This is a genomic window from Streptomyces sulphureus DSM 40104, from assembly GCF_000381025.1.
Classification (GTDB): domain Bacteria; phylum Actinomycetota; class Actinomycetes; order Streptomycetales; family Streptomycetaceae; genus Streptomyces; species Streptomyces sulphureus.
This window is the reverse complement of record NZ_KB905821.1, coordinates 115,344-171,789: the sequence shown is the minus strand read 5'-3', so window position 1 is coordinate 171,789 and position 56,446 is coordinate 115,344. Positions and strand designations below refer to the sequence as shown.

The 56,446-nt window shown below is 71.6% G+C and carries 55 protein-coding genes (2 of these 55 only partly in view); 32 read left to right on the top strand and 23 right to left on the bottom strand.

Features of this window, described 5'->3' with window-relative positions; genetic code table 11:
- The 8 genes in view from F603_RS0123310 to F603_RS0123275 are tightly spaced (at most 49 nt apart) and all read left to right on the top strand, a layout consistent with a single transcriptional unit that may run on beyond the window.
- On the top strand, positions 1-148 hold the 3' portion of the coding sequence (locus tag F603_RS0123310) for a DUF6772 family protein (protein WP_019548357.1). 767 nt of this gene lie to the left of the window's left edge; only the last 148 of its 915 coding nucleotides appear in the window; the start codon falls outside the window, past its left edge; its stop codon occupies positions 146-148.
- Positions 149-161: 13 nt separating this feature from the next.
- Complete coding sequence (locus tag F603_RS0123305; protein ID WP_019548356.1) at positions 162-500, top strand: hypothetical protein; 339 nt, start codon at positions 162-164, stop codon at positions 498-500.
- 2 nt (positions 501-502) lie between these two features.
- The gene (locus F603_RS0123300; RefSeq protein ID WP_019548355.1) at positions 503-2,029 is read left to right on the top strand and encodes an ABC transporter substrate-binding protein; all 1,527 of its coding nucleotides are present in this window, start codon (positions 503-505) and stop codon (positions 2,027-2,029) included.
- A gap of 5 nt (positions 2,030-2,034) precedes the next feature.
- Entirely contained in the window at positions 2,035-3,138 is a 1,104-nt protein-coding gene (locus F603_RS0123295; RefSeq protein ID WP_019548354.1) for a LacI family DNA-binding transcriptional regulator, read from the top strand.
- Entirely contained in the window at positions 3,135-4,061 is a 927-nt protein-coding gene (locus F603_RS0123290) for an ABC transporter permease (RefSeq protein WP_019548353.1), read from the top strand. The genes F603_RS0123295 and F603_RS0123290 overlap by 4 nt, the downstream gene beginning before the upstream one ends.
- Positions 4,058-4,924, top strand: coding sequence for an ABC transporter permease (locus F603_RS0123285; RefSeq protein WP_019548352.1), 867 nt, complete (start codon positions 4,058-4,060; stop codon positions 4,922-4,924). Before F603_RS0123290 ends, F603_RS0123285 begins: the two co-directional genes overlap by 4 nt.
- A 49-nt stretch (positions 4,925-4,973) precedes the next feature.
- Positions 4,974-6,002 carry an ABC transporter ATP-binding protein gene (locus F603_RS0123280; protein ID WP_019548351.1) on the top strand — a complete coding sequence of 343 codons (1,029 nt, stop codon included), beginning with the start codon at positions 4,974-4,976 and terminating at the stop codon, positions 6,000-6,002.
- The gene (locus F603_RS0123275; RefSeq protein WP_019548350.1) at positions 5,999-7,024 is read left to right on the top strand and encodes an ABC transporter ATP-binding protein; all 1,026 of its coding nucleotides are present in this window, start codon (positions 5,999-6,001) and stop codon (positions 7,022-7,024) included. The genes F603_RS0123280 and F603_RS0123275 overlap by 4 nt, the downstream gene beginning before the upstream one ends.
- A gap of 109 nt (positions 7,025-7,133) precedes the next feature.
- Here F603_RS0123275 and F603_RS0123270 read toward each other — a convergent pair whose 3' ends face one another.
- The gene (locus tag F603_RS0123270) at positions 7,134-8,105 is read right to left on the bottom strand and encodes a helix-turn-helix transcriptional regulator (protein ID WP_037956801.1); all 972 of its coding nucleotides are present in this window, start codon (positions 8,103-8,105) and stop codon (positions 7,134-7,136) included.
- A gap of 247 nt (positions 8,106-8,352) precedes the next feature.
- Here F603_RS0123270 and F603_RS0123265 point away from each other — a divergent pair, with 247 nt between their 5' ends.
- The 7 genes from F603_RS0123265 (at position 8,353) to F603_RS0123235 (ending at position 17,624) form a co-directional block, all read left to right on the top strand.
- Positions 8,353-9,450 (top strand): winged helix DNA-binding domain-containing protein, encoded by a 1,098-nt coding sequence (locus F603_RS0123265; RefSeq protein WP_019548348.1) that lies wholly within the window; start codon positions 8,353-8,355, stop codon positions 9,448-9,450.
- Positions 9,451-10,536: 1,086 nt separating this feature from the next.
- A complete protein-coding gene (locus F603_RS0123260) occupies positions 10,537-10,959 on the top strand; it encodes a VOC family protein (protein WP_019548347.1) in 423 nt (140 codons plus the stop codon).
- A gap of 234 nt (positions 10,960-11,193) precedes the next feature.
- Complete coding sequence (locus tag F603_RS0123255; protein WP_019548346.1) at positions 11,194-12,177, top strand: Lrp/AsnC family transcriptional regulator; 984 nt, start codon at positions 11,194-11,196, stop codon at positions 12,175-12,177.
- Positions 12,178-12,248: 71 nt separating this feature from the next.
- Positions 12,249-13,199, top strand: coding sequence for a polysaccharide deacetylase family protein (locus F603_RS0123250; RefSeq protein ID WP_019548345.1), 951 nt, complete (start codon positions 12,249-12,251; stop codon positions 13,197-13,199).
- Positions 13,196-14,509, top strand: coding sequence for an MFS transporter (locus F603_RS0123245; RefSeq protein WP_019548344.1), 1,314 nt, complete (start codon positions 13,196-13,198; stop codon positions 14,507-14,509). Before F603_RS0123250 ends, F603_RS0123245 begins: the two co-directional genes overlap by 4 nt.
- Complete coding sequence (locus F603_RS0123240; RefSeq protein ID WP_019548343.1) at positions 14,509-15,393, top strand: SDR family NAD(P)-dependent oxidoreductase; 885 nt, start codon at positions 14,509-14,511, stop codon at positions 15,391-15,393. The genes F603_RS0123245 and F603_RS0123240 overlap by 1 nt, the downstream gene beginning before the upstream one ends.
- Complete coding sequence (locus tag F603_RS0123235) at positions 15,390-17,624, top strand: 2-dehydropantoate 2-reductase (protein WP_019548342.1); 2,235 nt, start codon at positions 15,390-15,392, stop codon at positions 17,622-17,624. The genes F603_RS0123240 and F603_RS0123235 overlap by 4 nt, the downstream gene beginning before the upstream one ends.
- A 1,055-nt stretch (positions 17,625-18,679) precedes the next feature.
- On the opposite strand, the gene F603_RS0123230 is transcribed toward F603_RS0123235, so the two are convergent.
- The 4 genes from F603_RS0123230 to F603_RS0123215 all read right to left on the bottom strand — a co-directional run bounded on the left by F603_RS0123230 (position 18,680) and on the right by F603_RS0123215 (position 23,289).
- Positions 18,680-19,978, bottom strand: a complete 1,299-nt coding sequence (locus F603_RS0123230; RefSeq protein ID WP_019548341.1) for a CynX/NimT family MFS transporter — start codon at positions 19,976-19,978, stop codon at positions 18,680-18,682.
- Positions 19,979-20,704 (bottom strand): FadR/GntR family transcriptional regulator, encoded by a 726-nt coding sequence (locus tag F603_RS0123225; protein WP_019548340.1) that lies wholly within the window; start codon positions 20,702-20,704, stop codon positions 19,979-19,981.
- A 361-nt stretch (positions 20,705-21,065) separates the two neighbouring features.
- The gene (locus F603_RS0123220; protein WP_158678673.1) at positions 21,066-21,434 is read right to left on the bottom strand and encodes a RidA family protein; all 369 of its coding nucleotides are present in this window, start codon (positions 21,432-21,434) and stop codon (positions 21,066-21,068) included.
- Positions 21,435-21,591: 157 nt separating this feature from the next.
- Positions 21,592-23,289, bottom strand: a complete 1,698-nt coding sequence (locus F603_RS0123215; RefSeq protein ID WP_245600883.1) for a carboxylesterase/lipase family protein — start codon at positions 23,287-23,289, stop codon at positions 21,592-21,594.
- A 133-nt stretch (positions 23,290-23,422) separates the two neighbouring features.
- On the opposite strand from F603_RS0123215, the gene F603_RS0123210 reads away from it, so the two are divergent.
- From F603_RS0123210 to F603_RS0123200, 3 genes are all read left to right on the top strand, one after another.
- Entirely contained in the window at positions 23,423-24,073 is a 651-nt protein-coding gene (locus F603_RS0123210) for a TetR/AcrR family transcriptional regulator (RefSeq protein ID WP_019548337.1), read from the top strand.
- A gap of 121 nt (positions 24,074-24,194) precedes the next feature.
- The gene (locus F603_RS32660) at positions 24,195-25,103 is read left to right on the top strand and encodes a fumarylacetoacetate hydrolase family protein (RefSeq protein WP_037956726.1); all 909 of its coding nucleotides are present in this window, start codon (positions 24,195-24,197) and stop codon (positions 25,101-25,103) included.
- On the top strand, positions 25,100-26,032 hold the full coding sequence (locus tag F603_RS0123200; RefSeq protein ID WP_019548335.1) for an MBL fold metallo-hydrolase: 933 nt from the start codon (positions 25,100-25,102) through the stop codon (positions 26,030-26,032). The genes F603_RS32660 and F603_RS0123200 overlap by 4 nt, the downstream gene beginning before the upstream one ends.
- Before the next feature lie 117 nt (positions 26,033-26,149).
- Here the strand turns inward: F603_RS0123200 and F603_RS36595 are convergent, their stop codons facing one another.
- Positions 26,150-26,596 carry a D-alanyl-D-alanine carboxypeptidase family protein gene (locus tag F603_RS36595; protein WP_425427008.1) on the bottom strand — a complete coding sequence of 149 codons (447 nt, stop codon included), beginning with the start codon at positions 26,594-26,596 and terminating at the stop codon, positions 26,150-26,152.
- 69 nt (positions 26,597-26,665) lie between these two features.
- On the opposite strand from F603_RS36595, the gene F603_RS0123185 reads away from it, so the two are divergent.
- Complete coding sequence (locus F603_RS0123185) at positions 26,666-27,727, top strand: LmeA family phospholipid-binding protein (RefSeq protein ID WP_019548332.1); 1,062 nt, start codon at positions 26,666-26,668, stop codon at positions 27,725-27,727.
- A 320-nt stretch (positions 27,728-28,047) separates the two neighbouring features.
- Here the strand turns inward: F603_RS0123185 and F603_RS0123180 are convergent, their stop codons facing one another.
- Positions 28,048-28,689: an RNA polymerase sigma factor gene (locus tag F603_RS0123180; RefSeq protein ID WP_019548331.1), complete on the bottom strand. Its 642-nt coding sequence runs from the start codon at positions 28,687-28,689 to the stop codon at positions 28,048-28,050.
- Between the two features lie 179 nt (positions 28,690-28,868).
- Between F603_RS0123180 and F603_RS0123175 the strand changes: the two genes are divergently transcribed.
- The 10 genes from F603_RS0123175 (at position 28,869) to F603_RS0123130 (ending at position 37,872) form a co-directional block, all read left to right on the top strand.
- Positions 28,869-29,051, top strand: coding sequence for a hypothetical protein (locus tag F603_RS0123175; protein WP_019548330.1), 183 nt, complete (start codon positions 28,869-28,871; stop codon positions 29,049-29,051).
- The gene (locus tag F603_RS0123170; protein WP_026328662.1) at positions 29,044-29,673 is read left to right on the top strand and encodes a hypothetical protein; all 630 of its coding nucleotides are present in this window, start codon (positions 29,044-29,046) and stop codon (positions 29,671-29,673) included. Before F603_RS0123175 ends, F603_RS0123170 begins: the two co-directional genes overlap by 8 nt.
- On the top strand, positions 29,670-31,355 hold the full coding sequence (locus tag F603_RS0123165) for a GH3 family acyl-acid amido synthetase (protein WP_037956722.1): 1,686 nt from the start codon (positions 29,670-29,672) through the stop codon (positions 31,353-31,355). The genes F603_RS0123170 and F603_RS0123165 overlap by 4 nt, the downstream gene beginning before the upstream one ends.
- Before the next feature lie 65 nt (positions 31,356-31,420).
- Positions 31,421-32,278, top strand: a complete 858-nt coding sequence (locus tag F603_RS0123160) for a class I SAM-dependent methyltransferase (protein ID WP_019548327.1) — start codon at positions 31,421-31,423, stop codon at positions 32,276-32,278.
- Positions 32,275-33,726, top strand: a complete 1,452-nt coding sequence (locus F603_RS35605; protein WP_019548326.1) for an FAD-dependent oxidoreductase — start codon at positions 32,275-32,277, stop codon at positions 33,724-33,726. Before F603_RS0123160 ends, F603_RS35605 begins: the two co-directional genes overlap by 4 nt.
- 7 nt (positions 33,727-33,733) lie before the next feature.
- Positions 33,734-34,843 (top strand): hypothetical protein, encoded by a 1,110-nt coding sequence (locus F603_RS0123150; protein WP_026328661.1) that lies wholly within the window; start codon positions 33,734-33,736, stop codon positions 34,841-34,843.
- The gene (locus tag F603_RS0123145) at positions 34,840-35,589 is read left to right on the top strand and encodes a DUF6182 family protein (protein ID WP_019548324.1); all 750 of its coding nucleotides are present in this window, start codon (positions 34,840-34,842) and stop codon (positions 35,587-35,589) included. Before F603_RS0123150 ends, F603_RS0123145 begins: the two co-directional genes overlap by 4 nt.
- Complete coding sequence (locus tag F603_RS0123140) at positions 35,586-36,200, top strand: LysR substrate-binding domain-containing protein (protein WP_026328660.1); 615 nt, start codon at positions 35,586-35,588, stop codon at positions 36,198-36,200. Before F603_RS0123145 ends, F603_RS0123140 begins: the two co-directional genes overlap by 4 nt.
- Positions 36,197-37,015 carry an alpha/beta fold hydrolase gene (locus tag F603_RS0123135; protein WP_019548322.1) on the top strand — a complete coding sequence of 273 codons (819 nt, stop codon included), beginning with the start codon at positions 36,197-36,199 and terminating at the stop codon, positions 37,013-37,015. Before F603_RS0123140 ends, F603_RS0123135 begins: the two co-directional genes overlap by 4 nt.
- Positions 37,009-37,872, top strand: a complete 864-nt coding sequence (locus F603_RS0123130) for a class I SAM-dependent methyltransferase (RefSeq protein ID WP_019548321.1) — start codon at positions 37,009-37,011, stop codon at positions 37,870-37,872. The genes F603_RS0123135 and F603_RS0123130 overlap by 7 nt, the downstream gene beginning before the upstream one ends.
- 55 nt (positions 37,873-37,927) lie before the next feature.
- On the opposite strand, the gene F603_RS0123125 is transcribed toward F603_RS0123130, so the two are convergent.
- The 11 genes from F603_RS0123125 to F603_RS0123075 form a co-directional block, all read right to left on the bottom strand.
- Positions 37,928-39,166, bottom strand: a complete 1,239-nt coding sequence (locus F603_RS0123125; RefSeq protein ID WP_019548320.1) for an MFS transporter — start codon at positions 39,164-39,166, stop codon at positions 37,928-37,930.
- 41 nt (positions 39,167-39,207) lie between these two features.
- Positions 39,208-40,509 (bottom strand): MFS transporter, encoded by a 1,302-nt coding sequence (locus F603_RS0123120; protein WP_019548319.1) that lies wholly within the window; start codon positions 40,507-40,509, stop codon positions 39,208-39,210.
- A complete protein-coding gene (locus F603_RS0123115; protein WP_019548318.1) occupies positions 40,496-41,335 on the bottom strand; it encodes a hypothetical protein in 840 nt (279 codons plus the stop codon). Before F603_RS0123115 ends, F603_RS0123120 begins: the two co-directional genes overlap by 14 nt.
- Positions 41,332-41,583, bottom strand: coding sequence for a phosphopantetheine-binding protein (locus F603_RS0123110; RefSeq protein WP_019548317.1), 252 nt, complete (start codon positions 41,581-41,583; stop codon positions 41,332-41,334). The genes F603_RS0123115 and F603_RS0123110 overlap by 4 nt, the downstream gene beginning before the upstream one ends.
- 81 nt (positions 41,584-41,664) lie before the next feature.
- The gene (locus F603_RS0123105) at positions 41,665-42,960 is read right to left on the bottom strand and encodes a type III PLP-dependent enzyme domain-containing protein (RefSeq protein ID WP_019548316.1); all 1,296 of its coding nucleotides are present in this window, start codon (positions 42,958-42,960) and stop codon (positions 41,665-41,667) included.
- Positions 42,961-42,962: 2 nt separating this feature from the next.
- Positions 42,963-43,919, bottom strand: a complete 957-nt coding sequence (locus tag F603_RS0123100; RefSeq protein WP_019548315.1) for a 3-oxoacyl-ACP synthase III family protein — start codon at positions 43,917-43,919, stop codon at positions 42,963-42,965.
- 58 nt (positions 43,920-43,977) lie between these two features.
- Positions 43,978-45,237 carry a macrolide family glycosyltransferase gene (locus F603_RS32655; RefSeq protein WP_019548314.1) on the bottom strand — a complete coding sequence of 420 codons (1,260 nt, stop codon included), beginning with the start codon at positions 45,235-45,237 and terminating at the stop codon, positions 43,978-43,980.
- Between the two features lie 296 nt (positions 45,238-45,533).
- On the bottom strand, positions 45,534-46,532 hold the full coding sequence (locus tag F603_RS0123090) for an NAD-dependent epimerase/dehydratase family protein (protein WP_019548313.1): 999 nt from the start codon (positions 46,530-46,532) through the stop codon (positions 45,534-45,536).
- Between the two features lie 324 nt (positions 46,533-46,856).
- Complete coding sequence (locus F603_RS0123085; protein ID WP_019548312.1) at positions 46,857-48,359, bottom strand: class I adenylate-forming enzyme family protein; 1,503 nt, start codon at positions 48,357-48,359, stop codon at positions 46,857-46,859.
- Positions 48,360-48,363: 4 nt separating this feature from the next.
- A complete protein-coding gene (locus F603_RS34270; protein ID WP_245600882.1) occupies positions 48,364-49,287 on the bottom strand; it encodes a holo-ACP synthase in 924 nt (307 codons plus the stop codon).
- The gene (locus F603_RS0123075) at positions 49,277-50,338 is read right to left on the bottom strand and encodes a ketoacyl-ACP synthase III family protein (protein WP_019548310.1); all 1,062 of its coding nucleotides are present in this window, start codon (positions 50,336-50,338) and stop codon (positions 49,277-49,279) included. The genes F603_RS34270 and F603_RS0123075 overlap by 11 nt, the downstream gene beginning before the upstream one ends.
- Positions 50,339-50,555: 217 nt before the next feature.
- Between F603_RS0123075 and F603_RS0123070 the strand changes: the two genes are divergently transcribed.
- The 3 genes from F603_RS0123070 (at position 50,556) to fabG (ending at position 52,334) form a co-directional block, all read left to right on the top strand.
- Positions 50,556-50,978, top strand: coding sequence for a nuclear transport factor 2 family protein (locus F603_RS0123070; RefSeq protein ID WP_019548309.1), 423 nt, complete (start codon positions 50,556-50,558; stop codon positions 50,976-50,978).
- A gap of 85 nt (positions 50,979-51,063) precedes the next feature.
- Positions 51,064-51,528 carry a nuclear transport factor 2 family protein gene (locus tag F603_RS32640; RefSeq protein ID WP_019548308.1) on the top strand — a complete coding sequence of 155 codons (465 nt, stop codon included), beginning with the start codon at positions 51,064-51,066 and terminating at the stop codon, positions 51,526-51,528.
- A 47-nt stretch (positions 51,529-51,575) separates the two neighbouring features.
- Positions 51,576-52,334: a 3-oxoacyl-ACP reductase FabG gene (gene fabG / locus F603_RS0123060; RefSeq protein ID WP_019548307.1), complete on the top strand. Its 759-nt coding sequence runs from the start codon at positions 51,576-51,578 to the stop codon at positions 52,332-52,334.
- A 318-nt stretch (positions 52,335-52,652) separates the two neighbouring features.
- On the opposite strand, the gene F603_RS0123055 is transcribed toward fabG, so the two are convergent.
- The 5 genes in view from F603_RS0123055 to F603_RS0123035 are tightly spaced (at most 54 nt apart) and all read right to left on the bottom strand, a layout consistent with a single transcriptional unit that may run on beyond the window.
- Positions 52,653-53,291: an RNA polymerase sigma factor gene (locus tag F603_RS0123055; protein WP_019548306.1), complete on the bottom strand. Its 639-nt coding sequence runs from the start codon at positions 53,289-53,291 to the stop codon at positions 52,653-52,655.
- Complete coding sequence (locus tag F603_RS32635; RefSeq protein WP_019548305.1) at positions 53,291-54,496, bottom strand: beta-ketoacyl synthase N-terminal-like domain-containing protein; 1,206 nt, start codon at positions 54,494-54,496, stop codon at positions 53,291-53,293. Before F603_RS32635 ends, F603_RS0123055 begins: the two co-directional genes overlap by 1 nt.
- Positions 54,493-55,716, bottom strand: a complete 1,224-nt coding sequence (locus F603_RS0123045) for a beta-ketoacyl-[acyl-carrier-protein] synthase family protein (protein WP_019548304.1) — start codon at positions 55,714-55,716, stop codon at positions 54,493-54,495. Before F603_RS0123045 ends, F603_RS32635 begins: the two co-directional genes overlap by 4 nt.
- Positions 55,713-55,988 carry an acyl carrier protein gene (locus tag F603_RS0123040; protein ID WP_019548303.1) on the bottom strand — a complete coding sequence of 92 codons (276 nt, stop codon included), beginning with the start codon at positions 55,986-55,988 and terminating at the stop codon, positions 55,713-55,715. The genes F603_RS0123045 and F603_RS0123040 overlap by 4 nt, the downstream gene beginning before the upstream one ends.
- 54 nt (positions 55,989-56,042) lie before the next feature.
- Positions 56,043-56,446, bottom strand: the 3' portion of a protein-coding gene (locus tag F603_RS0123035) for an NAD(P)/FAD-dependent oxidoreductase (RefSeq protein ID WP_019548302.1). 868 nt of this gene lie beyond the right edge of the window; only the last 404 of its 1,272 coding nucleotides appear in the window; its start codon lies off the right edge, out of view; it ends in the stop codon at positions 56,043-56,045.

The window sequence follows — 56,446 nt, the reverse complement described above, 5'->3', positions numbered from 1 at the left end:
CGACATGCGCGGTGTCCCCGTCCCCGCCTACGCGGAGGAGTACGGCTCGCTGCGCAACCTCCTCAACTTCTACGTCTCCGTCCGCACCCACACCGACGTGCGGAACTTCCTGTACCTCGACTCCGTACTCGTCTCGGTGGATTGGTAGGCGCCGGATGTCCATGCGTCAGTCGTTGACCGCCGTGCTGGAGCGCGGCGCCACCCTCACGGGCTCTTTCGCCACCGAGCCGTACGAGGCCGCCTGGGCGGCCGAGGCGCGGTGGTTCGTCCGCACCCTCGCCCCGGCGCCCGACGGCGCGCGCCTCCTGGTGCGCGCCCAGGTCTCGCCCGACGGCCTCCACTGGTGCGACCTGGAGGAGCCGCACCCCGTCGACGCCGCACTCGTCAGTTGGACCTCCGAGCGCTTCGGCGGCTGGCTGCGGCTCGCCGGCACCCTGGAGCCGGGCGGCACGGGCTCCGCGGAGACGACGGTCCACATCCACCTGGCGCTGAAGAGCTAGCGATGGGCACGCGTCCCGTATCGGCCCTGGCCCGCCGGGAGTTCCTCGCGCTCGCCGGCCTCGGCGCCTCAGGCGTGCTGCTCGGCGCCTGCGGCACGGGGAGCGGCGCGGCCCCCGAGGGCGCGCTGCGCGCGGCCTTCGGCCAGCCGGTCACCGACCTCGACCCGTACAAGGCGAACACGGCGGTCGACGAGGCGACGCTCATCGTCAAGCGGCTCGTCTTCGACACGCTCGTCCGCAGGGAGGGCGAGAAGCTCGCGCCCGGGCTCGCCCGCTCCTGGGAGCGGACCTCGCCGACCACCTGGGTCTTCCACCTGCGGCGCGGCGTGCAGTTCCACGACGGCAGCCGGCTCACGGCGCGCGACGTCGTCGCCTGCCTGAAGCGGACCAGGTCCGTCGAGTCGGCGCAGACCCCGCTGTGGGAGCCGGTCGTCTCGGCGACCGCCGACGACGCGCACACGGTCACCTTCACCACGTCGGTGCCGCTCGGCGCGCTCCCCGTCAACCTGACGCTTCTCTTCATCGTCCCCGCCCGGCTGGTGGCGGACCCGGCGCAGTCGCGGAGCCCGGTCGGCTCGGGACCCTTCCGGGTCGCCGGGTTCACGCCCTCCACCACCGTCGAGTTGGAGCGGAACGACTCCTACTGGGGCGGCAGGGCCCGACTCCCCGCCGTCTCGCTGCCGTTCGTCGCCGAGACGTCGAGCGCGATCACCGCCCTCCGCAACGGCGACCTCGACCTGCTCTGGCCGATCCCGCCCGACCAGCTCGCCGAGGTGGAGGGCGCCGAAGGCGTCCGCGTCGAGACGGTCCCGAGCTGGACGTACTACTTGAGCTGGTTCAACTGCTCCAGGAAACCGTTCGGCGACCCCGCGGTCCGCCGGGCGATGTGGCAGGCCGTGGACATCGGGGGCCTCGTCCGCGAGCTCTTCGGCGCCGGCGCCGAGCGGATGACGGCGCCGATCCCCTCGACCGTCCTCGGGCACCGCGCGCAGCACCCGTACGCGTACGACCCGGCGGCCGCCCGGCGCGCCCTGCGGGAGGCCGGCCTCCCGCGCGGCTTCCGCACCTCGCTGATGTGGTTCGACGCGACGGGGCCCCTCGCGCGCGAGCTGGCGCAGGCGATGATCTCGGCGTGGAGCGAGATCGGCGTCGAGGTCGAACCGCAGAGCATCGAGAAGGCCCAGTGGCTGGAGCGCCTCAACACCCTCGACTGGGACATGAACCTCCAGACCAACACCGTCACCACGGGGGACGCCGGCTTCTCCGTCGGACGCCTCTACACCTCCAAGGCCAACCGCCTCGGCTACGCCAACCCCGCACTCGACGCCGTCCTCGCGAAGGCCGACCGCGCCGCCGACGAGGACGAGCGCTCCCGCCTCTACGGGGACGCCTGCAAGACCCTCTGGGACGACGCGGTCGGCATCTTCCCCGCCACGCTCGTCACCGCCTACGGACTCCGGCGCGACCTCGCAGGCTTCACCCCCGCCGCCAACAACCAGCCCGAACTCGCCGACGTGGCAAGGCGGTGAGCGGAATGCCCGAAGCCGGCGCCGACCGCGCACCGCAGCGCCGCCGCCCCACGCTCCGCGACATCGCGGGCTCCCTCGACCTCTCCGTGAACACCGTCTCGCGGGCCCTCGCCGGCAAGGACGCGGTGTCGTCCGCCACCAGGGAACGCGTCGAGGCCGAGGCCGAGCGGCTCGGCTACGTCCCCAACTCCATGGCGCGCTCCCTGGTGCTGCGGAACGCGATGACGATCGGCCTGGTGATCACCAACCCCTCCAACCCCTTCTACGCGAGGCTGATCGGCGCCATCGAGGAGCGGGGCCGCAGGTACGGGTACTCGCTGATGCTGATGGTCACCGAGGACAGCATCGACAACGAACGCCGGGCCGCCGACGAGCTGTTGCGGTGGGGCGTCGACGGAGTGCTGGCGGTGCCGGTGCAGGACGGCGCCGAGCACTGGGCCCGGCTCAAGAGCGCCGGCACCGACGTCGTCCTGCTCAACCGGGATCTCGCGGAGCTGGAGTCCGACCTCGTCGGCGTCGACTACTTCGAGAGCGCACGCCGCGCCACCGCCCTCGTACTCGAAGGAGGCGCGCGCCGACTCCTGCTCATCGAGGAGGACTTGGCAATCTCCCCGGTCGCCGAGCGGGTCCGCGGCTTCCACGACACCCTGCGCCGCCACCCGCACGCCGTCGACGACCACACCGTGCTGCGCGTCCCGACGCGGCGCCGCGCCTCCAGCTCCCTCCCGTGGGACCCCTCGGACGCGTACCGCCTCGGCAGGCGGATCGCCGGCGAAGTGCAGCCGGGCACGGCGGTGCTCGCCGGCAACGACTACTTCGCGCTCGGCCTGTACCGCGCCCTCGCCGAGGAGGGCCTCTCGGTGCCGCGGGACGTCACCGTCGTCGGCAACGGCGACCATCCGTTCTCCGCCTACCTCGACCCGCCGCTCACGACGGTGCGGCTCCCCGCCGAGGAGGTCGGCACCACCGCCGTCGACCTGCTGCTCGCGCGGATGCCGGGGGCGCCCGACGTGCGCGAGGCTCCGGCGTGCGACGAGCGCCCGGTGCAGCGGCTCCTCGCCGCCGAGCTCGTCGTGCGCTCGTCCACCGGACCCGTGGAGGACGCATGACCAGGTTCCTGCTGAGACGGATGGGACAGGCCCTCATCGTCGCCTGGGGCGCGATCAGCCTCGTCTTCGTCATCGTGCGCGTGGTGCCGGGCGACCCGGCCGCGCTCATCCTGGGGCCCGACGCCAGCCCCGCCCAAATAGCCTCCGTACGCGCCGACTTCGGCCTCGACCGACCGCTCGCCCAGCAGTACGCGACGCACCTCGGCGAGGTCGTCCGCGGCGACTTCGGCGACTCCTGGCGGCTCGGCGGCAGCGCCATGGCCAACACACTCGACCGCTACCCCGCGACGCTCGCCCTCGCCGTGCTGGCGCTGGTGCTGACGCTCGCCGTCGGCTTCCCGCTCGGCATGGCGTGCGCCCGGCGGGCCGGGGGCGTGCTGGACACCTGCGTCTCGGCGCTCTCGCTCGTCGGGCAGGCCCTCCCGTCGTTCTGGGTGGGCATCGTCCTCATCCTGCTCTTCGCGCGCGGGCTCAACTGGCTTCCGTCGACGGCTGGTTCGGGCCCCGCCTCGGCCGTGCTCCCCGCCGTCACGCTCGCGGTGCCGTTCGTCGGCTGGCTCGCGCGGCTGGTGCGCAACGGCGCGTTGGAGGAGGGCGGGAGGGAGTACGTGCGGACGGCGCGGGCCAAGGGGACGGGCGAAGGCGTCCTCCAGTACGTGCACGTGGGACGGAACATCGCGGTGCCCGTGGTGACCGTGCTCGGGCTGCTCCTCGGCAACTTCGTCGCCAACGCCGTCATCGTCGAGGTCGTCTTCTCCTGGCCGGGCATCGGCTCCCTGATGGTCGACGCGATCACCAACCGCGACTACGCCGTGGTCGAGGCGGCGATCGTGACGATCACCGTCACCTACATCGTGCTCAACCTCCTCGTCGACGCGCTCTACTTCGCGCTCGACCCACGACTCACCCCGGAGAACGCATGAGCGCCCCCGCCCTGGAAGCGCCCGCGCGCGCCCGGCGGCGTACGCCCCGCCGCACGTGGATCGCGCTCGGAGTGCTCGCCCTCTTCGTCCTCGCCGGACTCCTCGGCCCCGTCCTCCACCCCTACGACGCCGTCGCCACCGACCTGCCGAGCCGCCTCCTGCCGCCCGGCTCCCGCACCGAGGACGGCTCCCTCGCCTGGCTCGGCACCGACCAGCTCGGGCGCGACCTGCTCGCCAACGTGCTGGCGGGCAGCCGGGTCTCGCTCGTCGTGGGGCTCGCCACCGTGGTGCTGGGCGGCGCCGCGGGGCTCCTCGTCGGCCTCGTCTCCGGGTACTTCGGCGGCTGGCCCGACGCCGTCCTCTCGCGGATCGGGGACGTCCAACTCGCCTTTCCCTCCATCCTGTTGGCGATCCTCCTCGCGGGGGTGCTCGGGCCGAGCCTCACCAACATCGTGATCACGCTCGCCGTCACCCGGTGGGTGATCTTCGCGAGGGTGGTGCGCGCGTCGGCGCTCTCCGCGCGGGAGCTGGAGTACGTCAACTCCGCGCGGCTGCTGGGCGCGGGGCACCTGCGGATACTGCTGCGGCACATCCTGCCCTCGTGCTGGCAGCCGCTCCTCGTCGCCGGGACCGTGCAGGTCGGGCTGACGATGGTCGCCGAGGCGTCGCTCTCCTTCCTCGGGCTCGGCGTCCCCGTCGACGAGGCGTCCTGGGGCGCCACCGTCTCGCTCGGCCGCGACTACCTCGGCTCCGCCTGGTGGATCTCCACGGTGCCGGCGCTCGCGCTCGCCCTCGTCGTGCTCTGCGTGGGGGCGGTCGGGGACGCGTTCCGCGACGCCTCCGACCCGCGGGCGCAGTTGTGAACGCGCCCCGGAGCGTGCCGAGTCCGAGCCCGCACGGAGAGGAGACCCGATGACCACCGCGCACGAGAGCCCCGCCGCCGAGGTGCGGGACCTGCACATCGCCTTCGGCAGCGGACGGGACGGCACCGACGTCGTCCGCGGCGTCAGTCTCGCGCTCCACCGCGGCAGGGTGCTGGCCCTGGTGGGCGAGTCGGGGAGCGGCAAGAGCCTCACCTCGCTCGCCTTCATGGGCCTCCTCCCCGCGGGCGCCCGGGTCGCCTCGGGCTCGGTGCGCGTCGAGGGCGCCGATACGGGGGAGTTCACGCCCCGGCAGTGGCGCGCGGTGCGCGGGACGAGGATCGCGATGGTCTTCCAGGACCCCGCCTCCGCGCTCAACCCGGCGTTCACCGTCGGCTGGCAGATCGCGGAGCCGTTCCGGCGCAGGCTCGGCGACAGCAGGGCGCGGGCGCGGGAGAAGGCCGTCGCGCTGATGGAGACCGTCGGTATCCCGGAGCCCGAGCGCCGCTACCACGCCCACCCGCACGAGTTCTCCGGTGGGATGCGCCAACGCGCCGTCGTCGCCATGGCGTTGGCGTTGGAGCCGGCCGTGCTCCTCGCCGACGAGCCGACGACGGCCCTCGACGTCACCGTCCAGGCGCAGATCCTCCGGCTCCTCGCCGAGCGGCAGCGCGCCGCGGGGCTCGCCATGCTGCTCGTCTCGCACGACCTCGGCGTCGTGGCGAAGCTCGCGCAGGAGGTAGCCGTGGTCTACGCGGGCCGCATCGTCGAGCAGGGCGACCTCGACACCGTCTACGCCGCGCCGGCGCACCCCTACACACGCGGCCTCATGGAGGCGGTGCCCGAAGCGGCGGCCGGCGAGCCCAGGTTGCGGTCGATCGCCGGGCACCCGCCGGACCCGGGACGCGTACCGGACGGCTGCGCCTTCCACCCGCGGTGCGCCTTCGCCACCGCCCGCTGCACCACCGAGCGCCCCCTCCTGCGCACCCTCGCGGACGGGCGCGGGGCCGCGTGCCACCACGCGGAGAGCGTCCTCGCCGGGACGGCACCCGGCGGGCCTTACGGAGGGAGCGACCTGTGAGCGTCGAGGCAAGGGACGGTGCGCTGCTCAAAGTGGAGGACCTGCACGCCGGTTACGTCCACCGCGTCGGCCTCGCGCGGCACCGCATACCGGCGGTGGCCGGCGTCGACCTTGCCGTACCCGCGGCGCGGACGGTCGGGGTGGTGGGGGAGTCGGGGTGCGGCAAGACGACGCTGGCGCGCGCCGTGGTCGGTCTGCGGGCGCCCTTCTCCGGGCGGGTCGAGTTCGCGGGACGGGACCTCGGCACCGTCTCGCGGCGGGAGCGGAGGCGGCTCGCGCGGGAGCTCCAGATGGTCTTCCAGGACCCGTTCACCGCGCTCAACCCCAGGATGACCGTGGCCGAGCTCATCGCCGAGGGATGGCGCATCCACCGCGGCACGGTCGCACCCGCCGACCACGCCGCCGAGACCGCCCGGCTCCTGGGACTCGTCGGCCTCGGCCCCGAGCACGCAGGCCGCAGGCCGCACGAGCTCTCCGGGGGCCAGTGCCAACGCGTCAGCATCGCCAGGGCGTTGGCGCTCGGGCCGCGCCTCATCGTCTGCGACGAGGCCGTATCGGCGCTGGACGTCTCCGTGCAGGCGCAGATCCTCAACCTCCTCGCCGACCTCCAGGAGGAGCTGGGCGTCTCCTACCTCTTCATCTCGCACGACCTCGACGTGGTGCGGCACCTCGCGCACGAGGTGGTGGTGATGTACGTCGGCACCGTCGTCGAGTCCGGGCCGACGGACGAGGTCTTCCGCAACCCGCAACACCCGTACACGAGGGCCCTGCTCTCCGCCGTCCCCTCCCTCCGGGACCGCCCCGGCCTCCCCTCACGCGAGATACCCCTCCTCGGCGACGTCCCGTCACCCGCAGCTCCACCCTCCGGCTGCCGCTTCCGCACCCGCTGCTGGCTCGCCACCGAGCACTGCGCCCGTGAGACGCCGCCGCTCGTGCCGCGCCCCGGCGTCGGCCATCCCGTCGCCTGCCATTACGCGGACGGCGCGGAGACGACGGCGTATCCGGCCGGGGGCGGCTCCTGAGGGGTCGGGCGTGGCGTGCGCGTACCGGGGCGCAACTGCGCTCCCGTCCCGCGTGGTTCGGCGGCTCCGACGGTGGTGCGCCCGTCCGCGGCGTCGCCCCGGCAGGACGCTAAGGGGAGGGCTCGGCCGCGGCGTCCGCGTACCTGTGTGCCAACCGTGCGCACGCCTCCCGCAGTTCGGCGGGTCCGACGACCTCGATCGCTGCGTCGAACCTTCCCAGCTCTGCGGCGAGGCCGATCCAGGACCACGAACCCAGGACGAGGCGGCAGCGGTCGGGACCGAGCTCCTCCACGACGCCGTCGCGCAGGTACGCCGACACCGCGGCGGCCGGCAGGTCGAGGAGCACCTCGCCGAGGCAGGGCCAACCGCCCGAGCCGCCGCGGAACCTGTCGGCGACGAAGGCGGCAACGTCGCCGCCGGGCGGCTCGCGCGGTGTGAAGCCCGGGCCCGTCGGGATGCGCGGGGTGATGCGGTCGGCGCGGAAGGTGCGCCAGCCGGAGCGGTCGAGGTCCCACGCGACGAGGTACCAGCGGCCGTCCCTGACGACCAGGTGGTGGGGCTCCGCGCGCCGGCGCTGCGGCGCCCCGTCGGCTGCTGCGGACACGGGGGCGTAGTCGAAGCGCAGCACCTCGCACGCGTGGACGGCGGCACCGAGCGCGACGAGCACGCCGCTGTCGAGCGTCCCGGACCGCTCGCCCTCGACGGCGGTGACGCGGAGGGCGTCGACGCGGTGGCGCAGCCGGGCCGGCATGACCTGCCGGACGGTGGCCAGGGCACGCGCCGCGGCCTCCTCGATGCCGACACCGCTGGTGGTGGCGAGCCGGAGCGCGACGGCGAGGGCGACGGCCTGCTCGTCGTCGAAGCGCAGCGGCGGCAGCTCGGCGCCGGCCTCCAACCGGTAGCCGCCCTCGGGCCCCTTGAGGGCCGCGACAGGGTAGCCGAGCTCCCGCAGCCGGTCGACGTCGCGGCGCACGGTGCGGGCGCTGACCTCCAGGCGTTCGGCGAGGAGCGCCCCCGGCCAGTCCCGCCGCACCTGGAGCAGCGAGAGGAGCGACAGCAGCCGCGCGGAGGTCTTCGGCATGACGTCCATGGTGCCCCGGAAAGCGGACAGCAATCGACCGCTTCTCCTGCGAACGTCCTCCCGTACTTGCGACCCGCCGCGGTCGCACACGTCCGGAAGGAAACACTGTGGACCTGCGAGAGACAGCCCGGCACGCGTCGGTCGACTCCCGGCGCACCGCCCGTCCGCCGGCGGGACGGAAGATCCCCGCGCCGCACCGCTCATCGAGCCCGGCGGCCCGGCGCCCGGCGCAGCAGCGGCGGCCCCGATGACCGTCCTCGACACCAGAACGCTCAACCGCGCGACGCTCGCCCGCCAACTCCTCCTCGACCGGGCCGACATGCCGCCACTCCAGGCCGTCGCGCACCTCTGCGGCCTGCAAGCACAGGAGCCGCAGGAGCCGTTCACCGGGCTGTGGTCGCGCCTGCGCCGGTTCTCACCGACCGCGCTCGACACCCTGCTCACCGGGCGCGACGTGGTGAGGACCCACCTGATGCGCCGCACCGTCCACCTGCTGACGGCGGACGACGCGCTCGCCTGGCGCGCCCGCCACCACGCCATGCTTCGCCAGCGGGTGTTGGGCGTCCACCGCAGTGCACTCGACGGCGTGGACCTCGACGAGCTCGCCGCCGCAACCCGCGCCCTCTTCGCCGACGGGGAACCCCGCTCGACGGCCGCCCTCGCGCGCGCCCTCGCCGAGCGCTGGCCGGCGCCCGGCACGAGGGCGCTGGGTGAGACGGCCGTCGCCGCGCTCGTCCCCATGGTGCAGCGGCCGCCGCGCGGGCAGTGGCGCGTGCGGTCGGGGGTGCGCAACACCCCGCTCGCCTCCTGGCTCGGCCGCGAGACCGACCCGCCCGCACCGGAGGGGACCGACCCGGTCGGCGAGACGCTGGTCCGCCGCTACCTGGCGGCCTTCGGCCCGGCCGCCTCCGCCGACCTGCGCGCCTGGTGCGGCCTCGCCGGGCTCCCGGCCGCAGTCGCCGCCGTCCGCGGCGAGTTGGTCTCCTTCCGCGACGAGCGCGGCCGCGAACTCCTTGACCTCCCCGACGCCCCGCGCCCCGACCCGGACACCCCCGCGCCCGTCCGCTTCCTCCCGTCCTTCGACAACGCGATCCTCGGCTACCACGACCGCACCCGCCTCATCGACGACGCCCACCGCGGCCTCTCCGTCACGGGAGCCCGACTGGCCCTGATCGACGGCCGGGCCGCCGCCACCTGGACCGCCGACGCGCACACCGTCACCGTGACCCCGCTCCGCCCGCTCACCCGAGCCGAGCGCACCGACGTGACGGAGGAGGGGAGCAGCCTCGCTTCCTTCCTCTCCGACGGCGAGAGCGACCGCGTGCGCATCGTCGCGCCGGGGTGAGGGGCAACTCGTCGCGTGACAGGGGGAGTTCTGCTGCTGCTCGGGGAGGCGAGGGGCCGGGAGCTCGCGGGGAAGGGGATGTCGGACCGTTCGGCAGCAGCGCGGCCGGCCGCGGGGAGTCCTTGCGCCCCGGCTGCCGTCCGTCGGCGTGCCGGGTGCAGCCGCGCCGTCGAAGGCGAAGCTTCTCCTGCGAGGCGGTTGAGGCACGGGGCCGGGGGGCGGCGTCCTGGACGACCCTGTGGGCAGCCGACGTGCGTGCGGTGGTCAGCCGCCCTTTCCGGGGGTCGCCTTCCCGCGCAAGTCGCTTACGGTGAAAGGACTCTTTCCCGTCCATGCCCGGAGCAGTGCGGCGTGCTGCCAATTCCCCGCCGAGTTGTTGTCTCACCGCGCAGCCGGCCAACGACCGTCGGGCGAATTCGGCGCGGTTGAGGCACGGTGTCCGAGGCGGCAGCGTCTCGGACCCGGACGGCTTGCGCTCGACGTCCGGTCGCCTTCTCCGGCTGCCGCCACCGACCTGCCAAGTGCCTTACGAGGAGGGGACTTGCGCTTCCGTGCCCGGAGCGGTGCGGCCTGGTGCGAGCTGCCAATAGCCTGCCGCGATACTCCACGGGCCTGTGGCTCGGCAGTGGGCAACCCCTCGCACAGGGCTGAGAGGTGAACACGTCCCGCCGTCACCTCCTGCGAGCGCCTCCCCGCCAAGGCGCCCGCATTCGACGCGGTGGACGCACGGATTCCGGCGGCGGCAGCCAGGGCCATCCCCGCGTCCGGCACAACTCCGGCCCCGGCGTCCAGCCGGCTGCCACCTCCGGCCCGCCAAGTCCCCTACAGGCAACGGGACTTCCGCTCCCGCGCCTCGGACGGCACCCCCGGCCCGTCACCGCCCCGCGAGTTGCCCCGCCCTCACCAAAGCTGCTCGGAGACGCCTCGCCGGAGACCGACTTCCCGCACGGAAACGAGAAGCGGACACCCCCTGTCCGCACCCCCTGCGAACGTCTCCCAGGTCGAACCACGACGCACCGGCCGCCTCCCGCGGTCGGCCGCACGTCCCGAGCCTCGCGCCCGGGAACGAGAAGGCTGGGAGCCACCATGTCCGTCAAGTCCGTCGCCCACCTCAACTTCCGGGGCGACGCCCGCGCAGCGCTCGAGTTCTACCACTCCGTCTTCGGCGGCGAGATCGCCGTCGTCACGTACGGGGACGCCGGCATCGTGTCGGACCAGACCGAAGTGAAGCACGTCACGTGGGGGCAGGTCGTCGCGGACAACGGCTTCCACGTGATGGCGTACGACGTCCCCGCGGGGACGCCGTGGAACCGTGGCGAGAACGCGTTCTTCCTCTCCCTCCGCGGGGAGACCGAGGAGGAGATCACGGGCTACTGGGAGAAGCTCTCCGCAGGGGCGACCGTCGCGCACCCGTTGGCGCCGTCGCAGTGGGCCCCGCTCTACGGCATGCTCACCGACCGCTTCGGGATCGTCTGGGTCGTCGACGTCGCGAGCGAGTACGGCGGCTGAGCAGCAGGCGGCGGCGGGGAGGCCCGCCGCCGCCCGCACGAAATCCCCGGTGACGGGTATCCGCACCGCCCCGACCCCGTACGGGACTTCCACGAGCTGGGCAGATCCCGCACACAGCGTGCGCTGCTCGGTGGAAGCATCACTCTCAGCAGCCGCCGGTGCAGGATTCCGGCATTGACGGTCGGATCAGGCCACGCATAACTTCCGGCCATGACCCCACGGGCGAGCGCCGAGATGATCGATGCGCTGGACCGCCGCCTCATAGCGGCGCTCCAGCTCAACGGTCGTGCGCCGTGGGCGAGCATCGCGCGCTGGGCCGGGACCACCGAGACCACGGCGCAGCGCCGGTTCCACGCGCTGCGCTCCCGCCGGCTGCTCCACGTCGTCGGCGCCGTCGAACTGGACCGCACGGGGGCCGGCTCGTCGATGCTCGTGCGCGTCCAGGCACGCCCGGGCAAAGGGCTCCAGCTCGCCGAGATCCTCGCCTGCCACCCCGAGGTGCGCTTCCTCGCACTGGTGACGGGGACCGCCGACCTGATCGTCGACTTCGTCGCGCGGGACAACGAGGAGCTGTTGCGGCTCCTCTACACCGACCTGCCCGGCGCCCACTTGATCACCAGCAACGAACACGTCGCCGTCATCCGCACGTTCACCTCGGCCGCGCTGTGGGACACCGGGCTGCTGCCCGCCGAAGCGCGGACCGAGCTGCGCCCCACCCAGGCGCCACCGTACGAGCGGGACGACTGGGATCGGGCGCCGCGGACGCTGACGGAGCTGGAGAGCGCCGTCGTCGGCGAGCTCGCGCACGACGGGAGGCTCCCGGTGAGCACCGTCGCGCGGACGCTCGGCCGCAGCGAGTCGAGCGTCTCGCGGGCGCTCGACCGGATGCTGCGCCGCGGCATCCTGCACTTCCGCACCCTCGCCGAACCGGCGCTGCTCGGCTTCGAGGCGGAGTTCATGCTCTGGCTCTCGATCGACCCGGGCCGGCTGGAGAAGGCAGGACGGCAGCTCGCCCAGCACCCGGGAACGAAGTTCCTCGCCGCCTCCACCGGGCGCTTCAACCTCGTCGGCCACATGGTGCTACCGCGCCGCACCGACCTCTTCCGCTACACCGACGAAGTGATCGGGTCCCTCCCCGGGCTCAACGCTTCGGACGTCACCCTCCACCTGGTCACCCTCAAAGGCGCGTGGACGCGCATGGACCAGTTCGTCGCCTGACCCCGACTCCCCGCCCCTCCCGGCCCGTTGCTCAGCGACCGGCCGTACGTCCCTCATCCCCGGAGGCTCCCATGCCGACTCCGAACACCCCCTCCTGGCAGTGGCCTGAATCCACCTGGCGCGGGCACGTCGACGCCGTGCGCGCGGGGCGCGCCCTGACGCCCGAGCGCTGGCCCGGGGGCGCCCGCGCCGCGGTCGCGCTCTCCTTCGACTCCGACCACGAGACGATCCCCCTGCGTGACGGCGAGACCAGCCCCGGCCGGCTCGCCCAGGGCGAGTACGGCGCGCGCGTCGGAGCCCGCCGGGTGCTGGAGCTGCTCGCCGCACGCGAGGTGCCCGCGACGTTCTTCATGCCGGCGGTCTCCGCACTGCTCCACCCGGACGAGGCGCGCGGCTACGTCGAGCACGGCCACGAGATAGGCGTGCACGGCTGGATACACGAGCGGAACACCCTCCTCGACGCCGCCGACGAACGCGCCCTCATCCAGCGCGCGGCGGAGACCCTGGAGGAGCTCACGGGCGCCCGCCCGCGGGGCATCCGCACCCCCTCCTGGGACTTCTCGGACTCGACCCTCTCCACCGTCCTCGACCTCGGCTTCGCCTACGACTCCTCGCTGATGGCCGACGACGAGCCGTACGAGATCCTCGCCGACGGCAGCCCGACGGGACTCGTGGAGGTCCCGGTCGACTGGGTCCGCGACGACGCGCCCTACTTCACGATGGACCGCTACGGCTCCGTGCGCCCCCACACCCGCCCGCGCGACGTACTGGAGATCTGGCGCGACGAGTTCGACGAGGCGTACCGCAGCGGCGGCGTCTTCCAACTCACCCTCCACCCGCACGTCATCGGGCACCGGTCGCGGATCGTGATCCTCCGCGAGCTCCTCGACCACATCCGCGCGCACGACGTCTGGTTCGCCACCCACGCCGAACTCGCCGACGCCGCACGGGCGGTCCTCGACGCCCCGTCGCACGAGGCCGCGTCCCCCGCCGTCCCCCGTACCCAGGAGCAGGACCGATGAGCACCGGAACACCGTCGCGCTCCGCCGAAGCCACCGCAGCCACGACGAAGTTGAGCCGCAGCCAGCGCAAGGCGATCGTCGCCGGCACCATCGGCAACACCGTCGAGTGGGTGGACTGGGCGCTCTACTCCATCTTCGCCGCCGTCATCGCGGACGTCTTCTTCCCGAAGTCCGAAGGCGCCGTCGCGCTGCTGGCGACGCTCGCCGTCTTCGCCGTCGGCTTCGTGATGCGGCCGATAGGCGCAGCCGTGCTCGGCGCCTACGCCGACCGGAACGGCCGGAAGAAGGGCCTGACGCTCACCATCGGGCTGATGGCCGGCTCCTCCTTCGTCATCGCGCTCGCACCCGGTTACGAGACGATCGGCATCGTGGCGCCCGTGGTGCTGCTCCTCGCGCGGCTCGTCCAAGGGTTCTCCGCCGGTGGGGAGTTCGGCTCCTCGTCGGCCTTCCTCGTCGAGTCGGCCGCGCGCGGGCGGCGCGCCTTCGCCGGGTCCTGGCAGCAGGTGTCGGTCGGCGGCGGGGTGCTCATCGCGTCGCTCCTCGGCACGATCTGCACCTCGCTCCTGAGCGAGGACGCGCTCCACACCTGGGGCTGGCGCGCCGCGTTCGTCGTGGGCGGCCTCCTCGGGCTGCTCGGGCTGTGGCTGCGCGTCTCCGTGGAGGACACGCAGTCCTTCAACGAGGCGCAGAGCTCGGGCCGTTCGCGGAGCAACCCGCTGAAGGCGATGTTCGTCGAGCACCCGGCGGCTGCGCTGCGGGTCGCCGGCATCACCGTAGCGGGCACGCTCACCTACTACATCTGGGTCAACTACCTGCCCACGTACGCCAACCTCACCACCGGCATCCCGCTGGAGACGGCGCTGCTCTCGCAGACCCTCTGCCTCGTCGTCTTCGTCGTGGCGCTGCCGTTCGCCGGCATCCTCTCCGACCGCGTCGGCAGGAAGCCGACGATGTCCGTCTTCGCCGGCGGGTTCGTCGTGCTCGCCTGGCCGTTGCTGCACCTGATGAGCGACAGCTTCCTCAGCGTCTTCCTCGTGCAGCTCGTCGGCGTCCTGCTGATCCTCGGCTACTCGGCGAACTGCGCGGTGATCATGGCCGAGCAGTTCCCGCCCGAGGTCCGCGCCACCGGCATCGCGCTGCCGTACGCGCTCGCCGTCGCCCTCTTCGGCGGCACCGCGCCCTACGTCACGACCTGGCTCAACGAGGCGGGCCACCGCGACCAGTTGTGGATCTACGTCGCCGGCGCCTCGCTGATCTCGCTCATCGTCTACCTGACGATGCCGGAGACCAAGGACAAGGAGTTCGACTGATGGACGCGATCCGCCACACCCTGGTCACCGGCGCAGCCGGCGGCATCGGGGCCGCCGTGGCACGCGAGTTCGCCGCGCACCCGGCCGGCGCGGGCGACGTCCTCACCCTCGTCGACGTCGCGCCCGAGCGGCTCGACGAGGCGGCGGAGACGGTCCGCGCCGTCGCCGCCGAGAGCGGCGCCCCCTGCACGGTCGAGGTGCACGCCGCCGACCTCGCGTCGGCGGACGGGCCCGCCGCCGCGGTGCGTGCGGCCTGGGAAGCCCACGGCCCCGTCGACGTGCTCGTCAACGCCGCCGGCCGGTACCCGTCGACCGACATGCTCGACGTCACCGCCGAGTCCTGGGACGCGCTCCAGGCGCTCAACACCCGCGCCCCCGTGCTCGCCACCGCCGAACTCGGCCGGCGCGCGGTGGCGGCCGGCCGCCCGGCGTCCGTCGTCAACATCTCCTCCGGCGCCGCGCTCCGCGCCCGGCCGGGCGGCGGCCCGTACGCCACGTCGAAGGCGGCCCTGGAGATGGCGACGCGTGCCGCAGCCCTCGAACTCGGCCCGCACGGCATCCGCGTCAACGCCGTCAGCCCCGGCTTCGTGCCGGTGGCGAGCGAAGTGAACCCGGTGGCCCCCGAGTACGCGGAGGCCGTCTCCGTCAACCCGCTCGGCCGGGCCGGGACGCCGGCCGACGTCGCGCGGGCGGTGCGGTGGATCGCGGGCTCAGACGCCGCGTGGATCACCGGCGAGGTGCTCCGCGTCGACGGCGGTTCAGCCACCGGCGCCGGCGGCCTCCCGCGCCTGTGGCCACCGCGTCCGACGGCACACGCGGCGGACGGCACCCCACCCGAGGACGCCGCCCCCGAACCCCGCACGACGAAAGGAACCCCCGCATGACCGGCGACGCCTACACCGTGGTCGGAGGCGGTGCCATCGGCGGCACCCTCGCGTACCGCCTCGCCCGGGCCGGGCACTCCGTCACCGTCGTCGACGCCGACGCGGCGCACACCGCGGCGATGCGCACCCACGGCCTCACCGTCACCCGCCCCGACGGCACCACCGAGACCGCGCACCTCGCTGCCGCGGGCACCCCTGAGGAGCTCGCCGAACTCCCGCTCGACCAGGTTCTGTTGGCGGTCAAGGCGCAGGCGACGGAGGAGGCGATGGCGTGGATAGCGCCGCGACTCTCCGCCGACGGCTACGTCGTCTCGCTCCAGAACGGCTTCAACGAGGAGGACATCGCACGGCACGTCGGCGCCGGGCGCACCGTGCCGGCCTTCGTCAACATCTTCGCCGACGTCGTGGACCCCGGCGTGATCAGGGACGGCGGTGCCGGAGCCCTCGTCGTCGGGTCCCCGCAGGGCGCCGACGACGCACGGGTGCTGCGCCTCGTCGACGCGCTGCGCGGCCAGGGCCCCGCCGAGGCGAGCGGCAACGTCGAGGGATTCCTGTGGGCGAAGGCCGGGTTCGGCGCGATGCTCGCCGCCAGTGCGCTCGCCGACGCCCCGATGGCCGACCTCCTCGACCGCCACAGGACCGCAGCGCACGCCGTCGCGCGCGAGGTCTTCGACGTAGCCGACCGCCTCGGAGTGCGACTGGAGTCGTTCGACGCCTTCGAGGCGCCGGCCTTCCGCCGCGACGCGGCGCCCGAGGTCCGCGAAGGCGCCACCGACCGGCTCGTCGCCTGGCTGCGGACGATGCCCAAGGACCGCAGCGGCATCTGGCGCGACCTCGCCGTGCGCCGCAGGCCGGTCGAGGTGACCACCCACTACGCCACCGTCTTCACCCGTGCCGAGGAGGTCGGCGTCGAGACGCCCGTGCTGCGGGCCGTCGTCGAGGGGCTGCGCAAGCTGGAGTCCGACCCGTCGCTGATGTCCGAGCAACACCTCGACGTCCTCGACCGGTTGGCGACAGGACCTTCCCGCCTCCCCGCCGCACCGCTCCTCGACGACGCGCAGGCGCGCTCCGTCCACGGCTGGCTCGACGCGCACCGCGAGGAGCTCCTCGCCGACCTCGCCGCCTACACCCGCATCGAGAGCCCGAGCGACGACACCGAGGCGCTCGCCGCATGCCTCGCCTGGCTGCGCGAGTGGCTCGACGCCTCGCTCGGCGAACCCGCTGAGGAGGAGCTGCTGGAGCGGCCGGACGCCGGCGACATCCTCGTCCGCAGGTATCCCGCGCGGGGCCCCGCCGCTTCCGAGGACGGCGACCCGCGCCCCGTCCTGCTGCTCTGCCACTACGACACCGTCTGGCCGCTCGGCACCCTCGCGGAGTGGCCCTTCGCGCTGGAGGGCGACCGGATCTCGGGACCCGGCGTCTTCGACATGAAGGCAGGACTGGTGCAGGCGGTCTGGGCGCTGCGCGCCCTCGACGCGCTCGAACTCCCGCGCCCCGCCGTCACGTTGGTGCTCAACGGGGACGAGGAGACCGGCAGCCTGCACTCCAGCGAGGCGCTCGTCGCGGAGGCCGCGCACGCCCGCGCCGCCCTCGTCTTCGAGGCGAGCGCCGACGGGGCCGTCAAGACCTCCCGCAAGGGCGTCGGGCTCTTCACCCTCCGCGTGACGGGCCGCGAGGCGCACGCCGGGCTCGACCCGACCGCAGGCGCGAGCGCCGTCGTCGAGGCGGCGCACCAGATCATCCGACTCGGCGAACTCGGCGACACGGCGGCCGGCACCTCGGTGAACGTCGGCGTCGTCCACGGCGGCACCCGCAGCAACGTCACCGCGGGCGCCGCCGAGGCACACCTCGACGTCCGCGTCGCCTCGGTGGACGAACAGCGGCGGGTGGCCGCCGGGTTGGCGGCGCTGCGCCCTGCGGACTCGCGCACCTCCGTCGACGTGACGGGCGGCTGGAACCGGCCCGTCTTCGCCCGTACCCCCGACGTCGAGCGCCTCTACGAGCTCGCCCGCCAGTGCGCCGCCCCACTCGGCGTCGAGCTGCGGGAGGCAGCGGTCGGCGGCGCGAGCGACGGCAACTTCGTCCAGGCGGCAGGCGTCCCGGTCCTCGACGGACTCGGAGCCCTGGGCAGCGGCGCCCACGCCCGCAACGAGCACACCACGCTCAGCGGCATGGTGGAGCGCTCGGCTCTCGCCGCCGGGGTACTGGCGGCCTTCGTCCAGGGAGCGTGACGTCCCACCGCGCTCCCCGCGCCCGGCGGCCGGAACCCGTTGCGGTTCCGGCCGCCGGGCTCTTACGGGCGTCGGCGGAGCCGGGCGGGCCTCGCCCGTCAACAGCCCGTGAGGACACCGGCGTTGCCCACGGGGACACCGGGCGCCTCGCCCGGACCCCGGGAAGGCACCGTCCGACGCCGGCCGCACATGCGACCGGCCGCTTCCCCGCCCACCATGAGAGGACCCCGCGCCGGGGAAGCACCACACGCCTCCACCGCCGCGCGGACCCCGGCGGGCCGCAGGATCGGGCTGAGACGGACGCCCCTTCCGGTACCGGGAGTCGGCGGCCATGCCCGTTCACGGCTACCACGCGTCGCACGAACAGTTCCCGCTCTCCGAACTGCTCGGCCTCGTGCGGGCGGCGCAGGAGGCGGGGTCCGGGAGCTGCATGTGCTCCTCGCCGTCGCCGTGGGTGCGAACGTCCGCGGGCCGGCCGGACGAGGCCCCCGGATGCGTCAGCCGCTCCCCGGCCGCGACCGCCTCCGGCCGCGTCGGTCGAAGACGCCCTCCTGAGCGGGCCGCTGCCGCCGTCGGACGTCCGACGGCGGCACGGTGCGAAGCCGCAGCCCGGTACGCCCCGCGCGTACGCCTGAGGTCACCGGAGCGCGTGGACGCCCCACCTCGCGACCGGGGAAGCACCGTCGGCGGCTGCAAACCCGACTACGCCCGTGCGTGCCGTTCCATCGCGAACAGCTATGCGTGCATGGGGCTTTGTGATGTGGCGAGTCTCTGAGAACCCCGCTGACCGGTGTCGGACGCGTGCCGAGAGAACCCACCGCACGCTTGTCACGGGTCCGCATGATTCGACGCATTGGGCAGCCGCTCAACGTGCTTCGGTGGACACCGCGGCTGCCCAGCAAGAGCGCCCTTCCCGAACTGCGTCGCGGTCCACGACGGGACGGATGACAGGTGTACCCACAACCGGCCTGCCGCCCGCGGACGTTGGCGAGACGCCGCGGCGAGAGGAACGCCTTGCGTGCGGGACGACTACCGGGTCCGGCAAGACGCCGGACTCATTTGCGCCCGGCGAGTGAGGCGTCTTCCGTCACATGCCGGTTCCGGGCGGCGCCCATGCCGAACAGGAGCTGCGGCGCCAGCATCGCCGACAGAACACCCAACGGCAACGTCCAGTTGCCCGACACGTCGTGGAGCGCCCCCAGAGCCACCGGACCGGTGGCGGCGAGAACGTAGCCGAACCCCTGGGCCATGCTGGACAGTTGGGCGGCATGCCGCGCGTCCGGGGCGCGCTGGACGATGAACAGCAGCGCCAGGCTGATCGCCCCGCCCTGACCGAGCCCGAGCAGCACCATCCACAGGTACGCCAGACCAACCGGCATGACGAGCATGCCGATGAGTCCCCCTGCGCACAGCGCCGTCGACAGGACGGTGACCATCGCAGGCCGCATGCGACGCTCCGCGAAGACGGGAGCGAAGAAGGAACCCGCAATGCCCAACAAGGAGGAGAAGGACAGCATCCAGCCGGCGCTTCCGCTGCTCATGCCGGCGCTTTCCAACATGGCCGGCAGCCAGGCGGTGGCTGCGTAGTAGGTGAGCGACTGCAACCCCATGAAGGCCGCCACTTGCCAGGCGAGCGACTGCCGCCACAGGCCCTTCACCGGGTGGGAGGCTTCCCGCACCTCGCGTGCGGAGACGCGTGTGCGGTTCCGGAGCTGCGGCAGCCAGACCAGGCCGGCGACGAGCGCGAGGACGCCCCAACCGGCCAGCACCACCCGCCAGTCCGCACCGGAAGCCTGTTGGACGGGCACGCTGAGCCCGGCCGCTGAGGCGGCGCCGGTGAAGAGCGTCATCGAGAAGACGCCCATCATCGGGCCGACGCGGTGCGGAAAGTCCCGCTTGATCAGCCCCGGCAGCAGGACGTTCCCGACAGCGATACCCGCACCGATGACCACGGTGCCGCCGAACAGTGCGATCGAGCTGGGCACGAGACGTACGAGCGTGCCCACGACGACCAAGGCCATGGCGACGAGCAGAGCGCTCTCCATGCCGAGTCGGCGGCCGAGGCGTGGAGAGATCGGCGCCAGCAGCCCGAAGCAGAGCAGCGGCAGCGACGTGAGGAGGCTGATCGCTGCGGAGGACATTCCGCTGCTCTCCCCGATCGAGGGGGCCAGCGGCGAGACCGCGACCAGTGCGGGACGCAGGTTCAGCGCGAGCAGCACGATGCCGGCGACGAGCAGCCCGCTCCTACGGGCGACCGCCGTTTTCGGTGCCTCGTGCGCAGGGTGCCGGCCCACAGGGCTGGCGTCCACGGTGGCCGGACCTGTCGCAGCGTCCGACTCGGTGGTGTCGTTCATTTACTTTCCTTGCTGGGTTCTGATGTCGGCGGCTTCGAGTTCCCGCAGGGCCTCCATGGCCGCCGACAGGTGCGCGAGCGCGGCTGCTTCGGCGGCTGCCGGGTCCCGGGCCTCGATCGCGTCGACGATGGCCGTGTGCTCGGCCACCTGCCTCCGCACCGTGTCCGGCAGCGGGGCGCTGGTGACGGAACGCAGGGTCGTGCGCAGCGAGTCGCTGAACTGGTCGTAGAGCTCCGCGAGTACGGAATTGCCACCCGCAGCGGCCACTGCCTGGTGGAAGGCCATGTCGGCCTCGACGAAGGCCGAGTTGTCTCCGGCGGCATCCCATGCGTCGTCCCGCACCGTCAGAGCGGCGCGCAGCGCGGCAACGTCCTCGGCGGTGCGTCGCTGAGCGGCGTAGCGGGCCGCGTCCCGCTCCAAACTGGCACGTACCTCGTACGCCTCCAGCGCGGTACTGCGATGCAGCCGGCGCTGGACGGCGGCACCGAATCCGCTGTCAGCCCTCACGTACGTGCCGTCGCCGGGGCGGGGCTCCAGCATTCCCGTGTGCGTCAGGGCGCGCACCGCCTCGCGCACGGTGTTCCTGCCGACCCCCAACTCCTCCACGAGGACGGGCTCCGGCGGGACCTTGGCACCGACAGGCCATTCCCCCTCGGCGATGAGTGCCTCGATCTGTTCGATGACGGCCTCCACGAGGCTGGTGCGCGCGGTACTCCGCAGCGGCATGTCCGACTCCCTTTGTGGCCCGAGCAGTCGCGGTCGATGCGCCGACCGTAGGCAGATCCTAACATCCCATGTTTGCTGCGTTGGCAGCGTGATGGCTGCTGCCTCGATCACCGTGCGCCGGCGGCTTCGGGACGCGCGGCGGAACGGCCGAGCTCCTCCAGGCACTCTCCCCCGCGTGCTTTCGCAGGTGAGAGTGCCTGGAGGACACCGAGGTCGACGGGGAGACCACTGCTCGTCGCGCCTCGCGCCAGCGGACGCAGGCAGCCGGAACAGCCACGAGTCCCTGGCGAGGACCGAAGAGCGCGAGGATGCGGCTGCGGCCGTCGGTGCCCTGTGTCATCCCGGCAGGGCTCAGGAGGTGTCACATCACGGCGTAGGCTTCGATCTCCACGAGTGCTTGCGGATGCATGAGGCCGGCGACGACGACTGTTGTCGAGGCAGGAAGATTTCCTTCGAAAAAGTGCAGGTATTCGTCGTGGCCTGAGCGCAAGTATGTCTCCGCGTCAGTGACGTACGTCTTGGTGCGGGCGACGTTCGTGCGGGTCGCGCCGACTTCCCTCAGGCTGCTGTCGATGTTTGCCAACACACAGCGGACCTGCGTAGTCATGTCGTCGACGCCGATCAGATTGTGGTTGATGTCGAACGGAAGGGTTCCCGCAATGTGTATGTGCTGTTTCGCGCCTTCGGTCGTGACGACTTGTGCATAGCTGGCCACGCCAGTGTCGGGCATACGCCGAACGTAGACATCGTGGGGCCACAGTCTGCGAAGAAGCGTCATCATATTCCCTTGAACGGTAGCCGGGCGGTGCATCGATGTGGTGCGGGCGCAACTTGTGAGAGACGTGCGGTCGAGGCAGGCGCGAGTTACACGTCACCTGGAGCGGTGATCAGGCGTCGATTCCTCCTGTTGATTCGGTGGCAGCGGTAGCGAGCCGTGACCGGACATTTCTGGTCAGGATGTTTTCGAGGGTCGTCACGTCAGGGATACCGTGAGTGGTGAAGGTGTCGAGGTCGCCCTGCAGGAGGTCTGGGCGGGGCTCGATGGCGTGGCCGAGCCAGAGCACATTGTTGCGTCGTTCGGCGCCGAATCGCGGCCAGGTCGGTCCGGGGTCTTCTCCGCGGATGAAGGCACCGTAGAGGTCCATGGCCGCGGTGGAAACGCGAGTGAGGTCGTCGCGGTCGATGCCGTCGAAGGCGGGCCACCACGCCAGGTCTTTCTCGGTGTGGTTGCCGAACAGGAAGGGGATGTCCCCGGTGTGCACCGCGTGCAAAGAGGCGTCGAGTCCCGGAAGTTCGTAGGAGAACTGGAAGGCCCGCACCTGGATATTCTGTGACTCCATGTTTTTCGCGATGCGCAACGAAGAGAACTTGAAGAACGCGAAGGACATGATGTCGGACAGGATTCGTCCTGGATCGGTGTGGTCAGGATAGAGATCCTGATAGGAGTGATACACCCCCGCTGCATGATCGCCGAAGATCTGGGTGAGCACGGAAAGGACGTCGTCGCGAGTGCCGTTGCGCACGGTGTCGGAATGGCCGCGAAAGAACAGCCACTCGTCCTTCGCAAACCCGATGACGACTTCTACCTCACCGAGATCGAGGGAGTCTTCTGCGAGGTGTCGGGCCGGCGTTTGCGGAATCCAGTTGCCATCGACGACACCGCCGAGGGGGCGCCATGCCACTGGCGCATCCGGTGGGAACCAGCGTGTCAGGACGTTTTGGACCGCGAGCAGTCGGTCGGGATCGACCTCAGCCAGTGCGGCAGCATCGTCCAGGCCGAGCAGATCGAGGTAGCGGCGGGCAACGCTTTCGGCCTCGGGCCGTTGTTGAGTGCACCACAGGTTGAACGGCGACAACGACTGGATCACCGCTCGACGAAACAGGCCGCGGGCCGAAGGCAGGGTCAGCAGGTGCGAGACGGCGGTCCCGCCGGCCGACTCGCCGCCGATCGTGATGTTGTCGGGGTCACCGCCGAACACGCTGATGTTCTCGTGTACCCAGCGCAGCGCGGCGACCTGGTCCTGCAAGCCCAGGTTGACTGCTTCGGAGAGAGCGTTGCTGATCAGCCCGAAGTGCACCCAACCCAGTGCCCCGAGTCGATAGTTGGGGCGCACGACGATGACCTGCTGTGTGCGGGCGAGGGTGGCCCCCCGCTCCAGGGCGAATGATCCGGAGCTGACCGCATTCGCGCCACCGTGGTAATAGACGTAGACGGGCAGGTCTGAAAGGTCGGCAGACGTCTCGGGGACCCAGATGTCGAGATAGAGGCAGTCCTCGGCAGCGTGGTCGTGACGGTAGGTGCTGTTCGTATAGGACGGCCACGCCATGATCCCGGGGACACCGGGATCGATCTCGGCGATGAGACGGCTGACGGTCTCCTCGTTGGTGCCGTTGAACTGGTATGACGCCGGCCCGGGCGTGACCGCTGAACGGACTCCTCGCCAACTCGGTGCGGGTTGGGGCGAGCGGAACCGCAGTGGTCCCACCGGAGCAGCCGCGAAGGGAACCCCGCGAAAAACCCGGACCCCGTCTTCCCAGGTCCCCTGCAGACTTCCTTGCGCGGTGACGACTACATCCTCGCTCAATATTGCTCCTCTCCGAGGTCCAGGAACGCCGTATCCGGCCAGATGACAGCTCCGTGATCGCTGGATCTTGACACTGACTGTACGTACGCTCAGGATGATTGTCGAGAGGTGGACATCATCGGAGGAAGAGCACATGACAGCGCGACGAGCGACCACGGAGACGTCCGGTACCGCCGGTGAGCAGGCACAGCCGAGCTCGGTGCGGGTGCGGACACTGCTGCGGGCCGCGGAGAAGGTCTTCGCGGTCGAGGGGTACCACGGTGCGACCATGCGTCAGCTCGCCGAGGCTGCCGGCGTCGGCGTTTCCTTGTTGATGTATCACTTCAAGAGCAAGGAGCGGCTGTACTACCAGGTGTTCGCCCACCGACAGGACGTCAACGAACAACGCCGCGCCCGTCTCCAAGCGGTTGACCTCGACCGGCCGGACGCGCTTGAAGAGATCGTCGCCGCCTTCATCGAGCCGGTGCTGGCACTGCATGACGATCCCGACGACCTCTGGTTCGCCCGCCTGGTGCTGCGGGAAGCCGCCGATCCCTCCAGCCAGCAGCGGCAGGTCATTTCGTCGCTGTTCGACCCCATGGCCAAGGAGTTCATCACCGCGCTGCGTCGCGTCCTCCCCGGGAAACCCGAAGGATTCCACGAGTGGGCCTACCTGTTCTCGGTCGGTGCGCTGACCCAGAGTTCGTTCGACACCCGCATCGGAAGTCTCGCCAGCGCCTCGTCCACAGGCGACAAGAATGCCCTCCTGGCTTCTTTCATCACAGCCGCGCTGCGTTGCGGCTGACGTTTCACACTGATCCGCCGGCACTGGGCGGGCACGACCGGCTCATCAGTAGCCGGCTCGATCGCGGAGAATCGTGGGAATGCGGTCCGCTCCGCCGTTCATCGATACGAAGGGAAGCCGTATGCGCTGGTCAACCTACCGCGATAGCGAAGGCGTCGAGGGGGTGGGAGTTTGGGACGCCAACGGCTTGCACCCGGTGTCTACGGAGGTATCGCTGCTTGACCTGATTCGGGCTGAAAGCCTTCCTGCTGCCTACGACGAGGCCCGCGGGCAGCCGCCCATCGATCCGAGCACAGTCACTCTGCTCCCCCCGGTTCCGCGGCCGCCCTCGATCCGGGACTTCATGGCTTTCGAGGAACACGTCGTCACCTCCTTCGCCGCGATCGGGGCCGAGGTCGATCCGCTCTGGTACCGCCAGCCGGTCTTCTATTTCACCAATCCGGCAGCCCTGCGTGGTGCCCACGACGCCATCCCGGTTTCACCCGGCAGCGCTGCGTTCGACTACGAACTCGAGATCGCCGCGGTCATCGGTCGCGCTGGCGCCGACCTCGACCCGGAGACGGCCGCCGAGCACATCGCCGGTTACCTGTTGTTCTGCGATTGGAGCGCCCGCGACCTGCAAAGTCAGGAAATGCGGCTCAACTTGGGGCCCGCCAAGGGCAAGGACGGCGCCCACAGTTGCGGGCCCTGGATGCTCACTCCCGATGAGCTCCCGGCCGCGGCCGCCATGACTGCCTCGGTCAACGGGCAGTCATACAGCTCGGGGCGGCTCGACGCGCTGTACTGGAGCTTCGGCGAAATGATCGCTTACGCCTCTCGTGGCACAGAGGTCATACCCGGCGACTTGATCGGTTCCGGCACCGTCGGCACCGGTTGCATCCTCGAACTCTCCCGCACGCACGGCTCCGACGCCTACCCGTGGCTTCAGCCCGGAGACGAGGTGCGCCTCGAGGCCACTGGACTCGGCGCGATCGAGGCGCACATCGAACCGGCTGTCCCCGCCGTCCCGCTGCGAAAGGGCACTCCATGACCGATGTGAACAGTCCCGGCCGGCCTCGGATACAGGAAGTCGCCGACGGAATCTACGCCTATATCCAGCCCGACGGCACCTGGTGGATCAACAACGCCGGATTTGCTGTCGGACCACAGGGCGTTGTCGCGATCGACTCCTGCTCGACAGAACGCCGCACCCGCGCCTTCATCGAGGCGATCGGGTCGGTGACGTCGGCGCCGGTGCGCACAGTGGTGAACACGCACCATCACGGCGATCACACCTTCGGCAATGTCCTGTTCCCCGGCGCGACGATCGTGGCCCACGAGCAGACCCGCGCCGAGGCGATCGCATTCGGTCCTGCGCGGGAACTTCCTTGGTGGAACAACCCGAACTGGGGCGAGTTGCCACTGGAACCGCCGTTTCTGACCTTTACGGACCGTATCGGCCTGTGGGTTGGCGACCAGCGTGCGGACGTGATGCACGTGGGTTCGCCGGCGCACACCACGAACGACTCACTGGTCTGGTTCCCGGAATCCTCGACACTGTTCTGCGGGGACCTCGTCTTCAACGGCGGAACGCCGTTCCTGCTGATGGGCTCGGTGACCGGCGCCATCGACGTGTTGGAGAACGTGGTGCGCCCGCTCGCCGGCGGCACCGTGGTACCCGGTCATGGTCCCGTGTTCCACGACGACGAGCCGGTGACAGCGAACTTGGACTACCTGCGGTTCGTACTCGACCTGGCCGAACGTGGCCAGACCGCTGGGGTCACCCCGCTGCAAGCCGCACGAGACACCGACCTCGGCCGGTTCGCGGACTGGCCCGACTCCGAACGGATCGTCGGCAACCTCCACCGCGCCTACGCCGACCTCGCCGACTCGTCCACATACAGACCAGTCGACACCTCCGCGGCGCTGGCCGACATGGTCCTCTACAACAACGGAGAACCACTGACCTGCCTAGCCTGATCGCACTCGCCAGGGCTCACCGGCTCTCGGTGTCGTGCCGCCTGCTGTCAGGTGACAGGCGACGGGCCCGGCCTCTCTTGAGATGAGGCCGGGCCCGTCGATGTGACTGAGTACGCGTCAGTCGCTCTGGGCGTCCGAGGGAGGCTTGCGGAGCTTCATGTCCGATGCTTCGTCGGCTCCAAAGCCGTAGTCCAGCAGCTTCACTGCGTCCTCGTTCCTGTCCTTACCGTTGAGGACGACTCCGGTGAGAGTCTTGCCGTCCCGCTCGGCCGAGAAGACCAGGCATGCGCCTGCCTTGCTCGTCGTGCCGGTCTTGATGCCGGTGACGCCCTTGTACGAGCCGAGCAATGCGTTCGTGTTGTTCCACGTGTAGTAGCGGGTGCGCCTCCGGAGAGGTTCTACTTTCCCGTGTTCGGCGGCGATTTGGCCGTCGTCGCCTACAAGGCCGGGAGGCTTCTGCCCTGCGCCATGCTGTGGAAACGCGCTCTTCCTTTTGCTGAGGGTGAGAGCGAGGAGATGGCCACCGCCCACTGGGAGAAGCCCTCGCCGGAGCAGCCGTCGCACGTCCGAAGCCGCGGATGCCTGAACCCGGCGGCTTGGACGCGGACGAAGACTGTGTGATCGCCTGAGGTGATGACCTCGATGGAACCTTCCGCCGACTCCACGGCACGGATACACGGAGCCCGGGCCCCTCATGAGGGACCGGACCGGACGGACGACGCGCCTGCCTCCTCGGTCGAGGAGCCCGGCGGCGCCACGACCCGGCGGTGGACCTTCCGGAGAGTCGCGAAGATCACAGCCGCCGTGGTCGTGGTGCTCGCCTTCCTTCTCCTCGGCGACCGGTGGGCCGTGCTCTACGCCGAGAAGGTGGCGGCGCAGAAGGTGCAGGAGGAGCTCGGACTCCACGCCGAACCCGAAGTGCACGTCGACAGCTTCCCCTTCGTCGCGCAGCTCGCCGCGGGCCGTCTCGACCGCGTCGAAGCCACCGTTCCCCACGTGCCGGCGGGACGGGTCTCCGTCGCCAAGGTGGAGGGGACGGTGGACGATCTGCGGATCGTCGGGAACCTCCCGAACTCGGTCAAGGGTGCGGTGCTGAGCGAACTGCGCGGCGAGGTGTTCCTCGACTTCGACGACCTCAACCGCGAAGTCGGTGCCTCGCAGGTGCAGTTGACCCCCGGCCGGCAGAAGAACACGGTGCGGGCGCACGGCGAAATGCCGGTGGCCGGCACGCAGGCCGAGATCCGGGCACGGGCGCACATGGAGCGCACGGGCGACCATGGCGTGGCCATGGCTGTTGCGGACACCCGCATCGTGGTCCCCGGCCTGCTCACGTACACCCCGGGGGAAGGAGGCGGCCTGCAACTCGCCGCGCCCGCCGCCGACAAGATGGACGACAGCGACTTCGAGCAGGCGACCGGAGAGCCGCTGTCGCCCGGCCAGTTGATGAAGGGGAGTGCGCTCGACGCACTCACCGAGCATCCGGAGCTGCTGAAGCCGGCCGGTATCGATCCGTCGCTGATCCGGGGACTGCAGAAGGTCCAGGAGCCGAAGGTCGCGAAGGAGCTGCAGTTCTCGGCCCGGCTTCCGGACAGCATGCCGGGCGACATCCGGTTGCGCGACATCTCCGTGGAGAAGGACGGCGTACGGGCTGAACTGACGGGGAGCGACGTGCCGTTGGGCGACGATGTGGAGTGACCTTGTGTTGCCCGGTGGTCGGGCCTGCCACTGTCGCCGCACTCGCCCGGAGTCGGGGAGTCGCGTGGGCCATGTCGTGCCGGGGGAGGGGCCGCGGTGTCGTCACAGGCTCATGACGACCGCTAACGAGAGCAGTACGAGCACCACCAATGCGAGGGCTGTCTTCCTGTATGCGGCTCTCGCCGGGGAGCCCGCGATTCTTCTGCGGAGCGACCGTCGACGACATCGGCGTTGGATTTCCTCGTAGCTTCCGGGGGGCCGAGCGACGGAATTCGCGAGCGATTCCAGGGACTCGCGGAGAACGGTCTCGATCTCGGAGCTCACTCAGTATCGCCCTTCATGAGGCGGATTAAGCGGGCCATCCCACGCGAGGTGTGCGACTTGACGGCGCCAGAGGAAATGCCCATCGTGTCAGCGATTTCGGAGACGTTCAAGCCCAGCCAGTACCGCAGCACGAGCGCCTCGCGCTGACGCACCGGAAGCGACCGCAGCGCACGGACGACAGCGCGTTGCTCGTCCCGAAGCAACACCTGTTGTTCCGCGGAGTTCACGTACTCCTCCACGTGCTTCCTGGCGTAGCGCCGGAACACCTGCAAACGACGTACGTGCATACGAGTCAGGTTGCAGACGGTCGAGCGAAGGTACCTCCCGGCGGTCAGCGGATTCCTCAAGGACCCCCATCTCCAGTGGAGTTGGCAGAAGGACTCGGCGACTATGTCCTCGGCGTCCACGCCACTGGCGCCCAAGAGCAGGGCGAGTCGCAGGAGTTGTGTGTAGTCCCGGTCAAACAGGTGGGCGATCGCCGCCTCCCTGTCATCGTCCTGCGGATTCTTCGCCGCTTTCGTTTTCCTGCCGCTCACCCGAGGCTGCGCGGAGTCGCGCGCGTCGGTGACGTCCGGTGGAGCCGAGGTGAGCGGAGCAGAGGCCGATCCGGTCAGGTTCTTCGGCGGATACTTCGTCACGAGTCTCCTTGTTCCTGTACCGGACATCTGTACCTCGCGTTGCTACCCAAGGCCGGTCCACTTGCACCCCGGTGTCTGCGCCGGCGTGCGCGAGGTGTATCCGGCGGCCGCCAGGGGGGCTCTGTCTGAGCGGTCCGGCTACGGGGTCGGACCGTGGACCCGACGAGAGGACCCTGGGTATGGACCTCAGCGACGGCGCCGCCGTGCCTTCCGCCACCGTGCGGTGTCTCTGCTGCGTCCCCCGACCTCATTTCCGCGGCGGCCGGACGGCGCGGAGCACGACGGTGCTCTCCGTCTTCCGGGAAGGAGGGGGCGGCGAACCCTCCCTGCTCCAGCGTGAGTTGGGCGTGACCGGTGAGTGAGCCTCCGTTCCACGTACTGCTCGGCCCCGACGGCGCCGGCAAGTCGTCCGTACTGTCCCGACTAGCGGAGCGGTTGCCGGAGTGGCGTGCCGTCTCGACGGACGACGCCTTCGTGCCGCCCGAGCACCGACTCGTCAGCCGACTGCGCCGGGACGTGGTGCACGACGTCCTACCGGGGCTCGGCCCGTCTTACTCCGTCGACTTTCTGGCCAGTCTGCTGCAGACCGCCGTGGTGTACCTCAAGGACCGGATACAGAGCCAACCCCCGACACAGCCGCTGCTGGTGGACTCCTACTACTACAAGATCCTGGCGAAGTGCCGACTGGCCGGCATCGACGCCAACCCCATGTACACCTGGTGGCGCGGCTTCCCGCAGCCTCGCTCCGTCATCTATCTCGCCGTCTCTCCGGCCACCGCCTGGCGGCGTACGCAGCGCCCCGAAGGACTCAACACGCTGGAGCACTTCGGGGACAGCCCCGTGTGGGCGAGCTTCGAGAGCTATCAACGCAGCCTGCACAAGCTGATGTTGGAGGAGGTGCGCGGACTGCCCGTGACGATCGTCGAGGAACGCCCCGGCGTGGAGCGCACGGTGGACGCGGTGCTGGAGGCGATCTCGGAATGAGTCCGAGCGGGGGTTGGGCATCTCCCGGACACGCCGAGCGTTACCGGGCGCGCGTGCTCGCGGAGCGCGATCGGCTGGCCGCGGACCTCACCGACATGCGCGGGCGGCAGCACCGGGTCCTGCGGGACATGGTCGAATTCAACGAGGACACCGAGTTCGGAAGGCGGCACGGATTTTCGCGGATACGCACGCTGGAGGACTTCCGCCGAGCGGTTCCCGTGCAGAGCTACGCGGACGTCGCGCCGCTCGTCGAGCGAACGGCCGCCGGGGCGGCCCGACTGCTCTCGGCGGACCGGCCGGTCGTCTATTTCACCAGCAGCGGGAGCACCGGCGACCACAAGAAGATCCCGGTGACACCGCGGTTCATGAGCACCACCTTCCTCCCCTTCTACTACGCGGCCTGGGCACCGCTCATCGAGAACTTCCCCGACGTCATGCACCACCCCGACGCGGTCCTCAACCTCAAGCACGACCCGCTCGCCGCGCCGCCCACCACAGCCGACGGCCAGCCCCATGTCGGCGCCAGCCAGGTCGACTTCGGCGCCAAGTTCGGCGATAGCCTTTCCGCGGAGTTGGGGACCGCGGCGACCTGGGCCACGCTGCCCACCGACGTCGCACCGGGCGACCACCTAGAGAAGATGTACCTCCGGCTGCGGTTGGCGGTCCAGAGCGACCTGCGATGCCTCATCGGGATCAATCCGGCGATGCTCGCCGCGGTGCCCTTCCAACTGGCAGCCTGGTGGGAGCGGATCCTCAAGGACGTGCACGACGGCACCCTCGGCGGCGAGCCGTTCGGCCGCCCCGATCCGGAACGCGCCGCCGAGCTGGAGTGGCTCGCCGACTACCACGGGGCCGTGCGGCCCGACCTGGTGTGGCCACGTGTCCGGGCTCTCTTCGGCTGGACCACGGGTGTCGCGTCGCTGTACCTGCCCGCGCTGTGCGCACAGTTCGGCCCCCATGTCGCCGCGCTCCCCGCCCCGGTGGCGGCGTCGGAGGGGCCGGTGGCCGTACCGTTCGACCGGCATGGCTCGGCCGGCCCGTTGGTGGTCTCCGCCTCCGTGTACGAGTTCGTGGACGCCGACGCGGACCTCACGCCCGACACTCCCACGTTGCTTCCGGAGGAGCTGGAGGCCGGTCGCGAGTACCACGTGCTCTTCAGCCACGTGGGAGGTCTCTACCGCTACGCGGTCGGCGACGTGGTCCGGGTGGTGGAGGCGACCGGCGGTGTGCCGCGTGTCGAGTACGCCGGCCGCTCGAGGAGGTCCGACGCGGTCGGTGAACGTCTGCGGGAGGCCCAGGTCGTCCGCGCGTTGCGCGACGCTCTCGCCGGGACCGGTCTCGGGCTGGTCAACGTGGCTTGCAGGGTCGAGCGGCCGCACGCGGAGCGGGGGCCGCGCTATCGCTTCGCCGTCGCCCCCGCCTCACGCTGGCTGCCGGCGGAGGTCGATCGCTTCACGACGCTGTTGGACGACGCGCTGCGGCGTGAGTCGGCGGGCTATCGCCGCGCGCGGCGCGACGACCGGCTCGCCGCGCCCGTCCTCACGCTCCTCGACGCCGACGCGTTCCACCGCGACTGGCACGCCACGGTCGACAGCGGCGTCCGCCCCACCCAGGTCAAGGACCGCCTGTTCCGACAGGACGAGGCGGACTGGCGGCGCCTCACCGGGCCGGACACACGCTGACGGCCGGGCGGGCCATGCCGTCCCGGACTTCCGGCCGTCGGAGACGAATCCAGAAAAGGAGCTCCATGACCGACCTGCTGAATCCCGTCGAGCGGACCGCCCTGCTCACCGCGGCGCTCCGCGCTGCCGAGACGCGGCGGGACGATCGGTTGTACAGCGACCCCTACGCCGCCGACCTCGCCGGCGAGTCGGGGCCGGGACTGCTGGAGGAGGTACGCACCGCGACCTTCCCGCCCGGTCGGTCGCGCACGCTTCCCAGCACTCCCGACTACAACGCCATCCGCACCAGATTCTTCGACGACCATCTCCAAGAGTGCGCCGCGCCGGCGGAGATGACCCAGATCGTGCTCGCCCCCGCCGGAATGGACTCCCGCGCCTACCGGATGGACTGGCCCGACCACGTCCGCTACTTCGAGGTGGACCGTCCCGCCGTACTGGCCCACAAGGCCGAGCGACTCGGGGACGCGCGTCCGCGGGTACGTCACCGTACGGTCGCCGCCGACCTCACCGGCCGGGACTGGGAGTTCATGCTGAGGGACGCCGGGTACGATCCGAGCCTCCCCTCCACCTGGCTCCTCGAAGGACTGCTCTACTACGTTCCCGAAGCCGACGCCCACCGCATCCTGGAGCGGGTGGCCGACCTCATGGCACCGGGCAGTCGGATCGTCGCCGACCTGGTGAACGCGGCAGCGCTGACGCTTCCGCACATGCACGACCTCCTCGAGGTCTTCGCGGGCTGGGGCTGCCCGTGGCTCTTCGGCAGCGACGAGCCCGAGGCGCTCTTCGCCCGCCACGGGTTCGAGGTCGTCGCCGCCCAGCCCGGCGAGCCGGGCGCCGACTTCGGACGATGGCCGGACCCTGTCCCCCCGAGGACGGTCGCCGACGTGCGTCGGGTCTTCTTCGTCCACGGGACGCGCAGTTGACGCCGCCCGCCGTGGTGGTGGGCGGCAGCGTGGCCGGCCTCGCCACCGCGTCGGCGCTCGCTCAACGCGGCGTCCCGGTACGGGTGTTGGAGCGTTCGGCGCCGCCGCCCGACGGCCCGCCGGTGGAGGTCGCCGCGTCGTGGCGCCGCCCGACCGTCCCCCAGGGCGGGCACTCGCACATCCTCACCTCCCTCGGGGTGCGGGTGCTGCGGCGCTCCGCGCCGCGTGTGCTGGAGGAGGCGATGGAGCAGGGGGCCGCGCTGGTGGACCTCACGTTGGCGGCACCGCGCACGGGAGCCGAGGGCGGACGCGGCGTCGAAGACCCCGACCTGGTGGCGCTCGCCATCCGTCGCACACTGCTGGAGCTGCTGCTGCGCCGTGCGACGCAGGCCGTTGCGCACGTGACCCTGGAGCACCGCACGTCGGTGCGCGGGCTGCTTCGTGACGCGTCGGGCACTCGTGCGGCGGGGGTGGTGACCGAGGGCGGAACCCAGGTGCCGGCGCGGTTCGTGATCGACGCCACCGGCCGCCGGGCGGCCTCCGCCTCCTGGCTGAGACGTGCCGAACTCGCCCCGGGAAACGACCTGGTGGGCCCCACCGAGCTGCGAGGGTTCACGCGCTTCTACCGGCTGCGCACGCCTCGTGGAACCTGGCCGGGAGAGCTCAACCGCGGCAACGCCGCCGGCGGCATCTGGGACCACTACGCCGCCGTCGTGCATCCGGCCGACAACGGCACCTTCGCCCTCACACTCGCCGTTCCGACCGGCGACCGCGCCTTGAACTCGCTGCGACACCCCGGCGCGTTCACCACCGTCGCCCGACTCTCTCCCCACGTGGCGGAGTGGGTGGACGAGAGAGTGGCGTACCCCGTGACGAACGTCCGGGCCATCACCGTGCCGCCGAACATCAGGCGCGCCACCGCTCGTTCGGCGGGCGAGCGGCTCGCGGGGCTCTATCCGGTCGGGGACGCGGCGTGCGTGACCGATCCGCTCTACGGACGGGGGCTCTCGCTCGCCCTGGCCCACGCCTTCCGCCTGGCCGAACTCCTCGACGCGTACCCGAGCGTGGGAGAAGAACAGTCCGCGCGGGCCGTGGAGCTCGCCGAGCGCGTCTACGGTCCGTGGTTCGAGCAGGCGGTGCACGACAGCGCGGCCCGGGCCCGACGGTGGCGCGCCCACGTCGAGGGAACGGCACCGCCCGTCGAGCCGGCCGCCGCCCCGTCCGGGCGCCCGTCCATGGCCGAAGCGGCGCACGCCGCCGCGACGGACCCGGCGGTGTGGCACGGCCTCACCTGCCTGTTGATGGGGCTGCGTACGCCCGCAGACGTGCTCGACGCCCCCGCGTTCAGGGAGCGGGTACGGGCGGCCGGGCCGGCTCTCGCCGGACGGACGAGTGCGCCGAGCCGCGCCGCACTCGTGGGCGCGCTCGCGGGCGTGGCGGGGGTGTGAGCACGACATGTCCCGATCCGTACTGTTGGCACCCGTCACCGTCACGCCGTCCAAGCCACTGACACCGAGTCACCTGAAGGGCCTGCTGTGGGCCGACGTGATGTACCGGGCCACGGCGCAGGTGGCCGACGTCACCTTCCGGTACAGCCACACCACCTACCACCCCACCGAACAGACGCTCGGCTTCTGGGAGTTCCTCGACCGCACCCGCGGCGACACCGACTACACGACCCTCTCCGAGAGCCAGATCGGCGAGCTGTACGTGCGCTACCGAGCGGAGGGGCACCCGCAGGCCGCGGAGGATCTGTACCCGTACGCGCAGGCCGTGGAAGAGCACGGTTTCGTCCACCCCGCCAGCGAGCGCGTCCTGCGCCTGTGGTCCGCGCACTACGCGCGCCTCGGGCTCCACGATCCCGGCCTGTTGGGCCATCAGCCGCCCGAGCTGGACCTGGAGGAGATGGTCGAGGAGCTGGTCGCGAGCGGCATGGGGCTGGACCAGCGGGAGTTGGGCGGCCGCGTGTACCTCGACGCGACCCGGTTCGGCCTGCCCCTCCGGCAGATCATGAGCGCCGAGGGCCGGCCCAACTACCTGGCCTGCGCCCTGCGGGAGCTGCTGCCGCTCGCCGCGCGACACGACGAGCTCGTCCTCCTGTACGACAACGAACTCGCCCCGGACTACCGGCTCCTGGCACAGGTGCTCGGCCGCCAGGGGGCGGCCGTCCACCACGTGCCGATCGGCCGGGTGCCCATCGACGGAAGGGTCGCGTCCGCCCGCCACGGCGGCTGGCACGAGCACACCGCCGACACCTTGGTGCGCGACCTGGCCGCGGAGCACACCCCGGAGGCCCTGCGGCTGGGCATGCGCCTGTACTTCATCGCCGTACTGGGACCCGGTCAGCGCGAGTCCTTCCGGCCCGACCTGCTACGCAAGCACGTCTCGCGGGCCGAGCGCCTGGTGGCGCGCGTGCCGGAGGCGGCGGGCACGCGTCCGTCCGTCGACACGCTCGGCCGGTACCGGCGCGGCCACACGCACGTCGATCCCTACCGCCTCACCTGCTCGCTGCTCGGCAGAGCCGCGGCCCCCTCCCTGTCCCTGCTCTCCTCGGTGTACCTATGACCCTCACCTCCCGACGGCTGCTCACCGTCGCCGCGGACCGGCTGCGCTCCGTGCGTCCCGAACTCGCCGCCGAACTCGACCTGTCCACCCTCGAGGCGCTGCTCGCCGCCAAGTCCCGCGTCGCCACGGGAGGTGCCGACACCCCGGCCGACGGGGCACTCGTCGTCTGCGTCGTCGGTCGCCCCGCACTTTCCGTCTTGGTGCGCGAGACGTGCCGCTTCGCGTCGTCGGTGCCGTACGAGCGGGCCCGGCCGTGGCAGCGGGCGTTCACACGCACGGTGTTCCTCGCCGGACAGCCCGGCAACCTCCGTGACCGGTTCACCTTCGCGCACGTGTCCGGCGACGGCTCGGTCGGCTGGCTCGGTCCCGCCGCAGAGCAGGACACCGAGGCACTGCGCCGCCTGCTCAAGGTCTTCCACGGCGACCGGGAACCGCCGGCGTGGGCACCCGTCACCGTGACGGTGCCCCCACCGCCGGGGAAGAGCCCGTCGTTGCGGCGACCGCGCCACCGCGACCTCTACGTCGCCACCGCGCGGGTCGCCTTCTCCACCCTGCTCGTCCAGGTCAACCACCTGTTGGCGGAGGCGGTCCTGGACGGGCTCATCGCCCCCGGCGACCGGCTGACGCTGCGTTCCGTGCCCTGGCTGACCGGCTTGGCCTCACCCTTCGCCGCCCTGCGGGTCGACGAGGACACCGACAGCCCGCACGGTCTGCGCGCCTTCGCCGGCCTGACAGAGGAGACATGATGCCAACGCGTCCGATCCGGCTCGGCGTCCACGGATCACCACACCTCGCGCACCGGATCGTCAGCGCCGCCGGCCGGCGGCCGAGCGAGGTGGAGTTCATCCCCTACGACGTCACCGAGCCGTTCCGCCCGCTGCGCGAGGGACGATGCGACCTGCTGCTCGTCAAGTACACGCCGGGGACGTCGGACCTCGTGCTCTCTCGCCCGGTCGCCTTCGACGGCCGTGCGCTCGTGGTCTCCGCCGCCCATCCCCTCGCCGACAGGGAGACCGTCTCCATCGAGGAGGCGGCTCCCTACGACGTCTTCCGCTGCCCCGGGGACTTCCCGCCCGAGGTGTGGGACGCCGTCGTGCCGCCGCGGACGCCCGCGGGCCTCCCTCTTCGGCGAGTGCACCCGGTGTCGACCCTCGACGCGCTCGTCGACACCCTGGCCACGTCCCGGGCGGTGCACGTGTCGTTCCAGTCCGTCGCCGCGGTGTTGCCCCCGGGTGCCCGGGCGGTGCCCGTCCACGACCTGCCGGACGCACCGGTCACGTTGGGCCGCTGGCGGGGCACCGAACCGCCGCCGGCCGTGCGGGAGTTCGTCGCCGCGGCGGAGGCGGGTGCGGCGTGAGGAGACCGTTTCCGAAGACGGCCGTCGTGCTGTTGCACGCCCTCCCGCTGAGCTCCGCCATGTGGGATGTACCGGCCGCCGCGTTGCGCGCCCGCGGCCACCGTGTGCTGGCCCCGGACCAACGGGGCTTCGGAGCTGCCCCGTTGGGCTCCCGCCCCCCGTCGCTCGACACCGTCGCCGACGACCTCGCCCGGCTGCTCGACGAGCACGACATCGAGGACGCGGTGCTCGCCGGGTGTTCGATGGGCGGCTACGTCGCGATGGCCTTCGCCCGACGCCACCGGGAACGCCTGCGCGGCCTGGCCCTGCTGGCGGCCAGGGCGGCGGCGGACGAGCCCGAGACGGCGGCCGAACGTGACAGGTTCGCGGACGCCATGGCCGTGGACGCGCTCCGTGCACCTCTGGTGGCGCGCACCACCCCCAGCCTGCTCGGCTCCACCACCCGGCGTGCGCGGCCCGACCTCCTCTCCGCCGTGCTCTCGATGGCCCGAAGGGCCGAGCCCGAAGCGATCGCCTGGGCACAGCGCGCGATCGCTGCGCGCGCGGACTCGGCGGAGCTCCTGCGCGACCTGGCGGTCCCGTCCGTCGTCGTGAGCGGTGCGGAGGACGAACTCGTCACTCCCGAGGAAGCGGCGACCACGGCAGCGGTGCTGCGGCGAGGGCGGTTCGTCAGCCTTCCCGCGACCGGGCACCTCGCCCCTGTGGAGGCGCCGGAGAGCGTCACCGACGTCCTGAGCACGCTGCTCGGCGAGGTCGCGGAGGGCGCCGCGCAGGCGTCCACGAAGACGGAACGGAAGGGGACGGCAAGGTGCTGACAGCGGATCACGACGCGTGGGGCCACGCGTCGTCAACCGGACTCGGCTTCACCCACGAGCAGATCGTCGACGCTCATTTCGAGGCGTGCCGGCCGCATTACCTCGCGGTGTTGGCGGAGGTCGGCATCGCACCGGGCTGGCACGTGCTGGACGCGGGGTGCGGCAGCGGTGCCTTCCTCGCTCCGCTCTGCGACCTCGTCGGAGCGACGGGCCGCGTGTCGGGGATCGAACTCGCCGCGGAGAACGCCGCATCGGCGTCTCGGCGGGTCGACCGCGACCGCCCCGGTCGAGACGTGCGCGTGCAGCGCGGCGACGTCCTGAGCCTGCCGTACGCGGACCGCACGTTCGACGCCGTCTGGCTGGCGAACACCGCCCAGTACCTGGACGACGACGAACTCCGGCGTGCGCTGCGTGAGTTGCGCCGCGTGCTGCGGCCGGGAGGCGTGCTGGCCGTCAAGGAGCTCGACGCCTCGCTGATCACCGTGCGTCCCGGGGACCCCTTCCAGTTCACGGACTTCTTCCGCCACGCGGCCAGGGACGGCGGTTACGCGCGCCAACTGCTGCGCGCCAGGGACCTGTACGGCGCGTTGGAGGACGCGGGCCTGGTGTCGGTGCGGCAGCGGACGTTCCTGATGGAGCACCGGGCCCCGATGACGGAGGAGGTGCTGCGGTTCTACGCGGCGGCGTGTGCCCGAGTCGCCCGTCAGGCGATCGACCTGGGGGTCGCCGGGGAGTGGCTGCCGTTCCTGGACCCGCAGGCGTCGGAGAATCCGCTGCGGGCCCGGCGTGCCTACCTGAGCGAGGGCAACACGCTGGCGACCGGCGTGGTGCCGCCGGCGCCGGGCGGAGAGCGGTGAGGGGGAGCCGATGGCCGCGCTCCCCCTCACCGCGACTAGCGGAGGCTCTCGTCCGTCAGCCTTCCCGCTGCTCCGGAGTGCCGCCTGAACGAGCCGAGAGACCGTAGATGGACCAGGCGAGAACGGCGATGGCGAGCGTGCTGATGGCTCCCGCCGCCACCGGAACCGAGGCAGGGCCGGTGCTCGCCAGCACGGCGCCGCCGAGCGCGCCGCTCAACGAGATGCCGAGGAAGAGGCAGCTACTGTTCAGCGCCACGACCTCGTTGCCGGCGTCGCCCGCCAGGGAGAGCAACCTGGCTTGGAGCGGCGGGGTGAGGGCGCCGCCGAAGATGCCCCAGCCGGCCAACAGCAGCCCCAGCACCACCACCGAGACCGCCCCCGGCCAACGCCAGCCGCAGAGCCCGAGCACGAGTGTGGAGGCGACTTGGAGGCTGAGCGCGGCGACGATCGTCGGGCCCGGGCCCCAGGAGTCGGCGAGGCGCCCGCCGACGACCGCTCCGACGGCACTGGCGAGCCCCATGATCGCGACGAGGACGGAGAGCTGGCCCGCGCCGGCGTGCGAGACCGCGTCCGCGATCGGCGCGACGTAGCTGAAGGTCATGAAGTTCCCCGTAGCACCGATGACGGTACCCACCAGGCCGACGAGCACCGGTCTGCTGCCGAGCGGAGCCAGCCTGCGCCGCAGCGGGAGAGCGGGAGCCCCGGGCTGCGGGGGCAGGAACAGCCTGAGGAAGACCAGCACGCACACGGCCAGTATCGCCACGAAGACCATGGTGGATCGCCAGCCGAACGAGCCGCTGAGCGCGGTGCCGATGGGCACACCGACGACGAGCGCGATGGACTGACCGAACGTGATGACGCCGAGGTAGCGCCCCATGCTGTCCTTCGGGGCCATCCTGGCCGCGGTGGCGAACGCCGCGGGCATCACGCTGGCCCCGGCGACAGCCGTGACGATCCGCATCACGAGGAGCATCCAGTACGAAGGCGCGACGGCCGCACCGACGTTGGCGAGCGCGAAGACGGTCAGCGCCGTCAGAAGCACGACCCGGCGCGGGAGCCGTGCGGTGGCCACCGCAACCACGGGTGCCGACAGTGCGTAGGTGAGCGAGAAGGCGGTGATCAACTGGCCCGCGACCGCCTCGGACACGTCCAGATCGGAGGCCATCTTCGGCAGGACGCCTGCGATGACGAAGTTGTCCGTCCCGGCGGCGAACGACGCCAGACACAGCGCCAGGAGCCATGCCGGATAGCGGGCGCGGCGCTTGGCTTCGACCGATAACGACTCCGTACTCATCGAGCTCCCTTGCCAGTTGGTTACCGAACGGGTGGACCGCCTCAGCGCACTCCGCGGATCGGCTGGACGGCGACCGCGCCCAGCATGGCCGAGCACGCGGCGAGGAGGAACAACAACGGGTAATTGTCCCCTCCACCCACTCCGAGGACGGCAGGGGCGAGCGCCGGCGCAAGCGTCTGCGGCAGAGCGTTTGCGATGTTGAAGACGCCGAGGTCGCGCGCCGCCGTCTCCCGGCTGGGCAGGACGTCGGCGACGAGCGCGAGGTCGACGGAGAGGTACGCACCGAACCCCACCCCGCACAGCGCCACGGCGGCGACGAACACACCGAACGAGCCGGCGAACGCCACGAGCGCGAGCCCCACTCCGTAGACCGCCGACGCCGCCAGGACGAAGATCTTGCGACGCATCAGTCGGTCCGAGAGGCGACCGCACGCCTGGCTCGTCACGACGGTGACCACGGCTTGCGCGACCAGCGTCAGAAAGACCAACCGGGGGACCTCGGAGGCACGGAAGCCGAAGTGGTCCATCAGATAGAAGCTCTTGTACGCGCTGAGCACGGAGGTCCCCATGAACATCAGGAACCGGCTCAACCAGGCCCAGCCGAAGTCGGGTTGGCGGACGGGGTTGACCCAGTAGCTCTGGAGGAACCCCCGCACGGTGAAAGGCGGTCGGTCCTTCGCCGAGAGGTGCCGGTCCCTCAGCAGAAGAGCCAGCGCGACCACCGTCACCACTCCGACCGCGGTGGGCAGGAGAAACATCAGCGCCACGGACGGCGCCGCCACCTGCGCGAGGAAGCTGCCGATCACCAGCGCGACGGGAAGGCACAGGCCGAGAGCGCCGGAGACCCGGCCCCGCTCCTCGACGGGTACCTGGTCGGGAAGGAGTGCCACGAGCGCCGCCAGGACGGCGTTGAAGCCCAGTTGGGCCAGACACCAGCCGAGCAGCAGCAGCGGCACCCCCTCGGCGAGCACGACGAGGAGGATGCCGAGGGCACCCGCCAGGCTGCCACCCAGCAACCACGGCTTGCGCATCCCCAGGCGCGACACGGTGCGGTCGCTCAACCGCCCGAAGAGGGGGTTGCCGAGGATCGCCAGCACCGAACCCACCCCGAGGACGAGGGAGAAGACCTGGTTCTCCCGATCCGGCGCGATGTCGTGCACCTTCATCGCCAGGGTGACGGTCGTCGGCGTCACCAAGGCCACGTAGATCCCGCAGTACGCGGCGGCGAACGCGGTGACGAACAGCGGGCCGACACCGCCGGAGGAAGCCGTTCGCGGGGGAGCGGCCGCGTCGGGCGGAAGGGCGGGGGAGTCGCCCGGCGTTCCCGCCTCAGTCGGCTTCATGGCGCTCGCACCTCAGTGTCGCCAGGCAGCCCCGGCCCCTCCGCCGGTCCACGTCGCACAGCAGGACACGGTCGAAGCGCCGCGCCCACTCGCGCCAGTTGTCGGCGAGGGCGATCCAGACGCTCGTGGCGTAGCTGCCCGGCGGAACGCGGTGCAGGTGCCCGCCGGGAACGGGCTCGGGCTCCGGCGCGTCCGGCCCCAGCACCACCAGCGTCTCTCCCGCGTCGGGGTGCGCCTGCGCGCGTATCAGTTCCGGTAGTCGGTCCGCCGGCAGGTCCACCCGGACCTCGTCGCTCCCCGCCCCGAGCCGCAGCGGGCCGTCCTCGCCGAAGGCCAGCAGCGCGCCCGAGTCGACGAGTCGTACCGGCCCGTCGTCCACGACCGGGTCGTGCGCCGGCAGCGTCGTCTGCTCGACCACGAGCAGGACGGGGTGCCGTGCGCGCCCGCTCGCCCGGAACGCGGAGACGATCCGCAGCCCGGTGAACGGGGCGGCCAACCCCTGGTCGGCCACGGAGAATCCGTGCACCCCGTCACCGAAGCGAAGAGCCGCGTGCGAGGCGGTCACGCCGTGTGCCAGCACGTCGGGCAGCGCGTGCGCGACGACGATGAGGTCCGCCGTGCGTCCGCGGAGGCCGTCCTGGTCCGCCAACAGGTCGGTGAGGGAACGGTGGTCGACGTGCCGTCCCGACAAGAAGCGCTCCCGGTCGAAACGCTGCCCGTGGCGCTCCAAGAGGTCCTCGAAGAAGCGCAGATCGGCGGGGTTCTCCTGGTAGGTCCGGGCCGGCGGATCGAGCACCGAGCCGGCGGCCTGGAGACTCAGGGTCATGCCGTGACCACCTTGTCGAGGTAGTCGACGAAAGTGCCGACCGACACGAAGTCCTTCATGTCCAGCTCGTCGGGGTCCACCTGGAAACCCAACTCCTCCTCCAGGGACATCAGCAGCTCCAGGATCGACGTGGAGTCCAGGTGCAGGTCCTCGAAGAACCGGGTCTCCTCGGCGAGCCCGGAGACCTCGCGCTCCAGGACGTCGGTGAGCCCGGCCTCGATGGCCTGGATCGTTCCCTGACGGTCCATCTCTTCGCTCCTTCGCGTGAGTTGGTGCCCACGCCGCCGGGTCCGGGGCGTGGCGGGGCGTGCGGCGTGCGCGCGGGTGTGTCAGAGCGGAGCGAGCCGCTGCCTGTCGAGCAGGTCCTCGGCGGTGTCCCGTGCGCGGACGAGGTGGGGCGTGCCGCGGTGGACGAGGACCTCGGCCGGGAAGCCATGACTCAGGAAGTGCCCGGGGGAGGCCGAGGGCCCGTACGCTCCCGAGCGCTGGACGCCGATGAGGTCTCCGGGGGCGACCGCGGGCAGCCGCACCTTCTTCCCGAGCACGTCGTTCGGGGTGCACAGCGGGCCGGTCACGGTGTACTCGTGGTCGGCCGGCGAGCCGTAGCGGGTGAGCGCCACGAGGGGGAAGTTGCGCTTGACGAAGCTGCCCGTACCCACGGCGGCCATGTGGTGGTTGGTGCCGCCGTCCGTCACGACGAAGTCGCTTCCCATGGACTCCTTCACGTACAGGACGCGCGTCACGTAGGTCCCGCACAGGGCCGCGAGATAGCGGCCGACCTCGAGGACCAGACGGCACCCGGGCCGTTCCCGCAGGAAGCGGTCGGCCTCGGCGTTGAGCCCCCTGGCGAGCGCCTGGACGTCCAGGTCCTCCTCGTTGTCGAAGTAGGCGACGCCCAGGCCGCCGCCCACGTCCACGGTGTCGAGGTCGATGTCCAGGTCCGCCGCCAGGTCGGCGGCGAGGCCGAGCACCTCGCGGGTGTTGTGGACGATGTCGCCGTGCGCAAGGAAACGCGTCCCCATGTAGGCGTGCACGCCGCGCACCCGCACTCGGGACAGAGCGGCGAGGCGCTCCTTCTCCGCGCGCAGCAGGCGTGTGTCGATGCCGAACTGCCGGGGCTTGCCTCCCATCGCGAGGCCGGAGCCCTTCGTCGGGAAGTCCGGGTTCAGCCGGAGGAGCACGTCCACCGAGGACAGGCCGCGCGCCGTTGCCGCTGCCTCCAACTGCCTGAGTTCCGCGAGGGATTCGCACACGATGGCGTGCAACCCCGCGTCCAGGCAGGCGGCCAGCTCGGCCTCGGTCTTGCCCGGGCCGAGGAAGAGGGTGTCCGCGGGGCTGATCCCGGCGCGCTGGGCGGTGCGCAGCTCGACCAGGGAGGAGACCTCGGCCCCCGCGCCCAGCCGCCCCAACGTGCGCACCACGCTGACGTTCGGGTTGGCCTTGAGCGAGTAGAAGACGTCGATCTCCGGCCGCAGCAGGCCCCGTAGTTCCCGGTACACGGATTCGAGGCGCGACGCGTCGTAGACGTAGGTCGGTGTCCCGAACTCCTCGACGATCCGCGTCACCGGGACCCCCTGTATCCGGAACTCGCCCTGGCCGTTCTCCGGTTCTCCGTACGCGACCACGCTCAGTCCTCCCTGTGGGTGATGACCATGGCGGCGAACGTGGTGCCGACGCCGACCGAGGCGACGAGATAGTGCCGGCCGGGCACCAGCCGCTTCTCGTCCCGCAGCGTCACGTAGTTCACGAACACGTCGGACGCGAAGCAGTGACTGAACCGCGGGATGTTCTCCAGGAACGTCCGCTCGCGCGGAAAGTCCAGCGCCTGGATGGTCTGCCGCCAGGACATCATGTTGACGTTGTGCGGGATCAGCAGCTCGATGTCCGCGAGGGTGAGGCCGGCCTCCGAGACCGCACGGCGCATCGTGTCGGCGAAGATCTCCGGGTAGATCTGCCCGAGGTCCGCGGCCCTCTCCTTGCCGATCCGGACGCCATTGGAGTATTCGCCGAGGGTCTGCGTGACGTACGAGCGGACGGGGGCCCCGGCGCCGTCGACGGCGACGAGGCACGCGGCGGCGGCCTCCCCGAGCACCGCCGTGTCGGGGATGAGCTGAATCCCCGCGGTGAACGCCTGCTCGCCGGTGACGACGAGGGCACGCGCGTCGGGGTCTCCGTCGAGCCGGAGCAGCTCCCCGGCGACGTCGACCGCGGCCATGCCGGACGCGCAGTTCTGCTGGGTGAGCGAGAAGGCGGTCGCCCGGGTGAGGCCGAGTTGCCGCCGGAGCTCCTGCGCCACGTCCACGGTCGAGGGGGCGAGGAGTTGGGTCGCGTGGGCGAAGATCAGGTGGGTGACGCGGGAGAGCGGTACCTCTGCCTCGTCGAGCACCTGTCGGGCCGCGGGGAGCACGAGGTCCTCGAAGCGCATCTCCGGGTCGTAGCGAAGTTCCTTCAGTCCCTGCATCTTCCGGAAGAGCTGCACCTTCGACTTCGTCAGGTTCAGTCGCTCGGCCAACTCCTCGACGGCGACGACGCGTTCCGGCGCGTGGTAGGCGACGCCCTCCAGGGTGGCGGGCTGGGTGGTCACGATGTCTCCCTCGGGGTCGGGCGGTCGAGAGCCGACCGCGTGGCAAGGAGCGGGACGCTCAGCTCCGGCGCGAAGCCCGGGCGGTCGGAACGAGGGCCTCCTCGACGATGTCGGCGGCCGCCTGGGCGCCCCGGCACGCGCGGATCTCCTGCCCCAGCAGCGCGAGGCGTCGGGTGAGTTGAGGCAGGGCGAGGAGCTCCTCCAACGGCCCCCGCAGGCCGGTCGTGGCGACGGCGTCGTTGTCGAGCCGTCTGCCGACGCCCAGCTCCACCAGGCGGTCGGCGATGAAGAACTGGTCCGCACCCTGCGGCAGGGCGAGCATGGGCACCTCGTGTGCGAGCGCCTCCACAGTGCCTCCCATGCCGGCGTGGGTGATGAACGCCGTGGCGTGGGAGAGCACTTCGACCTGGGGAAGCCACTGGTGGACCTCGACGTTGTCGGGCACGTCGCCGAGCATCCCCCGGTCGACGAACTTGCCGGTCTGCAGTACGACGTGCCAGTCGCTTCTCCCGAAGTCCGCGACGCACCGTCGGTAGATGTCCGGCCGGTTGGTGAACGTCGAGCCGAGGGACATCAGCAGCACCGGACGCTCGTCGGACGGAGGCTGCCACGTGCCCAACTCCGCCCGGTCTCCGAGGCAGGGGCCGACGAAGGAGAACACGGACTCGTCCACGGCGTCCGCGTGCGGTTGGAGTGACCGGGGGATGGAGGAGACGCCCCGCTCCGGTCGGAGCCCGAAGCGGTCGAGCGGCATCTCCACCGAGTTCTCGGCGAGCCACCGGGAGAAGCGGTCGCGCAGCCGGGAGGTGGCGGCATCGGTGAGCAGCCCCCGGTAGACGGCGGCGATGCCGTTCGTCTTGCCCTCGTAGTCCACCGCGAACGGCCAGAACGCCACTGCGGGAACGCCCCACTCGTGACCCAACACCCGGGCCTCGTAGGCGAAGAGATCGTGCAGGATCACGTCGGGACGGTCCTCGTCGAGGGCCTGTCGCACCTGCGGCAGCGCGTTCTCAGCCTCGTCCAGCATGTAGGAGACGATGGACGTGAAGTCCTTGAGCAGCTTCAGGGAGTCGTCCGCAGGGCCCCATGCCGAGCGGAAGGGCACGACGTCCGCGCCGGTCTCCGCGACGAGCGAGGCGAACGCCTCCGGTACGACGTAGGTCACGCGGTGCCCTCGCGCGAGGAGCTCCCGTGCCACGGCCAACGTCGGGGTGACGTGGCCGTGCATCCCGATCTCCATCAGGGCCACGTGCGCGCGCTTCGGGAGCCTCCCCGGCGAGTCCGGAACCTCACCGGACAGCTCGGCACCGTGTCGCATCCTGCCGCTCCCCTCTTCGCCGGCGGACCGCCCGGCCGGCGTGGCTTGTGATCCCCCGTACAGACCGCCGCGGCGCGATCGCGGATACACCCCGCACCGGCGGCGCCGTCGACGGGCGTCCTCAACGGTGGCTCCCCGCACGCGTGTCGGCAGTGCGCGGCGCCGGACGGGTGCCGTGCCTCGCGGGTGACGAGCGCGGCGCAGCGGACGCCGAGGGCCCGTGGCGAACCGTCCGCCGGTCGGTCGATCCCGCTTCGTGCCGGAGGGACGCGCCTCGTCGGGCCGTGTCACTCGGGTCACCGCGACCAGAAGGGGAAGGCGTGGTCCACGAGGAACTCCGGACCGCGCCGCCCCGACCGCACCTGCTCCCGGAAGGGTTGCCACCACGTCCGGTTGTCGCGGTACCAGGCGGTGGTGGCGGCGATGCCGTCGCTCAGCGCCGTGGTGGGCTTCCAGCCCGTCGCCTCGCCCAGGCGTGCGGAGGAGGCGACGAGGGAGTGGCCGCGCCCGTCCGCCGACGGGGTCTCGATCTCGGTGACACTTCCGCAGCCGCCAGTGCGCACCACCGTCTCCGCCGCTTCTTCGAGGGTGGTCGGATTTCCGGCCGCGATGTTGAAGGTGTTGTTCCACTCGTCGGACTCGACGAGGCGGCAGATCGCGTCGACGGCGTCCGCGACGGCGAGGAAGTCGCGCAGCCGACCCGTCACCGCTTCGGACTCCACGCCCAGCAGCGCCTGGGCGGCGATGCGCGGCACGATGCGGTCCGGTGCCTGCCACGGCCCGTACAGGTTGGTGAGTCGCACCGTGGTGGCGGCGATGCCGAAGTTGTGCCGGTAGGACTCGAGGAAGCCCTCACAGGCGATCTTCGAGGCCGCGTAGGGGGAAAGCGGGAGAAGCGGGCTCTCCTCCGTGAACAGCGGACCGTCGTTGCCGCCGTACACCTCGATGGAAGAGGTGAAGAGCAGCGGTGTCCCGCGGCGTCGCGCGGCCTCCAGGACCACGGACATCACCGCGACGTTGTTCGTGAACGCGAGCTCCGGGTGGTGGAGGGAGAAGTCGACCTGCGGCAGGGCGGCGAGGTTGACGAGGACGTCGCACTCGGGGAGGGAGGCTCCCGGCCGCGCCAGGTCGACGAAGTGGTGCGGGGCCCTGTCGAGCAGCCCGGAGGCCGCGAGCCGGCCGAACCGGTCACCGACGTCGACGAGCGTCACGGTGTGACCGCGCTGCTCCATGCCGAGCGCGAGGTTGGTGCCGACGAATCCGGCGGCACCGATGAGGGCGATGTTTCGAGACATGATCTCTTGACCTCGTGGTGTGAGAGGAAGGGTGGGACGGGGAGGTGCGCCAGCCGGAACGGCGAGGCCGGACAGCCGGCGGGGAGGCTTTCGGCGCCGTGCCCGGACGAGCCGCGGTGGGGCCGGCTTCGCGGGTGCGGGACTCCGGGTGGCTTCGCGGATCTCCGGCGGAGTCCCCGAACGCCTCCGCCGGTCCGCCGTTCCGTACGTACAGAGACTCCGGACGTCCCTCCGGATACGGACGGGAACGTCGGGCCCCCGCATCCCGCTCGGTGCCGAATCCGGTCGTATGCGGCGCGAGTTAGGCGTGCGGCGGGCCGACGCTCAGCGCGTCGAGGCCCGCCCCTCCACGTGGGCAGTGATCAGCCGGCGGTCGAACTTCCCGTTGCCGTTCGTGGGCAGGGAGTCCATCCGCACGCAGCGCCTGGGAACCTTGAACCGCTCGATCTGTTCGCACATCCGCTCCAGCACCTCCTCTTCCGGCACCTCGCCCACGACCGTGAGCACCGCGCCGCGGTCACCCGTCGGCGGGAGCACCGCGGCCGCCGTCACGCCGTCGAGGCGCAGCGCCGCGGCCTCCACCTCGGTGCAACTCACCCGGAAGCCCCGCTCCTTGTAGAGGTCGTCGTGCCGCCCCGAGAAGTACAGGTAGCCCTCCTCGTCGAGGTGGCCGTAGTCCCCGGTGCGCAGTTCGGGGAAGAGCCCGTCGCGGCGGGGGAACCGTCGGGCCGTCAGTTCCGGGCGTCGCCAGTAGCCGGACATGACGTGCGGGCCCCGGACGACGATCTCGCCGGTCGCGCCCGGAGGCAGCGGCGCACCGTCGTCGTCCACGACGGTCAACTCGGTGTCGGACAGCGGCACACCGGAGGAGTCGGGCCGGTCGAGATCCCCGTCGGGGGGCATGATCGTGGCGCGCTTGCACTCCGTGAGGCCGTACATGAGTTGGATGCTCAGGTTCGGCAGACCGGCCCGGAGCGCCGTCCTGGTCTTCTCGGACAGCGCGGCTCCCGTGTTGGTCAACAGCCGCAGCCGGGACAGCTTTTCGCCCTGCGAGCGGCGCAGCAACCAGGCCAGGGAGTCGGAGACGGAGGGCACCCCGGCGAACACCGTCGCCCCCGACTCGCGCAGCGCGCGCAGCAGCGGTGGGCCGGCCTCGGCCATGCTGCCGAGCCTCACCTGGGCGCCGCTGACGGCCGCCAGGAACAGTTGGTACAGCCCGTAGTCGAAGGAGAGCGGCAGAGGGCAGTAGACGAGGTCGTCGGGCCGGTACCGCAGCCGCTCCTGAATGGCGCGAGTGGCGAAGACGAGCTGTTGGTGGGTGCTCACGACGGCTTTGGGGAGCGCGGTCGTGCCGGAGGTGTAGATCAGACAGACCGGGTCGACGGGGAGCGGGCCGCCCCCGGCCGCGGTCGACTCCCCGGGCGCCCGGGGCTCCAACAGCGCTTCCGGGGGCAGACAGGAGACGTGCGCGGACGCAGCAGTCCGCGCCGCGTCGGCGTCGTCGGTGACCAGGACGGTGGGCTCGCTGTCCTGCAGCACGTGCTCCAGCGGCGCTCCGCGCACATCCGCGTGCAGGACGCTGAAGGGCGCCCCGAGCCGGGACGCCCCGTACACCGCGCTCGCGGTCGCCAAGCCGTTCTCGGTCTTCACCAGGACCCGCGCACCGCGCCCGACTCCCTTGGCGCGCAGTGCGGTTGCCGCTCCCCGGGAGGCGTCGGCGAGCCGCCCGTAGGAGAGGGAGCCGGTGTGCGAGGCCACGGCGGGGGAGTCGGGTGCGGTGGCGGCCCGTTCGTCGAGCAGGTCGTGGAGGAGGGCGGGGGTGTCCATCGGCTCACCGACCCTGCTGAGCGTCGCCGGCCGTGTTCGTCTGCGCGGCCGTCCGGCTCGTGGGGCGGGGCAGCGGAACGACGGTGGTGGCGGTCGCGGTGCAGACCGGCTCCGGTGGCTCCAGTACCGAGGCCGAGGAGGCGGCGTCTCCCGTACCCGCCGCGATGACCTTGTACGCCGCCAACTCGACCGTGCGGCGCAGTCTGGTCCTGCGGGAGAGACGAGCGGTGGCCTCTATCCAGTCTCCGGGGTACACGGGTTCGAGGAACCGGACCTGGCCGTACTCGGCGAGCAGTCCCTCGTCCCCGTCCGTGCGCACCGCGATCTCGGTGACGAGATCGCCGAAGAGCTCCAACATGCGCGAACCGGCCACCAGGGAGCCGCCGTAGTGTGCGTCCTCCGACGCCATGCGCAGCCGCAGAGAGGCCTCGACGGGCTCGTGCCCTGCCTCCGCTCCGGTCTTCGAGGTCGACTCCACCGTCATGCGTCCTCCTGCGTTGTCGCGTTGGTGGGCGACGACCGTCGCGACCACCAACCTTCGTTTGTGGGCTATCGACGCCTGGAACCCGTCGATCCGCTGCCGCGCTGCGGCGCGCGCTGCGGCGCCGCGCAGCCGGACGCGGGGGGCGCCGTCGGAACGTCGCGCCACGATCACCTGATGGGGGCGCACGCCGTTCGTGAAGCCGCAGCCGAGGGCCTTCACGACCGCCTCCTTGGCGGCGAAACGGCCGGACAGGAACTCCAGGGACCGGCTCGGCGCGCACGAGTCGGCGTAGGCCAACTCCTCCGGGGCGAAGGCGTAGGCGCGGAACCAGCCGCGGTGAACGAGTGCGCGCAGCTCCTCGGCGTGCAGCACATCGACGGCGGCCAGCACGCGGTGCGCGTACGGGCACGGAGCGGACGCCGCGGCGCGTGGCTCAACACCCAACGCCGCTCCCCTCGTCGGCGGGTTCCGCAGACCGCCGGACGACCAGGCAGGACCAGGTGAAACCACCGCCGCCGGTGAGCACGAGGGCGAACTCCCCCGCGTCGAGCAGGTCGTGCTCCTGGAGGTGGGCGAGGTTGGCCACTGCGTCGCCGGACCCGAGGTGACCCGTGTCCGCGCCCGCCCGTACCGTTGCCGCGTGCGGCAGCCGGTCGCGCAGCGCGGGCAGGTAGGTCAGTTCGAGGGTGCGCGGGCCGAGCCGGGGGAGCAGCACCTGCCGCACCCGCGGGTCTGCGGGCGCCAGGCCGGCCTCTTCGAGGGCTCGATCGATGACTCCGCGTATCGCCGCGGGCGCTATCCTGGCGAACTCCTCCAACCCTCCCGCCGCCGCGAACGCCTTCTTCGTACGACGGACGTCGACCGGGCGGCTGTGTTCGAGCGGAGCGGCGCTGAAGGAGTCGCTGCCGCGGTACATCGACTCCAACGCGCTGTCGACGTGCACGGTGTGCGCCAGCAACGACAGCCCGCGCCCCGAGCGGCCGAGTACCGCAGCCGTCGCTCCGTCGCCGTAGGCGGCGTGCGAGTCGCTGCCCCAACGGTCGAAGCCGGGCCCCTGGAAGCGGTCGCCGGTGGTGACGAGGGCGGCGCGCAGTGCGGGGTCGGCGGACATCTGGGCCGCCGCGGTGTAGAGGCTCACCGCTCCGCCATGGCACATCTGTTGGACGCCCACGGGCAGTGCGTGCGGAGCGCCCACCCCGTGCGCGACGAAGTGCGCGGGGGACCAGAAGTCGTGCCCCTGGTGGTAGAGCCAACTGTGCAGCAGCAGACCGATGTCGTCCGGCGGGACGTCGGCGCGGGAGAGGGCGCGACGTCCCGCCAGCACGGCCATTTCCGGCGCGGCCCGCGCCGAGGCCACGGGTACCTCGGTCACGCCGGCTTCGGCGGGCCCCTCCGGCGGCAGACGTCCCGCCGCGACCAGATCCGCGGCGCGTTCCCGCTCCGGGGGCAGCCAGCAGGCGGCCGCCTCCAGCGTCACACTCTCGTCGAACCGCATCCCTCGACTCCCGTCGTCGCCGACCGTCGCTCGTCACAGAGCGGTCGTCGCCCGCGGCGGATACACGAGTGCGGCGATGGCGGGCGGCGCGAGGAGGTGGGTCGGTGAGGGAGTATCCGTCGCACCCTCCCGAGGCTCTGTCAGGTCGGAGCACCGGACCACGGGCTCCCGACCGCCTGTGCGGGCGGTCGCGGAACGCAGCGAGAGGACGTCGACGATGGCGCGCTCACCCGAGGAGATCTGGGATGTCTGGCTGGAGATGTGGAACGAGGACCCGCGAGCGGCCCTGAAGATCGTCGGAGACGAATTCCGTGTCCATCTCCCGTCGAAACAGGCGGTGTTCGACGTCTCCAGCATCAGGGACGGCGCCGCGATGGCCGACTGGGTCGCCGGCTTCCGCAGCAAGTTCGCGAGCCTGCGCTACGAGACGAACTTCGGGCCGATCGTGGACGGCGAGTTCGCCGTGTGGCGCTGGTACGGCAAGGCGGAGTGCGAGGGGCGTACCGGCTGGGCCTCGGACGTCCCCGGCGGAACGATCCACTGGGTCGGCGTGGACATCCTGCGGATCGTGGACGGCACGGTCCGCGAAGCCTGGACCCAGGGGGTGGAGAGCAACGAGCCCGTCGCCTCCAGAGGGTGACGCCGGACGCGGGTGCGCTCACGCTCCGGACGTGTGCGCCCGCGTCCCGCCTGCGCAGTCCGCATTCGCGACCATCGGAGGACCAGTGAGGACCACGTACACACCCCGGCCGTCGCCCACCGAGCTGTGGGAGAGCTGGCTCGGCATCTGGAACGGCCGGTACGCCAACGCCGACACCCTCGTCGCCGACGCGGTGACGGTGCATCTGCCGCGGTACGGCATGCCGGACTCGTCGAGCATCCGTACTCGGGAGGGGCTGGTGTCCTGGATCGACGCCTTCCGTTCCTCCTACAGCGAGCCGAGCTTCCGCACCAGCGTCGGCCCGTTCAAGGACGGAGCCACACTGATCGGCAGGTGGAGGTTCGGCGGCACGTGGCAGTCGGGCCGCCCGGCGGGGGCCGAGGCTCCGCCCGGCACCCCGGTCGAACAGCACGGGGTGGACATCCTCCGCCTCGACAAGGAAGGCCGGATCGTCGAGTACTGGCTCTCCGACGACCTGCTCGACGTCTACGTACAGGTCGAAGCGCCGTTGCCGAAACGCCGTGGGTGACCCCTCGAACGCGGTGGCACATGAGGGACCGAGGTGCAGGAGCAGCCATGGCAGAGAGTGAGTGGGACGGCGAGCGGCCGGTCGCCCTGGTGACCGGAGGATCGCGGGGTATCGGGCGGGCCGTGGTCGAGCAACTCGCCCGCGACGGCTACGACATCGCCTTCTGCGGCCACGCGCCGTCTCCGGCGGCCGAGGAGACGGCGCGACGCGTGGAGAAGAGCGGCGCCGCATGTCTGCACCAGCCGTGCGACGTGGCCGACGCCGCCGCGGTCGGTCGGTTCGTCAAGCGCGTGGAGGACGAGCTCGGACCGGTGCGGACGCTCGTGAACTCGGCCGGAGTGGTCCGGGACAAGAACCTCGTCATGATGGCGGACGAGGACTGGACGACCGTCCTGGAAACCAACCTGACGGGTACCTTCAACCTGTGTCGGGCGGTGGGCTTCCACATGCTGCGCCGGCGGCGCGGGGCGATCGTCAACATATCGTCCGTCGCAGGGGTGCAGGGACAGGTCGGACAGGCCAACTACGCGGCTTCCAAAGGCGGGGTGAACAGCCTCACCCGCACCCTGGCGAAGGAGTTCGCGCGCCACGGCGTCCGCGTCAATGCGGTGGCCCCCGGCTTCGTCGCCACCGAGATGCTGGACGAGCTGAGCGACTCGGCGCGGAAGAAGGCTCTGGAGTCGGTGCCGATGCGTCGGTTCGGCACCGTCGAAGACGTCGCCGGGCTCACCGGCTTTCTGGTCTCGGAACGCGCGTCGTACATCACCGGCCAGGTCCTCCAGGTGGACGGCGGGGTCCTGTTGTGAGCACGGGGCTCGGCGCGGGCTCCGCGGGGGAACGCTCCGCGGAGCCCGGAGAGGAGCCTCCCTCGCCGGCCGAGCTCTCCGGCACGGCTCGCGCTGCTCCGGCCACTTCCCCGTTCCCCGGGTCGTGTTCCGTGCCGCATGACGAGGGTTCGTCGTGCAAGCGTGCGGAACCCGGACGGGGCGGCCGCACGCGTCGGCGTCGGGCCTCGCCCACCCGGGCGGGCGGAGGCCGGCCACGGGAACGCCACCGCGCCTTCGGCGCGCGGTGGCGTTCGGTGCGTGGCGGCCGCGTGCGTGGAAGCTCGAAGCACAGCCCGCTCAACCGGCCGCCGCGGTGACTCCCTCGGCTTCGAGCTCGCCGGCGAGCCTGCGCAGCGCCCTGGCCCGCAACGGTCCGACGGAGCCGCGGGCGATCCCCAACAACCTGCTCACCTCGGTGTAGTTGTGCCGGTCGTCGCTGAGCAGGCTGAGCAGCGCCTGGTCGCGTCGGGGCAGCCGACGAAGCGCGGCGAGCACGGTGGAGCGCCGTTCCCGGAGGAGCAGTGCGCTCTCCGGGCCGGCCTCCGTCGCCTCCTGCGGAACCGGGTCGAGTTCGGTGCCCCCTCCGACGGGGACGTACCGTGCGCACCGGTCCACCTGGCGCAGACTCTCCCGCCGTGCGCAGGTCGTCAGCCAGGCGGAGAAGCGGGTGGGCGAGTGCAGCGCACCGAGCTTCTGGTAGACCTTGAGCCAGGTCTGTTGGACCACCTCCTCGCAGTCCTGCACGCCGAGGCGGTGCGAGCGCGCCACCGTCCAGACGAGCGGCGCGTACCGGCGGACCAGCTCTGCCCATGCTTCCTGGTTCTTCTGGCGGCAGGCCAGGACGAGTTCGACCGTTCCGGCCTCCTCGCCGCGGCGGACCGCGTGCTTCGCGCGTACCCGGCTCTCCGGGCCGGACAGTACCTGCGGGGCCGGCATCAGCGGGAACGCTCCGCCGCCGAAGCGGCGCCGGTCTGGGGGTCGCCCACCTGCGAGAGGCCCTCCGACGCCTGCACGACGAGGCATCCGACCGAGCCGTCGGCGCTGAGGGCGGGCACGAGCGCCACCTCGCCGGCCGCCGCCCCGGCACGTCGCCAGTCGGCGAGCAGCGCGGCGAGTTGGAGCGCGCCCGTGGCCGCTGAGCACTCTCCCACCACCGTGTTGACGCGCACGGCTCGTTCCGGTTCCCGGTCCGCCAGGACGCGTCGCACTGCCCTCTCCTCCGCCCGGTCCAGCCCCCTCCGCTGGGTGGCACCGAACGAGACCGTCGTCACCTCGGCGGCGCTGAGGCCGCTGCGCCGCAGCGCGCGCGTGACGACTGCGGCGAGCGAGGGGACGAGCCGTCCGCGCGCGGCGAAGCCGACCTCGGCGGCGAGGACCCGAGCGAGCAGCGGACGGCCCTCGCGCCGTGCTCGCTCCTCCTGCTCCAGCACGAGGACGGCGGCGCCCTCGCCCACGGCTGCGTGGGGGCGTAATCCGCCGGAGCGGTGCCATCCCCAGCATCCCTGCGCGCTCAACTCCTCGACGCCGCCCACGAGCAGCCTCTCCACCTGAACCTGTCTGACGGCGTTGCGGGCGTAGCGGACCGCCTGCACGCCCGCCAGCGGTCCGCCCGCCAACGTCGCATTGACGCCGTGGAGTTGGTGCCGGATGGCCACCTGCCCGGCCGCGCAGTTCATGACCGTGTTCGGGAACAGGCTCGGGTTCACCAGGTAGGGCGGGTCGGCGGTCAGCGTGCGGCGGGAGTACTCGCTGGAGCTGCGTACGCTCCCCGCCGTGGTACCCCACACGGTGCCGGTGTCGTGACCGAGGCGGCCGGGGTAGGCGTCCACCGCGAGTCGGCAGGCGACGAGGGCGAGCCGAGTCGTGCGGTCGAGGTTGCGCAGCCCCTTGCGGCCGAGCAGCTCCGCGAAGTCCAGGTCGGGGACGGCGCGCGTCGGCCGGGGTGGCAATGCCTCGCCGTCGATCTCGCCCGTCGCCCGGTTCGCCTCGGGGCCGTTCCCGTCGAGGGCCGCGCCCAGTGCGCCGAGTCCGAGACCGGCCGGAGTCACCGCGGCCGCCGCCGTGAGGGCGAGCGGCGCGACGGTCGGAACGGTGCCGTCGAGGGGGCGCTCGCGCGTCTCTGGTGTGGTTGCTGTGGTCATGCGGGCCTTCCCAGGATGGTGATCGCGTTGTTGCCACCGAAGGCGAACCCGTGGTTCTCGACGACCCGGGGCTTCGCCTCTCTGGCACGTCCCGGCACGGGATCGACTCCCGGGCCGAGCGCCGGGTCCACCTGCGCGAGGTTGGCCGTGGGCGGGAGGAAGCCCTCGTACAGGGCCTTGCAGCAGGCGAGTGCGCCGAAGCCGCTCGCCGCGCCCATGGTGTGGCCGATCATCGACTTGATGGAGCTGATGGGAGGCGGCTGGGAGCCGAACACCTGCCGCACGGCCGCCACTTCGGTCGCGTCGTTGGTCGGCGTGCCGGTGCCGTGGGCGCAGATGTAGTCGATCTGCTCCGGCGTCACCTGTGCGTTCCGGTGGGCCGCCCGCATGCACGCGGCGATGCTGCTCGTCTCCGGGTGCACCATGTGCTCCGCGTCGCAGTTGACGCTGTAACCGAGCACCTCGGCGTAGATCCGCGCGCCGCGCGACACGGCGCGCTCGTACGGTTCGAGGAGCAGTGCGACGCCGCCCTCCGCCGTGAGGATGCCGGTGCGGTCCACGTCGAAGGGACGGCACACCTCCTCGGCGAGGGCCCCCAACCGGTAGAAGCCGGCGTGTGCCCAGCGGTTCACCGAGTCGGCGCCGCCGGCGAGCATGTAGTCCGCCTCGCCGGCGGCCACCAGGTCGTACGCATAGCCCAGGGCGTAGTTGCTCGCCGAGCAGGCGGTGGCGATGGTCAGCGCCTCGCCGTCGAGGCGGAGTTCGGTGTTGACGGCGGCGGCGATCCGGCCCGCGGGCAGCGCGTCGACGGAGCGGGGCGTGAGGGATTCCAGTCCTCCGCTGTGCCACTCGTCGACCAACCGCTCGGTCACGGCCGACTCGCCGCTGGTGGTGCCCATGATCGAGCCCGCCCGCGCGCGTGCGAGCGCGTCGTCGGCCAGACCGGCGTCCTGCACGGCCATGCGGCTCGCCGACGCGGCGAACTGGCTGCTGCGGCCCCACGTGTCGGGATTGATGCGGTCCAACCAGTCCCGTGGTCGGTAGTCGTGTACCTCGCCCGCGTACCGGTGCGGGAAGGCGCGGGCGTCGAAGCCGCGGACGGGCGAGGTGGTGGAACGTCCCTCCCGGATCGTCCGCGTGAACGCGTCCGCCCCCAACCCGGCGCTGCTGACCGCGCCGAGCCCGGTGATCGCGACGCGCTCGCCGGCGGCCGCGCTCACTGGCCGTTGTTCGCGAGGTTGCGGGCGAAGACCTCGTGCACACTGCGGAAGTTGACCATCTCCGGCAGTTCCTCCTGCGGGATGCTCACACCCAGGTCCTGCTCGATGCGGGCGAGGATTTCGATGGCGAGCAGGGAGTCGGCCTCGTGGTCCTCGATGAAGAGGCTGGTGTCGGTGAGCTCGTCGTCTTCCAGCTCCAGAATCTCCCGGATGATCTCGCGGAGCTGTCGGCGGTGTTCTTCGGTGACGATCGGAGTGGCGGATGAGGTCACGGTGTCTCTCCCTTCCGTCGGGCTTGTGGATTCTTGTGAGGCGGCCTCGGGTCGTCAGGCGCCGCGGTGTCGGAGGTTCACCGCGGTCGCTCTGGCCAGTGCCAGCGGGTTGAGGAAGCGCAGCGGGCCGATCAGCCGGGACGCGAAGAGGTGCATGTGCCGCGCCATGTGCGCGTCCTTGGCGGCCGCGGAGAACATCAGCCGCTCGAAGGGGTTGAATCCGCGGGCGGTGGCGTAGTCGGTCACGAGGTGCTGGTGACCGCGGAGTCCCCGGCGGTGCCGGCGGCGGTAGTCGTCGAGAGCCCTGCCGAGGTCGCCGTCGGCGGCGAGCGCGGGACCCACTGCGGTGGCGAGCCACTGCCCGGACTCCAGCGCCCACCCGCAACCAACGCCCCACAGCGGGTCGCTGGTGAGCGCCGCGTCGCCGATCAGGGCGATGCCGGGGGCGGTCGGCGTGC

Coding starts and splice junctions, on each gene's coding strand:
- F603_RS0123145 (WP_019548324.1), top strand. CDS start 34,840: ATGACCCTCACCTCCCGACGGCTGCTCACCGTCGCCGCGGACCGGCTG.
- F603_RS0123090 (WP_019548313.1), bottom strand. CDS start 46,532: ATGTCTCGAAACATCGCCCTCATCGGTGCCGCCGGATTCGTCGGCACC.
- F603_RS0123200 (WP_019548335.1), top strand. CDS start 25,100: ATGACCGATGTGAACAGTCCCGGCCGGCCTCGGATACAGGAAGTCGCC.
- F603_RS0123300 (WP_019548355.1), top strand. CDS start 503: ATGGGCACGCGTCCCGTATCGGCCCTGGCCCGCCGGGAGTTCCTCGCG.
- F603_RS0123225 (WP_019548340.1), bottom strand. CDS start 20,704: ATGCCGCTGCGGAGTACCGCGCGCACCAGCCTCGTGGAGGCCGTCATC.
- F603_RS0123265 (WP_019548348.1), top strand. CDS start 8,353: ATGACCGTCCTCGACACCAGAACGCTCAACCGCGCGACGCTCGCCCGC.
- F603_RS0123235 (WP_019548342.1), top strand. CDS start 15,390: ATGACCGGCGACGCCTACACCGTGGTCGGAGGCGGTGCCATCGGCGGC.
- F603_RS0123230 (WP_019548341.1), bottom strand. CDS start 19,978: ATGAACGACACCACCGAGTCGGACGCTGCGACAGGTCCGGCCACCGTG.
- F603_RS0123245 (WP_019548344.1), top strand. CDS start 13,196: ATGAGCACCGGAACACCGTCGCGCTCCGCCGAAGCCACCGCAGCCACG.
- F603_RS0123160 (WP_019548327.1), top strand. CDS start 31,421: ATGACCGACCTGCTGAATCCCGTCGAGCGGACCGCCCTGCTCACCGCG.
- F603_RS0123185 (WP_019548332.1), top strand. CDS start 26,666: ATGACCTCGATGGAACCTTCCGCCGACTCCACGGCACGGATACACGGA.
- F603_RS0123240 (WP_019548343.1), top strand. CDS start 14,509: ATGGACGCGATCCGCCACACCCTGGTCACCGGCGCAGCCGGCGGCATC.
- F603_RS0123270 (WP_037956801.1), bottom strand. CDS start 8,105: ATGCCGAAGACCTCCGCGCGGCTGCTGTCGCTCCTCTCGCTGCTCCAG.
- F603_RS0123115 (WP_019548318.1), bottom strand. CDS start 41,335: ATGACCCTGAGTCTCCAGGCCGCCGGCTCGGTGCTCGATCCGCCGGCC.
- F603_RS0123255 (WP_019548346.1), top strand. CDS start 11,194: ATGATCGATGCGCTGGACCGCCGCCTCATAGCGGCGCTCCAGCTCAAC.
- F603_RS0123085 (WP_019548312.1), bottom strand. CDS start 48,359: ATGGACACCCCCGCCCTCCTCCACGACCTGCTCGACGAACGGGCCGCC.
- F603_RS0123120 (WP_019548319.1), bottom strand. CDS start 40,509: ATGAAGCCGACTGAGGCGGGAACGCCGGGCGACTCCCCCGCCCTTCCG.
- F603_RS0123220 (WP_158678673.1), bottom strand. CDS start 21,434: ATGCCCGACACTGGCGTGGCCAGCTATGCACAAGTCGTCACGACCGAA.
- F603_RS0123110 (WP_019548317.1), bottom strand. CDS start 41,583: ATGGACCGTCAGGGAACGATCCAGGCCATCGAGGCCGGGCTCACCGAC.
- F603_RS32635 (WP_019548305.1), bottom strand. CDS start 54,496: ATGACCACAGCAACCACACCAGAGACGCGCGAGCGCCCCCTCGACGGC.
- F603_RS32655 (WP_019548314.1), bottom strand. CDS start 45,237: ATGCGACACGGTGCCGAGCTGTCCGGTGAGGTTCCGGACTCGCCGGGG.
- F603_RS0123290 (WP_019548353.1), top strand. CDS start 3,135: ATGACCAGGTTCCTGCTGAGACGGATGGGACAGGCCCTCATCGTCGCC.
- fabG (WP_019548307.1), top strand. CDS start 51,576: ATGGCAGAGAGTGAGTGGGACGGCGAGCGGCCGGTCGCCCTGGTGACC.
- F603_RS0123305 (WP_019548356.1), top strand. CDS start 162: ATGCGTCAGTCGTTGACCGCCGTGCTGGAGCGCGGCGCCACCCTCACG.
- F603_RS0123165 (WP_037956722.1), top strand. CDS start 29,670: ATGAGTCCGAGCGGGGGTTGGGCATCTCCCGGACACGCCGAGCGTTAC.
- F603_RS0123075 (WP_019548310.1), bottom strand. CDS start 50,338: ATGCGGTTCGACGAGAGTGTGACGCTGGAGGCGGCCGCCTGCTGGCTG.
- F603_RS0123070 (WP_019548309.1), top strand. CDS start 50,556: ATGGCGCGCTCACCCGAGGAGATCTGGGATGTCTGGCTGGAGATGTGG.
- F603_RS0123260 (WP_019548347.1), top strand. CDS start 10,537: ATGTCCGTCAAGTCCGTCGCCCACCTCAACTTCCGGGGCGACGCCCGC.
- F603_RS0123285 (WP_019548352.1), top strand. CDS start 4,058: ATGAGCGCCCCCGCCCTGGAAGCGCCCGCGCGCGCCCGGCGGCGTACG.
- F603_RS0123295 (WP_019548354.1), top strand. CDS start 2,035: ATGCCCGAAGCCGGCGCCGACCGCGCACCGCAGCGCCGCCGCCCCACG.
- F603_RS0123175 (WP_019548330.1), top strand. CDS start 28,869: ATGGACCTCAGCGACGGCGCCGCCGTGCCTTCCGCCACCGTGCGGTGT.
- F603_RS0123280 (WP_019548351.1), top strand. CDS start 4,974: ATGACCACCGCGCACGAGAGCCCCGCCGCCGAGGTGCGGGACCTGCAC.
- F603_RS0123055 (WP_019548306.1), bottom strand. CDS start 53,291: ATGCCGGCCCCGCAGGTACTGTCCGGCCCGGAGAGCCGGGTACGCGCG.
- F603_RS0123250 (WP_019548345.1), top strand. CDS start 12,249: ATGCCGACTCCGAACACCCCCTCCTGGCAGTGGCCTGAATCCACCTGG.
- F603_RS32660 (WP_037956726.1), top strand. CDS start 24,195: ATGCGCTGGTCAACCTACCGCGATAGCGAAGGCGTCGAGGGGGTGGGA.
- F603_RS0123210 (WP_019548337.1), top strand. CDS start 23,423: ATGACAGCGCGACGAGCGACCACGGAGACGTCCGGTACCGCCGGTGAG.
- F603_RS0123125 (WP_019548320.1), bottom strand. CDS start 39,166: ATGAGTACGGAGTCGTTATCGGTCGAAGCCAAGCGCCGCGCCCGCTAT.
- F603_RS0123140 (WP_026328660.1), top strand. CDS start 35,586: ATGATGCCAACGCGTCCGATCCGGCTCGGCGTCCACGGATCACCACAC.
- F603_RS0123150 (WP_026328661.1), top strand. CDS start 33,734: ATGTCCCGATCCGTACTGTTGGCACCCGTCACCGTCACGCCGTCCAAG.